This is a genomic window from Butyrivibrio sp. WCD2001 (assembly GCF_000424485.1).
Classification (GTDB): domain Bacteria; phylum Bacillota; class Clostridia; order Lachnospirales; family Lachnospiraceae; genus Butyrivibrio.
This window is the reverse complement of record NZ_AUJZ01000005.1, coordinates 288358-346028: the sequence shown is the minus strand read 5'-3', so window position 1 is coordinate 346028 and position 57671 is coordinate 288358. Positions and strand designations below refer to the sequence as shown.

Sequence of the window (57671 nt, the reverse complement as noted above, 5' to 3'; positions counted from 1 at the left end):
GGCAGATCATTTACATACACATTAAAATTGAAAACCCGGAGCGATGAACATCTTGCGATTACGATGTCATTTAAGGCGTAGTTGATAACACCTTTTTCTTCTCCCTGACAGAGAACTCCCTGAAGCATCATACGGTCTTCTATTTCATACTCATCACTAAGAAGCTTATCCATGGCGCTTTCGACCTCAGATAGGTCAACCTCCGCCATATAGCCCAGCGTTCCAAGATTAACTCCGATAAGCGGGATATTTTTCCCAAGGACATTACCCGCCGCCTGGAGCATCGTTCCATCGCCTCCAAGAACAATGCAACACTCTACGCAGTCCGGAACCTTGCAGGAATACTCCTTGCCGTTTTTATTCGCCGTACTCTCTATCTCGGCGACCTCGCAGAATGCCCCCTTCTGCTCAAGGTAATCCCTGATGCGCAGGGTGGCCTTCATTCCGGGATCTTTGCCTCTGTTAGTGATTATGAAAAACCGTCTCATAGACCTTATAACTCCCCGTGTGCTCTTCCTACCGTCTCCTCAATAAGTTCCTTCATATCAGACTCCGTTGAAAAACCATTGCCTGCACTCAAAACCTCTGACAGCAAATGAAGTCCCTCGCCTTCATTGATTTCAGACACCTCATCGTTTCTGCTCTCATCCTTTTTGATATAAAGAAGGTATTCTATATTTCCCTCCGGTCCCCTAACCGGTGAAAAATCGAGATTTAAAACCTTAAATCCGATTATGTGGGCAAAATCTATTACCTTGCAGATGACCTCTTTGTGAGTCTCAGGTTCTCTCACAACTCCCTTTTTACCTACCTTCTCGCGGCCCGCCTCAAACTGGGGCTTGATAAGGCATACCATCTCTCCGCCATCCTTAAGAAGCTTTCTCGCGGGAATAAGTATTTTGGTAAGTGAGATGAAAGAAACATCAACCGATGCAAAATCAAGGTCATCGTCTATATCATCTCTTGTAAGATATCTGAAATTGGTTTTCTCCATGCAGACCACGCGCTCATCGGATCTAAGTTTCCAGGCAAGCTGACCATGTCCCACATCCACCGAGTAAACTTTCACCGCTCCGTTTTGAAGCATGCAATCCGTAAAGCCTCCGGTGGAAGCTCCTATGTCCATGCATACAAAGCCATCGAGTTTTAGCTCAAAGCTCTTCATAGCCTTCTCAAGCTTGAGACCGCCTCTGCTGACATAGGGGAGTTGTTCTCCCTTTACTTCAAGAGATGTGATTTTTGATTCATCAAAGGATGTTCCGGGCTTGTCTTCTCTCTGACCGTTTACAAAAACATCGCCTGCCATAATGACAGCCTTTGCCTTCTCACGGGAAGTGGCAAGTCCTCTGGAAACCAGAATTACATCCAGTCTTTCCTTAGCCATCTACTGTTATTTCCTCATATTTTCTCATTACTTTTTGGGCAATCGACTCAGCATCAACACCAAGTGCCTTATAGAGCTGATCACATGAGCCGTGAGTTACAAACTCATCCGGAAGAGCTATACAAAGATGGTGAATATCAATTCCTTCATCATAGATAAAGCGTCTTACCTGATCTCCAAAACCACCATTCTCAACGTTCTCTTCCATCGTAACTATAAGCTTATGTTTTTTCGCTGCGTCCCGCACATGCTCTCCGTCAATAGGCTTAGCAAATCTCGCGTTGGTAAGTGAACAATTGTAGCCTTTTTCAAGAAGTATCTCTCGAACTTTCTCCGCGGTTTTCACCATACTTCCCAATGCAAAGAGGATGATATCTCTCTCCTTGTACAGTGGCTCTGCCTTACCCATCTCAATAGGTGCACGGAAGTCTGCAAGTCCATCGTATGCTGTACCCCTCGGATATCTGATCGCCGAAGGTCCATCGAAAGCAATCGCGAACTTAAGCATGTCGGAAAGCTCCCATTTATTCTTGGGCGCCATTATATGCATATTGGGCATACTGGAAAGGTAGGACAAATCAAATATTCCCTGGTGAGTCTCACCGTCGCTTCCAACAAGTCCTGCCCTGTCTATCGCAAAGGTAACCGGAAGATTCTGAAGACAAACATCCTCCAGTACCTGATCGTAAGCTCTCTGTAAAAATGAACTGTACACCGCAAAAATCGGATGGAAACCGCCGACTGCAAGTCCTGCTGCAAAGGTAACCGCATGTTCCTCCGCGATTCCCGCATCAAAAAATCTGTCGGGGTACATATTCCTGAATCTCTTAAGTCCGGTTCCGTCCGCCATTGCTGCTGTAATTGCAACCGCCTTGGGCTCGCGTTCACCTATTTTGCACATAACCGTGCTGAAAATATCCTGATAATTGGCTGTGGTTCTGGGATTCCTCGGAATTCCGTTCTCAATAAGGAACGGCTCCGTACCATGGAAGCGCGCAGGATGCCTCTCTGCAGGTTCAAAGCCCTTACCCTTCTTGGTAACCACATGAATCATAACAGCCTTACGAACCTTCTTAGCCTCGCGGATAGCAGCCCGCAGTGCTGTGATATCATGACCGTCGATTGGTCCAAGGTATGTGATGCCGAGATTCTCAAATACCATTCCCGGAACAAAGAGCTGTTTAAAACTGTTCTTTGCACGTCTGATTCCCTTGACCATCTTGGGACTGGAATTCTTAAGGGAGTTGTATATATCATCCCTCAAATTAAGGTATCCCTCATTGGTTCTTACGACATTGAGGTATTTCGCCATTCCACCAACATTCTCTGAAATAGACATCTCGTTGTCGTTTAGTACCATGATAAAATTCGTATCAAGCTTCGCAGCATTGTTAAGGGCTTCGTAGGCAAGGCCACCTGTAAGTGAACCATCACCGATTACAGATACGATGGTAAACTTCTCATCGGAGAGCTGTCTTGCTCTTACCATACCAAGTCCCGCAGATAAACTGGTGGAACTGTGGCCTGTGTCAAAGCAGTCACACTCCGACTCCGATCTCTTGGGAAATCCACTCATCCCACCGAATTTCCTCAGATTATCAAAGCCGTCCTTACGACCGGTTAAAAGCTTATGTGTGTAGGACTGATGTCCGACATCCCAAATAATTTTGTCCTTCGGAAGATCTAGTTCTAAGTGAAGAGCCATGGTCAGCTCAACCACACCAAGGTTTGATGCCAGATGTCCACCGGTCACACTTATCTTTTCTATGAGAAAATCACGAATCTCCTGCGCAAGTTCGCCCTGCTTGTTTTTCGGTATTTTCTTTATGTCGTTTGGTTTCTTTATACTGTCGAGTAACATGTTAATCCTCATCCGTCAGCTTCGCTGACACCTTCTCCATAGGAGAAGGCATAAATGTTATCACTTTTGTCTTGAGATCATCCACTTTACAAGAGGTATCAGGAATTCTTCGCTGCCATCGTATTTTGAAAGGATGGAGGCTGCTTCGTCCGAAAGCTTCCTGACTTCTTCTTTTGATTCTTCAAGTCCGTGAAGTGTCACATATGTAGTCTTCTCATTCTTTTCATCTGAACCAATCGGCTTTCCTAGCTCCGCTTCGTCGCCCGTAACATCAAGAACATCATCCTGAATCTGGAAGGCAACTCCGATCTTCCTCGCAGCCTGTTCAATATCATCAAGTGCCTTTTTATCGGCTCCTGCGAGAAGTGCTCCTATCATCATGCTGCTCTCCAGCATTGCAGCTGTCTTATTCTCATGAATGAAAATGAGTTCCTCGGAGGTCGCTGCAGCCTTTCCCTCAGCCTCTATGTCTGCGCACTGTCCGCCAACCATCCCGTATATACCGGCCTTCCTGGCAAGGATTTCAAGAGCCTTAGCTCGTCTGTCGCTAATATCTCCGTCGAAGGGATCGGGATTTGTTTTGCATAAAAATACCTTCAGAGCGGTTTCGTATGCATAATTTAAAAGTCCGTCTCCTGCAAGAGTAGCCATTCCCGCACCATATACAACATGGGTGGTCTTCCTGCCTCTTCTGTATTCATCGTTATCCATCGCCGGAAGATCGTCGTGCACAAGGGAATAGGTGTGGATCATCTCAATGGCCGCAGCAAAAGGCGCCACCAGATCCTTGTCCTTTCCGGAAAAAATCTTAAACATCTCAAGCATCAGAACCGGTCTGATTCTCTTGCCACCTGCCATGACACTGTAATTCATGGCTTCGATTACTTTTTTCTGATAGCCTTCCTCAGCGGGAAGAAAGCTCTTTATGATATCCTCTGCTTCTGCCGCTCTGCTATCCAGCATCTTATCAAAATCGGACATTACTCAAAATCCTCCGTGCTGCCGTCAGCCATAACCTTCTGAACCTTTTTCTCAACCTTGTCGATGGAATCGTTACAGTATTTAAGCAAATCCATGCCTTCCTTGAAGAATTTAAAGGATTCCTCAAGAGTGACATCGCTCTTTTCAAGAGCCTTGATGCGCTCGTCTACTTCAGCGAAGGCTTCTTCTATTGTGATTTCTTTTTCTTCGTTTTTCTTAGCCATATTTTCTCTTCTCCGCACCCACAACTTCTGCCCCGATAACACCGTCGCTGACATTTATTTCAATCTTGTCGCCGGGCGCTACATTTTTGATACTCCTGACATTCTTGCCTTCGGAATCAGCCACATAGGAAAATCCCGACTGCAGTTTATCAAGAGGACTGAGGGCTTTAAGCCTCTCTATATCGACATCCAGGCGGTGCCTGTTGTCCCTTATGAGGTCTGTCATCAGACGCTCAAGCTTGTCAGTAGCCTGCGCAGCTCTCATTCTCTGATCGCGTATTCTCGCCTCCGGTGAAAGGTGTTCCAAAAGGCGCCTATCGGAGGCTGCCTTCTCGCGGAGTCTCATTATCCTGTCGTTCATTCTGCGGGTAAGAATATCGCGGTAGGCATCGATATCCTGAAAAAGCAGGTCAATCTCATATACCGCCAGCTCTGCTGCAGCAGAAGGTGTGGGTGCTCTTAAGTCCGCAACATAATCGGCTATCGTAGTATCCGTCTCGTGGCCTACTGCCGAGATGATGGGAATCGGACAGTTGAAAATCGCTTCCGCCACAATCTCTTCGTTAAATGCCCACAGATCCTCAATGGATCCGCCGCCTCTTCCGACAATGATTACATCCACATTCATTGCTGTGAGAGTCTCTATGCCTCGGACAATACTCTCCTTCGCCTGATCTCCCTGAACTATTGCAGGATACAGATATATCTGCACATAGGGATTTCTTCTGGTGGAAATATTTATAATATCTCGCACAGCCGCACCGGTAGGAGCTGTCACAACTCCAAGCGTTTTTATATGCTTTGGTATCTGCTGTTTATATTCATTAGCAAACATTCCGCGCTCTGACAGCTCTTTTTTCAAAGCCTCAAAACGCTCAAACAAAGCACCTGCTCCATCCAGTTCAATTTTTCTGGCATAAAGCTGGTACTTCCCGTCCCGTTCATATACATCTATTGATCCGGTAACGCAGACCTGTTGGCCCTCCTGCATACGGAATCTAAGCCCCGTAGCGGCGCTTCCCCGGAACATCACACAAGAAATCGCTCCGGACGCATCCTTAAGCGTGAAGTAGATGTGACCGGAGGAGTGATATTTGCAGTTACTGACCTCGCCCTTCACCGTAAGTGATGAGAGCAGGAAGTCCTGCGTGAACATATTTTTAATATAGGAATTTATCTGCTCAACTGTATATACATTACGCAAGTTTTGCCAGCACTCCGTTTACAAAGGAAGAAGCGCCGTCCTGGCCGAATTTCTTGGACAGCTCAACTGCCTCGTTGATTGCTACCCCTGTGGGGATAGATTCATCGAATTTAATCTCATAGACAGCGAGTCTCAGGATTGCGAGCTCAACTTTTCCGATACGCCCTGTATCCCATCCCGTTGTCACTTCATTGATGAGCTTGTCAATCTCCGGGAGCTTCTCTGCGATGTTCTCGTAGCGCTCCTTCACGTAATCAACATCTTTGGCACTCATCTCTATGTCGCTTGTTTCAATGAACAGGTCCTCCTGCTCACGCATCTCCTCGGGTGTATTGAATTCTACACGAAAAAGAAGCTGAAAAACCTGTTCTCTAAGTTCTGATCTTTTCATAATATCCTCTGTAATCCTTAATCAGGCATCTTGATGCCGGCAATACGTACGTTGACGTCAGTAACACTAAGTCCTGTCATGCTCTCGATGGAGCTCTTAACCTTATCCTGGACCTGCTTACTTGTAGCGGGAATGTTGTAGCTATAATCCATAAGAATGGACATATCCACACGTACCTTACCTTCATTCAAAAAGATCTTGGAACTCTTCTGGATGTTCTTCGGACCTGCCTTATCTATATTTTCACTGGTATAACCACCTGCCATCTCACTTACTCCGTCAATCTCAAGAGCAGCAAGCGCAGCAATCTTGGCAACAACGTCGTCGGCAATCTTTACAGAGCCGATTCCCTTTGCCTTTAATAGTGTATTATTCTGTACTTCCTTTTCCATAATAATCATGTTCCTTTCATACTGAAATCCTTATAATTATACAAGATAGAAAAGCGGAGGGCAACTTTTTATGTATACCCTCCGCCAAAGCTTCAATATGTTTTTTCGTAAAATTTCGTGCTATTATTTGTCGCTCTTTTTGTTCTCTTCAATGTACTTGTCGAGCTTATCAAGTTGCTTTGTAGCGAATGCCTTTCCGCCGATACCGAAGGAAATTGCAAATGCAACAGCAAGTGCTGCAACAATGATAATGAATGCTGAGTTAACGATTGTAGTAGCAATTCCGAGCTGGTTGAGAACCATGAAAATGCCGATTACAAAGATAACTGCCTTGGAAACAAGTGCATAGCCGTCCATTCCGTTCTTCTTAAGAGCCTTCTCTGCAAGGATTGCAGCAAAGTATGTAAGTGTAAGAACGATGATAGCAGCAAGAGCCTTGGGCATATAGCCGATAACAGCAGCGCCGATGTCTGTAAGGAGCTTAAGATCTACTACCGCAAAGCCCTGTACGATGAACATGATGTTGATAACAACCTGAACAACGGTACCTGTAACCTTTGAAAGAACGAACTTCTCTGTCTTACCCTCTGTTGCGTCTGTGAGCTTCTTATCAACGCCTGTTGAAGCAAGGAGCTGAGTAACGATCTGACCTGCGAATCTGCCGATAAGGTAGCCGACAAATACAACAAGGCAAGCTACTACTATGCGAGGGATGTAATCAACAACAACTGTGAGCATGCTTACAGCGGGTGCTGTGATAGCATCAATCTTAAGAACGTTGAGTGCTACGATGAAAACAGGGATCATGATAAGAACATATACGATGTAAGCAAGTGTATATGAAAGCTTAGCTGTGTCCTTAACCTCAATGCCTGCCTTAGCCTGAAGCTCATCAACCTTAAGTCTTGCAAATACAGGAACAAGAAGTGTTCTTACTGTTGTAGCGATAAGGTTACCTACAAAGATAACGATAAGTGCTGCAAGAACGTTGGGAACATATCCCCAAATTGTGTTAAGCAGTCCCATTACAGGAGATGTAACACTGTCAATTCCCAATGTGTTAAAAATCTGTGGAATAAAAAGTAAGAATACCAGGAAGTAAACAAGCTTACTGATGTAAGTAATTGTAACTCCGGGTCTCGGACCATCTGCTCTTGAAACAATGAATCCAAGCTTAGTGTGTGTCATCAACTTAATGATGAGTGTCTTGGCAATTGAAGCCGCGATGTAGGCTATAAGCAGAATAACAAGCGCTACTATCACTTTCCCCAGGCCCCCAAATATGCCGGTCATGAAACTAGTAACATCGAACAAATTAAACATACCATTTCCTCCTTGGTGTTTATATAGTTACCCGGTCCTTACGAATGTATGAAAACATGTAGATAATCATAAAAAACCGAACGATACAATTTTACCACCGGGGAACGCTCTAAGCAAGGTAATATCTATATTTGCAAAAAGAAACTTCGTACCCAAAATGCAATTTTCAGCAACATTTTAAAGTACGAAGTTTTAATATAACCAGATTATAAGAATGTATTGTTCATCAAAGGTCGTATATGAAACTGTATTGTTTGAGCCCTCCATATATCCGAATACCTGCTGATCGGTTATGAGCCTTCTTATGAATTCGTCGTATACGGCTCTTGTACTGCATTTTATCGTGACATTGTTACTTCCGTCGGCGTATCTTCTTGAGAAAAGATTCCCCAGCGCAGTCATGTCATTTTCCGTAAAGTACTCACCTTCCCTTACATAATAATTGTTGCGCATTGAAGTGCAATCCGGCATTGGAAGCGTCTCGGATATGGTATGTGTCTTACTGATATCCTGAGTTGTGCAGCACAAATAGGTGTAGTTGATCAGCGGAAGTTTTTGCGAATCAGCTCCTCCGCTCTCAAATTTCTGATAAGAGGAATCTCCCCAGGTCGTATCGACGTAGGTGTACTCTCCGTCAGCATATACAAGATTCCACGCATGGCCGACACCGTTCACCTTACCTGTGACCATCGTGGTAGGAACCCCAAGTTTGTTAAGGATATACTGCGTAGCTTTGGCATAGCCCTGGCACACCGATTTTCCATATAAAAATACCGAGCATATATTCTGATTATCCGGCGCACTCGCGTCGTATTCAGTATTGGTTATAAGATAATCATAGACATACTTGACCTTCTCATAATCATCAGCATCCTGCGGAGCTCCTGCCAGGCATGTATCCACATAGGCATCGATTTTGGCCTGACGTGAATCAATCTCCTCATCGCTGTAAATATAATTGCCTGTAAAAGATATCTTCTTCAGAACTCCTGCTACCGTATAGCGTGTGTAGGTATAACCGTCCATATAGAAAAGCTCGGGGTGATCGGCAAGTACAAACTGACATACCACATCGAGAACCTCTTCATCAAGTGTCGATACAACTACGTCCTCAGCGCGTCTCTCAATAATTCTAAGAAGCTCGACGTATAAGGTCTGTCCTTCCTTTGTCAGATGTTCATAGGCGTAGTTGCCCTGCTGAGCCTTCTTTAAATCCTCTATATCAACTACAGATAAACCGAGGGATTCTCTCTGCGCCTGCTGGAAGGAGTCACTAAAATAGGTTGTCGCGTCCTTCCCCTGCTCCTCGTCGGTTTCCTCAACATCCTTGCGGCGTCCTGTTCTTCCAGTCTCCTTCTCAATCTGAGTGATGAGATCATCGATAGCCTGGTTAACCTTATCGGGATCAAATGTACCCGAATGGGAGGCATCGTTATTAGAGACTTCAACGGAATCTACAGAAGCGTCGGTTGTAGGGGCATCTGAAGCTTCTGCCTCCGCGGCTGCAGGTTCAGATTCTGCTGCTACTTCTTCTCCCACCAAAATCTCATCATCGGAATTAATAAGATTGTTGGCCTTAAAAAAGTCAGTAACCGAATCATTACATCCTGCCAGAAATGCCGCCATAAAAACGGATGCAAAAAAGACAGATGCTTTCCCTATTAAGTTTTTAAAACATCTGTCTCTTCTCATTAGTTTTTCCTAAACTCGCTAAGCGATAATCCTTTGTTTCTGTCGAGAACCATCTGGGGACTCCACTCGTTGATAAAGATAAGAAGCGGTCTTCCGTTCATATCCTTTATCTTCTTCATATCAGAGGTGCCCACAAGTGAATTCATGTCGACATCCTCGTTATCAACCCAACGTATATACTCATATGGTAACATATCCAGGATAATTTCGACATTATATTCGTTCTCAAGTCTGAATTTAAGTACGTCAAACTGAAGTACGCCGACAACGCCTACGATGATTTCCTCCATTCCCATGTTGAATTCCTGGAAAATCTGGATAGCACCTTCCTGCGCAATCTGCTCGATACCCTTGACGAACTGCTTTCTCTTCATGGTATCAACCTGACGAACCCTTGCAAAGTGCTCGGGTGCGAAAGTCGGGATTCCCTCATAGGTTACGGAATCCTTGGGCATGCATACCGTATCACCGATTGAAAAGATACCGGGATCGAATACACCCATTATATCACCTGCATAGGCCTCACTTAAAATCTTACGTTCATCGGCCATAAGCTGCTGAGGCTGTGAAAGTCTGAACACTTTTCCTGACTGAACATGCTTAACTTCCTTGTCCGCATCGTAGCGTCCGGAGCATATTCTCATGAAGGCAACTCTGTCTCTGTGTGCCTTGTTCATGTTGGCCTGGATTTTGAAAACAAAAGCAGTAAATTCGTGCTCCTTGGGGTCGATAACCTCTCCCTCTGAATCAGTTCTTCCACTCGGAGGTGTAGCCATCTGAAGGAAGTTGTGAAGGAAGAGCTCAACACCGAAGTTCTGAAGCGCAGAACCGAAGAACACGGGAGTAAGCTTACCTGCTCTGACCTCTTCAAGATTAAATTCAGCACCTGCACCGTCCATAAGCTCGATCTCACCCTCAAGATTCTCAAGAGCTTCCTCACCTATTGTGGAAACAAGCTGATTCCTGTCTTCCATAGGGATTATGGTCTCTGTACCTTCCTTTGTTCCCTTCATTGTATCCTGGAAAGTTACGACATGTTTCTCCGCTCTGTCATAAATTCCCTTGAAGTTCTTACCTGATCCGATAGGAAGATTCATCGGGCATGTAGCAATTCCAAGGTGATCTTCGATATCATCAAGAAGCTCGTATGTATCCATCGCATCTCTGTCGAGCTTATTTATAAATGTAAAGATCGGAATATGTCTCATGGTGCAGACCTTAAAAAGTTTCTTGGTCTGGGGCTCAACACCCTTACTTGCATCGATGACCATGACTGCGGAATCAGCAGCCATAAGTGTTCTGTAAGTATCCTCTGAGAAATCCTGGTGTCCGGGTGTATCAAGGATATTGATGCAGCAGTCCTCAAAGTTAAACTGAAGAACTGAGGATGTAACCGAAATACCTCTCTGTTTCTCAATCTCCATCCAGTCTGAAACGGCGTGCCTTGCTGTAGCCTTACCCTTTACGGATCCTGCGAGATTGATGGCTCCGCCGTAGAGAAGGAATTTCTCTGTAAGTGTGGTCTTACCTGCATCGGGGTGGGAAATGATTGCAAAGGTACGTCTCTTATTTATCTCTTCTGTGATCTGGTTGTTACTCATTTTAAAACCTTTCAAAAAAACGCAAAAATTACTATTACTTCCAAAATATCTGCCGTGCGCTCATGAAAAAATATTTCACCTAAAAAAATGCGCACCCAACCTATTTTAAGGAAAGGTGCGCGTAAAGTCAATTACTGACTTAATCTATTTGTATTTTCTCTATAAAAACGGGTTATAGAACCTGCTGCCGTTTATGTGCGTAAGTGTAATCGATGCCACCAAAAGCAATGCACATACGACGATGCAAAGGTAGTCTATCCATCTGAATTTTCTCTCCATATACCAGGTTCGCTTTTTGTTTTTCCCAAAGCAGCGAAGCTCCATGGCATTTGCTATGACCTCGATTCTGTCCATACTGCTTAATACCAGCGGTATAAGAATTGAAGAAGCCGACTTAAGCCTGCTTATAAGCGACGCTTTTTTACTAAGCTCTATCCCTCTGGCCTGAGATGCCTGGCTGATCTCGTGATACTGTTTCTGTATGTCCGGTATGTAGCGAAGTGCCAGCGCCACTGAATAAGCAACGGAATACGGAACTCCTATCTTATTAAGCGATGCCGCAAATTCACTGGGATTCGTGGTGCAGACAAACAGCAGCACAAAGGGTATCGTCGCAAAGTACTTCAGAATGTAATTGAGCTGAAAAAACAGCTGCTCAGCGGTTGGTGCGAAGTATCCCGAAAGTCCAAAGAGAAGGGTTGTACTGCCGTAAACTCCGCAGCCGTGGCGAGGCGAAAACAGATAAACCAACGTTGTACTCAATGCAAGATAAACCAGTGTAAATACAAGCATAAAGGTTACATCCTTAAGTTTTATCCTGCCTACAGGGAAAAGCGCGACTCCCAAAACCGACATGACAGCAAGAAGTCTCGTGTCATATGTAGTCATGGCGGCAAGGCTCCACAAAAGAAGACACACCAGCTTGGTAGCCCCTGTAAGCTCATGAATCGGAGACTCTCTTTCTATATAATTAAAAAGATTATTCATCGCATAATCCTCTCACATTCTCTCGCTCATAGTCGATAAAGTCCTGAACAAAGGTGGCAGCATCTTCAATACCGCACAAATTTGCCAGATCGTAAAGACTGGTCTCTTTAAGGCTTGCCCTGTCGACAATTTCAGAATCAGTCAGAATCTCTGCACAGGTTTTATCCGCGATTATCTTCCCGCCGGAAAAGACTATGCCTCTGTCAGCATATTCCAGCATAAGATGCATATCATGAGTTATCATGATTATCGTGATTCCCTGCCGATTCAGCTGTCTCAAAAACTCCATGATTTTGGTGTAATGCCTATAGTCCTGTCCTGCAGTGGGTTCATCGAGAATAAGCACCTTGGGCTCAAGTACAAGAATGGAGCATATGGTAACTCGCTTCTTTTGTCCATAGCTAAGCGCTGATATAGGCCAGTTTCTCATCGTATAGAGACCGCAGATTTTGAGCGCTTTTGTGACCTTTTCCTGAACCTCTTCCTCCGGGACTCCCCTGAGCCTTAAGCCCATAGCGACTTCGTCCATGATCATGACCTTGGAGATCATCTGATTCGGGTTCTGCATTACATAGCCCACATAGGCTGCCCTCTCCTTGATAGACAATGCGGAAAAGTCGCTGCCTTCAAAGAATATCTGCCCTTCATCTTCGTTTTCCATTCCGCAGATAACCTTGGAAAAAGTGGATTTCCCGGCACCGTTGGTTCCGACGATTGCCACCATTTCACCCTTCGAAACAGCAGTGGAAATATTATCAAGGGCCCGTTTTTTCATCTTTTCATAAGTAAAAGAAAGACCCTTTGTTTCAAGGAGCTTCTCTTTAGATGAAGCCTTTTTATCTTTGTGAACCTCCTTCATGAACTTCCTTAGCTGAGCTTTGTCAGTATCGGAAAGAATAAGATTTTCTATTGAAGAAGGTCGCATTTTGCTCTCTATACTCACGCCTGCATATTTAAGAGCAGTAAGATACAGCGGCTCTCTTACTCCGCATTCGGAAAGGAGCCCTTTTGAAAGAAGCTCATCAGGACTTTCATCTGCAACTATATGCCCCTCCTGCATCAGAACAATTCTGTCAACACTTCTGTGAAGGACATCCTCAAGACGGTGCTCAATTATGATAACCGCAGCACCTGTCTTTTTTTGAAGCTCATCGATAAGTTCAATCGCCTGTTTTCCCGTCTTGGGATCAAGATTTGCGAGAGGCTCGTCAAACAAAAAGAGATCAACATCACTGGCTAGAACTCCTCCGACGGATACTCTCTGCTTTTGCCCACCGGAAAGCTCTCCGGGCGCATGAAGCAGAAAGTCCTTTAGATTCAGAGTTGTCGCAACTTCATCCACTCTCTTTCTCATATCCGGTAAAAGAACACAGTCATTCTCAAGAGCAAAAGCCAAATCTTCCGCAACAGTCATCCCTACAAACTGGGCATCACTGTCCTGAAGAACAGTTCCCACGATATGTGAGATATCAAAGATTGACATTTCCTTCGAGTCTTTACCGTTTATCAAAAGAGAGCCGGTGATATCACCCTTATAGGACGACGGAATAAGACCGTTTATAAGACTTCCCAGAGTGGACTTACCGCAACCGGAAGGCCCCGCTATAAGCAGCTTTTCACCCCTTTTAATTTTGAGGTCAATATTATAGAGCGTAGGCTTAGCCTGCGCCCTATATTTAAATCCAAGATTCTTAAATTCCAGTATATATTCGCTCATATTATAATCAGTTTTCTTCCGTAAGGCTGCCCTTCTTCGGGATTGCCTTAGAATAAGCTATGCAAAGAATTGTTCCAACAATGGCAGTTGTAATAATGTTTATGATAGCACCGGTCACACCCTGAACGAATACCTTATTTGCAGGTTCCTGGAACATAAGGATGTCCAGGATAGGTGCAACAACTATCCATGAAATAGCATGTGCAATAGCCTGACCTACGTTAAAAGTGATAATACCCTTTGTACCAAACTCGCCCTCATCTATCTTCAGTTTCATTGTTACGATTCCCATGAGGCAGCCAAATACCGCTGAAGCGATAACCCAGCTCCACCATACTCCCCAGCCGTAACTGAAGTCGATAAAGAAGTGTCCGATAAGGCCTGCGAGAGCTCCCGGAATCGGTCCGAAAACAGCGGCTATAAATGCAAGCAGACCATACTGGATTGAAATGTTAGTGTTGGGCACAGGACTCGGGATTGCAACGAATCTTCCGAGCACAAAGAAAAGTGCCGCACCGATACCAATAGCTACAATTGATTTTACCCCTAGTTTTTTCATACTTCTTCCTCCTAAATATACGTTTTATAGCATTGATGTTCCTTCAAACTCCGGTTTAATTCCAAAGTAGTCAAGAACAGTGGCTCCTATATCAGCGAAAGTACTTCTGGTTCCGAGGTTCTTCGGTGTTACATTCTTGCCATACATAATGAAAGGTATGTATTCCCTGGTATGATCCGTGGTCTTCTGGTATGCGGGATCACAGCCATGGTCAGCTGTCATCATAATGATGTCATCATCGCGAAGCTTAGCGACCATCTCGGGAAGCTTGTTATCAAAGTAATTAAGCGCCTTTGCGTAGCCGTCGATATCTCTTCTGTGTCCGTAAAGCATATCGAAATCTACCAGATTCACAAAGCAGAGTCCGTCGAAATCCCTGTCCATATATGCGAGTGTCTTTTCGATTCCATCGGCATTGCTCTCGGAGAAAACATACTCCGTAAGGCCTTTTCCTTCAAATATGTCTCTTATCTTACCAACGCCCAGAACATCCTTGCCTGCTGCCTTGAGCTGGTCAAGCATGGTTGTCTTCGGAGGCTCAAGTGAATAATCGTGTCTGTGAGGAGTTCTTGTATAATTACCGCTTGTACCGACGAAAGGTCTTGCAATTACACGTCCCACGCCAAGGTCTCCCTGAAGCATTTCTCTTGCAATATGGCAATACTCATAGAGGGTCTCCAGCGGAACTATATCCTCATGTGCTGCAATCTGGAACACACTGTCTGCAGATGTATAGACGATAAGATTTCCTGTCTTTACATGTTCATCGCCGTAGTCATTGATTACCTGAGTGCCTGAGTAAGGCTTATTACAGATAACTCCTCTTCCGACGCGCTTACTGAATGCATCCAGGAACTCCTGCGGGAATCCGTCGGGGAATTTCGGCATGGGTTTGGGTGATATCACACCTGCGATTTCCCAGTGACCTGTCGTTGTATCTTTATCCTTACTTGCCTCCTGGCATTTGCCATAAGCTGCTGTGGGATTGGGAACGGAAGGCACACAGTCAACTCCATCAATATTGAAAAGTCCCATCGCTCCCATATTAGGCATGCTGAAATACTTGCTGGTAGCGCATGACCTTATTGTATTTACATCAAAATCTCCGTACTCTGCAGCATCGGGCTCTTCTCCGACACCAAAGCTATCAAGCACTATTAGAAAAATTCTTCCCATATTTGTATCCTCCGGAAAAATTAGAAATAGTAGGTAAATCTTTCTTTCCTACCCTATTAGTTTATCATGAAATAGTATCAAAACATTATAATTTTTTGATAAAATGAGTTTTTTCCATATTAAAAAACTGAGAAAATGATTCAAGGTCACTTTCTCAGTTCTTCTTATTTTGTATTTATCGCAGCAAATCTGCTTTTGATTATTTCTGTGCAACATCCTTCATTGAGAAGCTGATTCTGCCCATACGATCCTTGCCAAGGCATACAACCTTAACCTCATCGCCAAGAGTAAGAACATCCTCAACGTGATCGATACGCTCGTTAGCGATCTTGCTGATGTGTACCATACCCTCTTTGCCGGGTGCAAACTCAACGAATGCGCCGAATTCCTTGATGCTTACAACTTTTCCTGTGAAGATCTGGCCCTTCTCGAAATCTGTTGTAATGATATTGATCATATCAATAGCCTGCTGCATCTTATCCTTATCTTCACCGCAGATGCTTACCTTCCCGTCATCTGTGATGTCGATCTTAACGCCTGTGCGGTCGATGATCTCGTTGATTGTCTTACCTCTCTGACCAACAACATCACCAATCTTATCAGGATCGATCTCGATAGAGATGATCTTGGGAGCATACTGGCTAACTTCCTTACGAGGCTCAGCGATAGCCTTGCTCATGCACTCATCCATGATGAAGAGACGAGCTTCGCGGCACTGTGAAATAGCCTGAGTTACGATATCCTTTGTAAGACCGTGGATCTTGATATCCATCTGGATAGCTGTGATACCTTCCTTAGTACCTGTTACCTTGAAGTCCATGTCTCCGAAGAAGTCCTCAAGACCCTGGATATCTGTAAGTACTACGAAATCGTCATCTGTATCGCCTGTTACAAGACCGCAGCTGATACCTGCAACCATCTTCTTGATCGGAACACCTGCTGCCATAAGTGACATACATGATGCACATGTGGAAGCCATTGATGTTGATCCGTTAGACTCAAAGGTCTCTGATACGCAGCGGATTGCGTAAGGGAACTCTTCCTCTGAAGGAAGTACAGGGAGAAGTGCTCTCTCTGCAAGTGCGCCGTGACCAATCTCACGACGTCCGGGTCCTCTTGAAACCTTTGTCTCACCTACTGAATAAGCAGGGAAATTGTACTGGTGGATATATCTCTTACCTGTTACGAAAGGATCAAGTCCCTCAACCTTCTGCATCTCTGAAAGAGGAGCAAGAGTTGTTACGTCACAGATCTGAGTCTGTCCACGTGTAAACATAGCACTTCCGTGCACTCTCGGAATAAGATCAATCTCTGCAGCAAGAGGACGGATCTGATCAAGTGCTCTTCCGTCAGGACGCTTGTGATCCTTGAGGATCATCTTACGAACTGTCTTCTTCTCATACTGGTAAATAGCCTCTCCAAGGATAGCAAGCCACTCCTCGTTGTCAGCGAACTTCTCTTCAAGACGAGCTGTGATCTCAGCGATGTTAGCCTCACGCTTCTGCTTCTCATCTGTGAATACAGCGTTCTCCATCTCTTCCTGAGGAACTACTTCCTTGATTGCTGCGAAAAGCTCTTCCGGTACTGCACAGCTTGCATACTCGTGCTTCGGCTTTCCAACCTCTGCAACGATGCCCTTGATGAACTCGATGAGCTTAAGGTTTACATCATGTGCAAGGTAAATAGCTTCCTTCATCTTATCCTCGGGAACCTCGTTACAACCTGCCTCGATCATGATAACCTTCTGGCCTACTGAAGCAACTGTAAGGCGCATATCGCCCTTATCCCACTGCTCCTGTGAAGGGTTGATAACGAACTCGCCATCGATAAGTCCAACCTGTGTCATAGCGCAGGGGCCATCGAAAGGAATATCTGAAATAGAAACTGCTACAGATGCACCGATCATAGCCACAAGCTCAGGTCTGCACTGTGTATCTACAGACATAACCATAGTCTCAATTGTTACATCATTGCGGTAGTCCTTAGGGAAAAGAGGACGCATAGGTCTGTCAATAACACGGCTTGTGAGAATAGCATTCTCAGAAGGCTTTCCCTCGCGCTTATTGAATCCTCCGGGGAACTTACCGATAGAATAGAATTTCTCACCGTACTCTACGCTGAGAGGGAAGAAATCAATTCCGTCTCTGGGCTTGTCGGAAGCTGTTGCTGTACAAAGAACGGTTGTATCGCCGTACTTCATGAATGCGCATCCGTTAGCCTGTTTTCCTACCTTGCCGATCTCAATTGTAAGAGTTCTTCCTGCAAGTTCTGTTGAAAATGTTTTCATGTTTTTCTCCTTCTCGCGCCATCCTCGGGCGCATTATGTATATAAAAAAATAGTTATTTATATTAACCCCTCATCCGGCACTTCGTGCCACCTTCCCCCCAAGGGGAAGGCACGAAGGTATTAATAATTCCACATTTTAAATTGAAACCATTTTTGTCTTGAAAAAGAAACAAGGCGGAACAAGCCGACTATTTCTAATCGGCATCCCCGCCCTATTCTCCCATCGGAAATTATTTTCTGAGTCCAAGATCAGCAATAAGCTTACGATACTTCTCAAGATCCTTCTTCTTAAGGTATGCAAGAAGAGCACGTCTTCTACCTACCATCTTAAGAAGACCTCTTCTTGAGTGGTGATCCTTCGGATGTGTGTTAAGGTGCTCGTTGAGCTCCTTGATTCTGGTTGTAAGAATAGCAACCTGAACCTCCGGTGAACCTGTGTCGCCAGCTGTTCTAGCGTACTGATTGATAACCTCTGTCTTCTTTTCCTTTGTAATCATGTTTCATTCTCCTTTAATTACAATGTGCCGAATACACAGAAGCGGCTGGAGTATCCTACCTCCGAGTATCGGTAATAACGTTACTGTTCCTCATGCGAGAAACCAATTGATTTTAACACAGTGAGCAATAAATGTAAAGTGAAGGCCATCGTCATTCATAATCGAAGAAATTTCTTCCAGCGTCAAGGTCAAGCCGAAGCTGCCCCTTTAAAGCCTCAACACCTGAAAATTTCTGTTCTTTTCTATGGAAAGTCAAAAGAGCAATCTCTAAATATTTTCCATAGATATCTTCATCGAAATCATAAATGTAAGTCTCAACACTCACCTGACCGCTGTCTGAAACCGTCGGCCTAAGTCCGATGTTAGTCATGCCGTGATATTTTCTGCCATCGATTCTGACTTCCGAAAAATATACCCCAAAAGGTGGCAGGCACTTTTCAGAAGGCGGCAGCAGATTTACCGTAGGAAAGCCAATTGTTCTGCCAAGCTTTTTGCCATGTTCGACAAGGCCTCCCACATAGTAGTATTCTCCCAGAAGCTCAGATGCGCGCTCCATCTCAGCATGAAGTATTTCCTCTTTTATAAAGCTTGAGCTAACATTCCTTCCGAACATCTGAAGTTTTTTTATGGCGTGAGTTCTGTAGCCGAGTTCAGGTGCAAGCTTATTTAAAAGCGCAAAATCGCCTCTTCCCTTATATCCGTAGGATAAGTCATCCCCTGCTGCAAGATAGGCTGCATTCATCTGCTCATGAAGGATTTTTCTGACAAAATCCTCCGGCGCCGTCCGTGCTGTCTCCGCATTCATCGGAAATTCCACAAGAATATCTACGCCAAGCTCCTCGAATTTACGTCTCTTTTCATCCTTAGTGAGAAGCTGAGATAAAATGATATCCTTTTTTTCATTCTCGCTTTTTGCCATAAGCTGTGAGAAAAATACAGCCGGCGGCGGATCAAAGGTAAAGATTGTCGCCTTCATACCCTGATCTTTCTTATCAAGGATATGTTTAAGGAGCTTCTGATGCCCCATGTGGACTCCGTCAAATTTACCGATGGCTACTGCGGTTTTATCCTCTATATTAAATTGTGTGGTTCCGGATATTATCCGCATTTTTACCTCTCCGTATAGAAAAACTTCTCCACCTTGAACTGGCCGGTTCTGCCGTCGCATTTGTAAATGCCAAAGAATGTGCCGTCCTCAGCGTATACCCTCACTCTGGTGCCGTCAGCATAGAGCTTTTCGGGTTCTACAAAATCCTGCTCATCCTCGGGAGCTTCACTTACAAGGTTCTCCACCTTGAAGCTGTTGCCGTTTTCAAGCATACGCCTGAAGCTATCCTTAACAATACAATAGTCAAGGTCTCTGAAAAGGCTCTCAGTGGAGGCAACTATCGTATCCACTTTTCCCTCATCGCGAAGCTGCTCGATCTGATCAAGGGTGTGCGCAGTCTCGAGATGAAAGCTTCCTACAGCTGTTCTTGTGAGATGTTCCATGGCTGCGCCGCAGCCCAAAGCCTCGCCTATATCATTGCAAAGGGTTCTGATATAGGTGCCCTTTGAACACTTAACCTCCATTGTGAAAACGTGCTCATCCTGAAGATGAGATTCATCGAGAATTGTTATAGCCTCGATTTTGATTCTTCTTGGCTTTCTCTCGACTTCCTTGCCCTGTCTTGCTAGCTCATAGAGTTTCTTGCCATTTATCTTAATCGCGGAATACATGGGCGGAATCTGGTCATACTCACCCACAAAGCGTTTAACCGCTTCGTGCAGCTGCTCACTTGTGACATTGACCTCATTCTCGGAAAGCACTCTTCCAGACATGTCCTGAGTGTCTGTCGTCACTCCAAGTCTGCAGACGGCGATATATTCCTTGTCGTGATCCGTGAGCATGTCACAGAGCTTCGTCCCGTTTCCCAGACAAATAACAAGGACTCCGACCGCATCCGGATCCAGAGTCCCTGTATGTCCGATCTTTTTCATCTTTAAAATGCCACGGAGGCGTGCCACCACATCACTAGATGTATAGCCAGCCTCCTTGTATACGTTAATTAGTCCGTTGTACATATGACCCTCATATATTTATTTTGCAGCGAGAACGCCCTTCAAATCTCTCTCAATATACTCTGAAAGTGAGTTTATTATATCATGCTGGGTTCCGTTCATGGTACAGCCCGCAGCTCTTGAATGTCCGCCACCGCCGAAAAGCTCTGCGATCTTTGCAACATTCACTTTTCCCTTGGAGCGAAGGCTGACTTTGTACTCAAGGCTTCCGATCTCATACATGAAAATTGCACACTCCGTACCTGTTGTCAGAAGGAGCTGGCTGACTATTCCGTCGAGATCACTGGATTCAGCGTGATAAAAGTCCATCGTTTGTCTGGATACCACACTCACGATGCAGTCTCCGTGCATGAAAAGCATGCTCTCAAGAAGTGCTCGTCCCATTATCTGGTTCTGAACATAGGTCTTCTCATAGAATACAGAATCTATAAGGCTTCCAAAATCAAAACCATAGCCTATGAGATCCGAAGCTACCTGCATGGTAGCGGGTGATGTGTTTGAATACTTGAATACCCCGGTATCTGTAATTATTCCCATGTAGATAGCCTTGGCTATCTCAGCGTCAAGCTTGTCCTTATCAATGCAATCATAAACAAGCTCACATGCTGAACTGGCTGTGGGAACAATATAATTCTCATCACCTGTACCTTCATTGCTGACATGATGGTCTATATTAACTGTCTTTTTTGCGGCATCAAAGAATTTCTCAGCATCTCCGAGTCTTTCTTTTCCACAGTCGAGGGCAAAGAAAATATCATAGCTGTCGACGTTAGTCTTAAAGTCCGATTTAACCTCAGCAGTAGCTTCGATTATCTTATAGCTCTCGGGAATCTTTTCAAGAAAAACGTCCACCTTGAGATCCGGATAATTCTTTTTTAAATAGAGATATAATGCCATTGTAGAGCCAACACAATCTCCGTCGGGGCGAATATGCCCACCGATTCCAATGGTTTTGGCGTCCTTTACGAGTTCGTCTATTCTCATCTATTATTCTTCCTCTGTGGGTTCTTCGTCCACTTCTCCCCTTGCTGCCTTTGCAGCTGCGTCCTTTGCTGCAACTTCGTCGATTTTCTTCGACATGTTGATGGCATACTCAATTGAATCATCCATGATGAATCTGAGCTCGGGGGTGTAACGCATATTGAGTTCCTTGGCTACTGTACTTCTGATGTAGCCAGCAGCGGATTTGAGGCCTTCCTCAGTGCGGAGTCTGTCCTCATCGTTGCCCATTACGGAAACCCATACTTTACAGGTCTTAAGGTCAGGTGCAACCTCGACATCCATAACGGATGTCATGGGGCTGATCCTGGGGTCCTTGCTGTATCTGATTGCCTCAGATATGACCTTTTGTACTTCACCGTTTATACGGATATTTTTTATACTGTTTTTTCTCATATTTTTACTCCATGCCCCTCATCCGGCACTTCGTGCCACCTTGTCTACGCTCCGCTTCGGTCCGCGCTGGACCGACGGTCTACGTTCCACTCCGGTCGTTGCTAAGCACTCGTCCCCCGGACGAGTAGCAACCCCGGACGTCGAGCGCCCCCAAGGGGAAGGCTTTTATTTTTTGCGCCCCCAAGGGGAAGGCTGTTATTTCTTGTCTAACTTCTCACGAGGAATCTCGACCATGATGTATGCTTCTACGATATCGCCTACATTGATCTGGTCAAAGCCGTCAAATACCATACCACACTCGTATCCGTCCTTAACTTCCTTGACATCATCCTTAAATCTCTTAAGAGTTGCAAGATCACCTTCGAAGATCTGCTCGCCATCTCTGGAGATGCGAACCTTGCAATCCTTCTGGACCATACCGTCAGTAACGATAGCACCGGCGATATTACCAACCTTGGAAGCCTTGAAGAGCTGACGGATCTCAGCGTGTCCGATAACCTTCTCCTCATATACGGGAGCAAGCATACCCTTCATAGCGTATTCAACATCCTCGATAGCCTGGTAGATAACCTTGTAAAGCTTGATCTCTACGCCTTCGTGCTCAGCTGTGCTCTTTGCAACCGCATCGGGACGAACGTCAAATCCGATGATGATCGCATTGGATGCAGCGGCAAGTGATACATCAGACTCAGTGATGGCACCAACACCGCCGTGGATAACCTTAACAACAACCTCGTCATTTGAAAGCTTAAGAAGACTTGCCTTAAGAGCTTCCACACTACCCTGAACGTCAGCCTTGATAATGATATCAAGCTCTTTTAACTTACCTTCCTCAATCTTGGAGTACAGATCATCGAGTGACATCTTAGCCTTAGTCTCCTCGATAAGATCCTTCTTCTGCTGCTGAAGATATGTATTAGCGTACTGTTTAGCTTCCTTGTCGCTCTGGTGTCCAAGGAATACCTCTCCTGCTCCCGGAACATCTGAAAGGCCGAGAATCTCAACGGGCTGTGAAGGCTTAGCCTCTTTAAGTCTCTTACCCTTGTCATCTATCATCGCACGAACCTTACCGGAGCATGCACCTGCAGAAATGAAGTCTCCCACATGGAGTGTACCCTTCTGTACAAGTACGTTGGCAACGGGGCCGCGACCCTTATCAAGCTTAGCCTCGAGGACAAGACCTCTTGCCTCACGGTTTGCATTAGCCTTAAGCTCAAGGATGTCAGCAGTGATAAGGATTGTGTCAAGAAGCACATCCATACCCTCGCCGGTCTTAGCGGAAACGGGAACAAACTCTGTTGATCCGCCCCAATCTGTAGCAATAAGGCCGTACTCTGTCATCTCCTGCTTAACTCTGTCAACGTTAGCGCTGGGCTTATCAATCTTGTTGACAGCAACAATTATCTCAACGCCTGCAGCCTTAGCATGGTTGATAGCCTCGATTGTCTGAGGCATAACACCGTCATCCGCTGCAACTACGAGAACTGCAATATCTGTAGAATTTGCACCACGCATACGCATAGCTGTGAAAGCTTCGTGTCCGGGTGTATCAAGGAATGTGATCTTTCTATCCTGAACCTTGATCTGATAAGCACCGATACGCTGTGTGATACCACCGGCCTCTTTATCAGTAACGCTTGTGTCACGGATAGCATCAAGAAGTGATGTCTTACCATGATCGACGTGACCCATTACGCAGACAACCGGAGGTCTGGATGTAAGAAGGCTCTCGTCCTCCTCTTCCTCCTTAAGAAGTTCCTCGATAACGTCTACCTGAACTTCCTTCTCGCAGATGATATCATAATCGATCGCGATATTCTCAGCATCTTCGTATGAAAGCTCTGAGTTAACGGTAACGATCTGACCTGCCATGAAAAGCTTCTTGATAATAGCTGAAGGCTGAAGCTTCATCTTATCGGCGAGTTCCTTGATCGTAAGCTTCTCAGGAATTGTGATAACCTTGATCTGCTCCTCTGGCTCCTCTACCTTTTTAACTTCAGGCTTAATGAAGCGACCAACCCTCTTACTTCTGGGCATCATCTCTTCATTCTCTTCATAAATATGATCTTTCTTAGATCTCTTATCCTTATCCTGGCCGGAGCGTCTCTTTCCTTCGCCCTTACCGCCTTCGTTCATGGGAGCTGCGTCAAATCCGCCTCTGCCCTGTCCTTTTGCAAAATCTTTTCCTTTGCCCTGCTGACGGTCGCCGGGTCTTCCCTGTGCGCCCTGTCCGGGTCTTGCTCCGCCCATATTCTGACGAGGAGCACCCTGAGCTGCACCTCTTCTGTCGTTCTGAGAGCCTCTGCGCTGCTGGCCGCCCTGATCTCTTCCTTCTCCTCTTCTGAGTTCTCCGCCTCTGTTCTCACGGTTCTCACGGTTATCGCGATTCTCACGGTTTACACGGTTCTCACGATTCTCAGTCTGAGGCTTCTGCTGTACCTCTGCTGCCACAGGCTTTGCAGGTGTCTCTGCTGCCTGTACGGGCTTCTTAGCAGGTTCTGTTTTAGGTGTCTCTGCCTTAGCAGGCTTTGCTGCAGTCTCCTGATATTTAGGTATATCTGTGTTATAAGACTCAAGCTGTGACGGTGCTGTCAAAGGCTTAATCGGATGATATACATTCTGTGAACGGGCAAATGTACCCTGCTTCTGACCACCTCTGTTATTATCACGGTTCTGGTTTTTATTCTGGGTACCGCGATTCTGATTATTCTGGTTACCCTGGAAATTGCCGCTCTTTGAGTTATTGGGGTTGGTTACAAAAATGATATTTTTCTTCTTTTTAACCGCACCTTCACCTTCGGGCTTTTTCTTAAGGGGCTTCTGAGCCTTTTTATCATCGGACGAAGATGTAGCTTTTGACGCATCCTCTTTAGCAGGAGCCTGCTCTTTTACTTCCTTTGCAGGAGCCTCAGCCTTCTCCTTTTTAGCATCTGCCTTTCCGCTTCCGAAGTGTTTCCTTACCTTCTCCGCATCATCGTCTTCGACTGAACTTGTTGATCTCTTTGCAGCCTCAACACCCTGCTCCTGCAGGTATGCCACAAGCTCCTTACTTTCAACACCAAGTTCCGAAGCGAGTTCGGATATTTTAATTTTCGACATTCGCATTTCCTCCGTACAATTCATCTACGCGTAAGTTCTTCTGAAAGCTTTTTGCAAATCCCATGTCCGTGATCGCAATACTCGTTCGAACTTCTTTGCCGATCGCATGTCCTAACTTCTCTTTGTCCCCAAACATGAAAAACGGCACATCATAATAATCACATTTATCCCGGAATTTCTTGCCCGTATTATTTGAAGCATCGCTGCTCACAATGACCATACAGGCTTTCCCGCTCTTTATGGCATTCTCAACCGCAAACTCACCGCTTACAAGTTTTCCTGCCTTTTGACATAATCCGAGCAGAGAGTAAATTTTATTTTCATCCATTTACCTCAAGCTCCTTCTTTAACTGTTCCAGAGTTTCCTCCGGAATGCTGACCTTAAGTGATCTCTCAAGACCTTTTCTCTTGATGGCCTTCTCAAGACACCCGGCATCCCTGCATACATAAGCGCCTCTTCCGTTCGCACGTCCGGTCGGATCCAAATGAATCTCTCCGTTCGTATCCCGGATAACGCGGATCAACATCGCTTTTTCCTTGCTTTCTCCGCAACCGACGCATTTTCGCATAGGTTTCTTTTTTTCCATAATTATCCTTTATATATAGTAACGAAGCGTTCTGTAATTACTCTTCCTCGGAAGTCTCTTCTTCAGCATCAGCTGCAGCCTCTTCCTCGTACTCAGCCTCTTCATACTCTCCATCCTCGGCATACTCACCCTCTTCGGTGTACTCGCCTTCCTCGTACTCATCGTACTCTTCCTCATCATCCATGTAATCCTCGATGCGGAATCCGGGAGCATCCTTAGCCTGAGTCTCACTCTTGATATCAATCTTATAACCTGTAAGACGTGCAGCAAGTCTTGCGTTCTGACCTTCCTTACCGATTGCAAGTGAGAGCTGGTAATCAGGAACAACTACCTTTGCGCTCTTCTCATCGGGATCAGCAAAAACTGCAACAATCTTTGCAGGTGAAAGTGCATTCTGAATAAGGTTTCCGGGGTTCTCATCCCAGTTAACGATATCGATCTTCTCACCGTTGAGCTCATCAACAATAAGGTTAACTCTGCTTCCGTTCACACCAACGCAGGCACCAACCGCATCAACGTTGGGGTTATTGGAATAAACAGCAATCTTTGTACGATTGCCGGCTTCTCTGGCAATACTCTTAATCTCAACTGTCCCATCCTGAATCTCAGCAACTTCCTGCTCGAAGAGTCTCTTAACGAGATCGGGATGTGTACGGGATACAAGAATTCTGGGACCCTTGTTTCCGTTTCTAACTTCAAGAATGTAAACCTTGATACGCTCTGTGGGACGATAGTGCTCAGTCTTAACCTGCTCGTTCTCATTGAGCATAGCGTCAGCCTTACCAAGGTTGATGCTGATATTTTTACCGATGAATCTCTGAACTACACCTGTAACGATGTCATGCTCATGCTCATAATACTCGCTGTAGATTGCGTCCTTCTCCTCCTCGCGGATTTTCTGAAGGATTACGTTCTTCGCATTCTGTGTTGCGATACGTCCGAATTCCTTGGAATTAAGTGAAACCGCAACAATATCGCCGATCTGCGCCTTAGGATCGATCTTATGTGCATCATCAAGACAGATCTCAAGAAGGGGATCCATTACGTCGTCCTCGAGCTCAACAACTTCCTTGTCAGCGAAGCATCTGAAATCGCAGGTATCGCGATCAACTTCAACACGGATGTTCTCAGCTCTGCCAAAGTTATTCTTGCAGGCAGTGATGAGTGAGTTCTCGATAGCATCAAACAGAGAATCTCTGCTTATGTTCTTCTCCTTCTCAAGCAAATCGAGTGCGTCCATCAATTCTTTACTCATAGTTTTTTTCTCCTTGATCTATGAAAGTTTGTGAATATACATATTTAATGTTAAAAGTCCAGCGTAAGCTTAACGCTTGAAACTTCTTTTCTAATGAATGTTTTGTCTCCGGTGGGAGTTTCGATTGTGATTGTATCTGAATCGTAGCTCTTTAAATTTCCGGCGAATTCCTTGGTGCCGTCCTGAGCCTTGTAAAGCTTGACGTCAACCTCCTGGCCTAAGCTGTTCTCAAAATGTCTGTCCTTTTTAAGTGCTCTGCCAAGTCCCGGGCTGCTGACTTCAAGGATGTACTCTTCGTCGATGAAGTCGTGTTCATCAAGAGCATCGGAGAGCTCGTGGCTGACATCCACGCATTTGTTAATATCAACTCCGCCATCTCTGTCAATGTAAGCTCGCAGGTACCACTGTCCCGCTTCCTTAACAAATTCGACGTCGTAGATTCGAACTTCGTTCTTCTCAGCTATCGGCTTAAGAAGAGCTTCTGTCTTGTTCTCTATTTCTTCTCTTCTGGACATAGGATATTCCTCTTACGCAAGCGTGCATAAATTTCTTTACAAATGCACTTGCATAGAAAAAGTGGACTCTTGCAAGTCCACTTCTAGTCTGAATTATTATTAAGTTACAAGTGTAATGTAGCACCGCTACTGCTTTTTGTCAAGTAAAGATTGTGTAAAGCCCATATCCATCAAAGTCCCTGCATCATAGGCTTGATTGTTCTCTCTATAGCCTTGAGCATTGCATAAGTGATAAAAGTGTCAATAGGGAGCATTATTGCATTGGATAATACTCTTCCCGGAAGCATCGCAATTATCGCCTGATCGTAGAGCATCTTGAGCCAGAGTGAATTGAGTCCGATATTTACGAAGACTTTGACAATAAGCTGAGCCACAAAGATTCTCGGAAGAGTTATGTTCTTTTTATAAAATGCGAAGCCATAGATAATTCCGCCAAGGGCCGCACTGATTGTAAAGCCCGGGAAGAAATCACCTGAGGGCTGTAAAAACCACTTGATGATATCAAGCGCCGCTCCGAAGATAGCACCTACCGCAGGTCCGAAGAGATAGTCTACAACCTGATTCGGGAGTCCCGAGAAACCGATTCTGATAAACTGACCGATTCTGATGGTGGCTACATAGCCGAGGATAATCGCTACAGCAGCCATCATTCCACAAAACACTACGTTTCGTAGGCTCTTGAACTCATTCAGGGATCTGAGCCATCTGTTTACACTGATCTCATTTGCTTCATTAACTGTTACATTTTTCTGCATAAAAACACCTCCTAATGCATTCCACAGTATGCACAAGGAGGTGTCTGAAATTACAACACATTCGATATGCTACAGTGGGAACCGAATCCGACACCGCGGTTGCCCTTCGTCCTTCTGGCAGTCCCTGTCCAGATGGCACTTAACGCACCGGATTCTACTCTGCTTGTTTTTGTTTACGAGACTAATTATACCAATAAACCTCGTCCCGTCAATACGTTCAGATAATCTTATCAAAAGTGTCAGCGAGTGCAGGATAAATGTTCTTGAACTGCTGATATCTTGCCTCATACTTCTCAACAAGAGCGGGATCGGGCTTCTCGGTCTTATCAACCTTAACGATAGCAGCCGCAGCATCCTCAACACTTGCGTAAGCACCGCATGCAACCATGGCAAGCATAGCGCCGCCCATGCCGGGTCCCTCTTCGCAAACAGGAACATCTACTTCTATATTAAGAATGTTCGCAATCATTTTTCTCCAGAGAGGGCTCTTAGCACCACCACCGCAGATCATAGTTCTCTCGGGCTTAACGCCGATGCTCTTGGCAACTTCGTACATATCTCTTGTAGCGAAAGCAACGCCCTCGAGCACTGCCTGAGTCATATCCTCTCTTGTGGTATCCATTGTAATGCCTGTAAAGGTAGCGCGGGCATTCGGATTATTCCAGGGAGATCTCTCACCCATAAGGTAAGGAAGGAAGAATACGTGGTTCTCGCCAAGCTTCTCAATACCCTTCTGCTCTGCTGCATAATCCTTGGTCTTAAGAATCTCATCATTCCACCACTTGTTGCAGCTTGCTGCGCTGAGCATGCAGCCCATGAGATGGAAGTGTCCGTCCGCATGGTCGAAGGAATGAAGCGCATTATTGCTGTCCACTGCGAAGTTATTGGAGGACATGAAAATTGTTCCGCTGGTTCCAAGTGAAATGTTGCACTTGTTGTTACCTACTGTACCTGTTCCAACAGCAGCTGCTGCGTTGTCGCCTGCGCCTGCTGCCACAACTACACCGCTCTTAAGTCCAAGCTCGGAAGAAAGCTCTGCTGTGAGCTCGCCAACCTTCTCATAACTCTCATAGAGCCCCGGAAGCATATCTGTAGTGATGTCGCAAAGCTTGCACATCTCTTCAGACCACTTGCGGTTCTTAACGTCAAGAAGGAGCATTCCTGATGCATCAGAGTAATCCGTGCAGAAAGTTCCTGTGAATTTATATGCAAGATAATCCTTGGGAAGCATTATCTTCTTAATCTTCTTGAAGTTCTCAGGCTCGTTCTCCTTGATCCAGAGAATCTTTGGAGCAGTGAATCCAGCGAAAGCAATATTTGCTGTGTACTCGGAAAGCTTATCCTTACCGATCTCGTTATTAAGGTAATCTACCTGTTTCTGAGTTCTGCCGTCATTCCAAAGGATTGCGGGACGGATAACATTATCATTCTCATCAAGAATAACAAGTCCGTGCATCTGTCCGCCAAAGCTGATGCCGGCAACCTGTGACTTATCAACATCCTTAAGAAGTTCCTTAAGTCCCTCTACAGCCTGTGTGTACCAGTCCTCAGGCTTCTGCTCTGACCAACCGGGCTGCGGGAAATATAAAGGATACTCCCTTGTGGCTGTGCCGTGAATCTTACCTGTCTCATCCATGAGTACAAGCTTAACCGATGATGTTCCAAGATCTACACCTATGTAAAGCATATGTAACCTCCCAATTTCTTTTGTGTCTTTTTTTACTTTTTTCATGCCATATGTCCCAGTGAAAAGTCATCCCCAACGACACTATCGCACAATGATAATTATAATGTTTTTTGTCTATCTTGGCATTACACTTTTTGCTTTTTAATTCCTAATTGTTGCAATAACATTTTTTGCCTTTTGAAATTTTTTTAATTTTTTTCAAAAAAGTACTTGCATTATTTTGGAAGTTGTAATAATATAATCAAGTCGCCAAACGAAAGGCGACAACAAAAAACAATATGGCTCGTTGGTCAAGCGGCTAAGACGCTGCCCTCTCACGGCAGAATCAGCGGTTCGATTCCGCTACGAGCTACTGACTGTGTAAACAGCCCAACCCTATCGTCCAAACTACCAAGTAGTTTGGATTTTTTATTGTCTATTTTAATATTTTCCGTATACTGGCTTCATCTGCCTCTGGGAGGATTTTTGAAAACTGCCCGAGAATCTTTTCGTAGGATTCCTCGGGTGTTCTTTTGTAGACTTTGTCTCTGAACTTTTTGCCGAAAAATTTCTCGGGAGTTGAATACTCTGCTATTCCCCAGCCGTACTGATTGCCAAACTTGTCTGTCGCGTACTTGAAGTCACTGGTGATTATATAGCACTGCTTCTGAAGTCTTGTGATCATGGTATCATAGCCCTTCTTGCCACCCTTACCGTAATCGCCGAGCTTCTTCAGCGGTTTTGAGAGAATCGGTGCATTGGCATCTATCAGCTCGAACAGTTCCTTGTCGTGGTAGGATGCAAGTCCGTCATCATATCTGGCATCGAAATCATAGCCGTCTCTGCGAAAATTAGCAAAATCCGGAAACCACTTGGAGCTGATATACATAGCCTTGCCTTTAAGGAATTTCCCGTAGGCGCATTTCATCTTATTGATGACGGGACCCTTCCACTCCCAGGCATCCCAGAAGCTGTCACTTCCGCCGTACCAACATTTCGGATCAATGTGCTCCTCAATTGAAAAGCCCTCTATCTCATTTTCGAAAAACGGAACAAAACCCATTTCATCGATGATAGCCATGAGATCATCCATTGAGCTTATTACGAAGTCATCTGAAAATGTCATACTTCCTCCCATTTGTTTTTTATAAAAAGCACTCAGGAATCTCCTTGATTCCTCTCGCCCTGCAAAGTGCTGAGGTAGGCCCCCTGAATTCGAGCGGTTTTCCATCAATATCCGTAATCGTGCAACCGGCTTCCTGTGCGATAAGCGCAGCCGCAGCATAGTCCCAAAGCTGCACTCTCATCTCGAAATATAAAGCGCATCTGCCAAGAGCAACGCAGCACATATCCCACGCCGCGGTTCCGGATCTTCGAAGATCTACGCAAAGAGGTAGAATCTTCTTTGCTATCTCAAAGGTTCTCTCCTGAAGCCCCGCGTAGTAAGGCGCTGTGCCAAATACCACCAGAGAATCTGAAAGCGGCGCCTCTGTGGACATTATTCTTTCGCCGTTCATGTAAGCACCCTGTCCCGCCTGTGCTGAAAACATCATGTCATCAAACGGGTTATAGATTACTGCCATATGCGGTTTTCCATCCTTCAAAAGGCCTATAGAAACCACTGACGGTCTGTATTCATAGATAAAATTGGAGGTTCCGTCTATCGGATCGAGCACAAAACAGTAGCCCTTTTCCATTTTTGATGAGAACACGTCCTGCCCGTCTTCCTCACCAAGAAACTGTGTTTCGGGAAGAACTTCCTGCAACTTCTCTATAAGAAACGCCTGAATCTTTTCATCCGTCTCTGTGCAAAAATTGGCATGCCCGGCCTTCTCTGTTATCTTGGGACGCTCGGCATTTTTCATTATGTCTCCGGCCCTACGTGCAATATTTTTTATTTTTTCAATCATTGTTACATTCCTTTCAAAACCGACTCCTCGCTCGATTTAAAACCTCCGAGACGTCTTTGGAATTTTCATTATATACGGCCATCCCGATAGAAGCCTCATATCTGTGCCAGGGATTATTATCGCTGCTATCAGTCGATCTCTTGAATGCGTCCGAAAGATCAGACATCAGTTCACCGCGCGCATAGTAATCGCTGCCCGTTATGACAACAACAAATTCTGTCGGCTTAATTCTGTAAACCTGGGAGTTGATATAAACTCCGCAAATTAACTTGCATGAACCTAAGATATACTCATCGCCCTTATCCTGTCCATGCTTTTTATTAATCTCATCCACATTTTTAAGGCTGATCAAAACTATTCCGAAATTGGCTGCTCCGTGCTGTATATCCAGATTCAAAGATTCCTCTGTCTTTTCAAAAGCGACTTTGTTCTTAACACGAGTGAGCGGATCCTGAATCTCCAAAATAGGATTTTCCACTGAATACCTTGAAGTTATTACTCTGTTTTTTCCACTGTGTTTTCCAAGATACAGTTTCTCGTCGGCATCATGAATTATATCATGTACTCTTTTCCCTTCTGAAGCTGATACCCCGAAAGTCATCGTAACTTTAAACGGCATTCCCTCGTAATCAAAATCCTGCTTTTCAATCTCTTTCCTGATTTTCTCCAAAAACTCATATGCATTGGGTATTTCGGATGTTTTCGCGACAAACAGGAATTCCTCTCCGCCCCATCTGCAGCACAGCGCTCCTCTGTCGGACAATATTTCGCCAACAGTTTTCAGAACATAGTCTCCGCAGTTGTGTCCATAGGTATCATTAACCTTCTTAAAATCGTCTATGTCGGAAATCGCTATCCAATAATCCTCTTTTCCATTTTGAAGCGTATCAAGGTGATTAGTCAGATAATATCTGTTGGGAAGGCCTGTGAGCTTATCATGAGAAAGCTGATATTCGAGCTGTTCCTCCGATTTATTGGCTATTATAACGAGGAACTGTAGCACGAACAGATTGATTACAAAAACGATAACGCCCCACAGTATCGAAAGCCAGAATTCCGCCTTCTCAGGGAGGGCATACGGCGCGGGATTAAAGTGTAGATACACATATACGGAGAGATAAAAGATCATGCCAAGTATGCACATCGGCATCATACGTATGTATTTCAGTTTCAGAGTTCTCCCCGTGTATTCAGCAAAAAATGCCAGAACATTCATGCCTATAAGAGTGATCTGAAAACCACTGCCCCACCCGGTGAGCAGCGCCGCAAGCACCATGTGAGCCGCAACTTCCAGGTAAACAGCGACCGCATAGAGTTGCAGCCACTCTTTATAAACAACGAAAAGCATAAAAATATAAAAGACAATGCTGAACACGTTAAACTTCGCCATTGGCGTAACGCCGCACTGAATAAAAATACTGATCATAAGTACATGAATCAGCAAAAAGCAGATTGCCATTCCCCAAGCCGTCAGCTTGGCCCTTTTCATGTTCATGAACATAATGCTTCATTGCCCCCTAAATCACGTTGATGCTTTTAGTGAACATAGTTATTCATTATCAAAATTCCGTAATATAAGTATACTATCGTGCAAACAAAATGCTCAAATTAAAGTTTTATGAAAACAATCACCATGAAAGTCTACTTGTGGTTACAAGTTTCTGATAACTGCTAAATTCAGCCTCGTTTGCTGAGGCTCCTTCGAGAATGTAGCCAACAGGCAGAGTTTCTGTTTCGAGTTCCTGAATTTTGTCCAGTCTTCCGCCAAGGTAGTCATCCAGGTATAGTGCTATGTCCGCCAGGCGTTGTTTTAATCCCCCGATACGGACTGTCTGCACTTCGAAGCCGAAGGATTTGTTTTCATAGAGCCACTGCTTTCTGAAGGCTTCATAGAAGTCATCGAGGAGATTGATTATTTGCGGGATTTCTTTTGCTATGCCTTTTAACGTTTGTGTGTTGTTTGCCTGGTAGGCCTTTCTAAATCTGCACCCAAGGTCTGCTTTATGTGCTAATACCTGGCAGAGTTTTCCCATTGAATCAAAAATGTGGTCAAAGCGTCTATCTCCTTTTCGGGTTACATCGAAAAGTTTCTGGGCAGTTTTTTCATAGTAAGAAGAGATGCCGTCCGGAACAAGGCTGTCAAAGGAGCCAAGCAACGGATCGTTAAAAAGCAGTATCTTGGAGAGGTTGTTTTTCTTTTTACCTTCGCAGTTTGGATTAACAAGGTCAAGGAGCATGAATTCTTCAAGCGTGTAACCGGTGATGGCTGTAAATGTTTGCACTTTGTCTTCCTTGGAACCGGAATTGTTGTCAGTAGGTAGTTTTCCGCCAAGTCTTGGAGCTTCATAGAGCACAGGCAGTACCGCAAAAATACTGCACTCCGTGCCGTCATCTCCCCAGGCAGTCATGGCTGCGGAATCGATATCTTTTGAAAGACAGGCTTTTATTGCCGCCTTTGTAATAAGAAGACTGTAGGAATTGTAAGGCGCAAAGCCCATCCATCTCCAGGCACCGCCTGCAAATGAGGTATTCGAGGTGAGAGCCTTATGCTGGTCCAGGAGCATCTCATAGTGCTTTTCATCTGTGCTGTAATAATCCCAATAGACAAGCTCAAGTCCGTCAGGAATTTTAATTTTGGACAGATTTTCAGATAGTTCCTTGGCAGCTTCGCTGTTTTCCGTTCCATATGCTCCCGCTGTAAGAAGTCTGAAAAACATGTCGCTCCACATCTGGGGCTGTAAGCCGTACTTTTTGCATATTCTCACAACTAGCTCAAGGTGTTCAAGGATGATATCAACCCTGTTCCGATAGCCGTGAAGTTCAAGATATTTTCCAAGTCCCACCATGTGAGCTTCATCCATCCCGATATTCACTTTTCTTGTAGAGTAAGTCTCGGAGACGGTTTTAAGGATATTGTCGATTAGTTGTTCCGTGCGCGGATTCCCAACAAGCAAGATGTCATTAACATCTATGCATTCGCTGTATTCCGTGTATCCGGTAATCTGGTTGATGTGTGCAAGCGTCTGTATGTAAGGTCGAAGCTCCATGCCAAGGCTATGCGCATATGTATCGGCTTCCTGTATTTCTTCTCTCGTATAGCGTCCTCTTTGGTATCCAAAGTATGGCTCACCTGTCACCTCGATGGTGTCCTCGGTATAGAGCCCTATGTAGTCATAGCCAAATTCATGACATATTTTTATGAGTTCCTTTAATGCCGGTATGTTCATGACTGCATTTCTCGAGCAATCTACCATAACACCCAGTTCGCGAAGTTTTGTGATACTCATGGAGGCTCCTTTCTTTCATGGTTAATCTATATTTTTCTTGATGTGAGTTTTTTAGCGACAATGTTTTTCTTGGTGTATGTCGGTTATTACCAAGAAAGGAATTGATTTGCAATTTTCTTGGTACTCTTTTTGATGGTTGCTACCAAGATTTCCTTCAATTTTTGTTTATCTTGGTATACTTTTGTATGACCTTTACCCAGATATATGTTGTTTTCTATTTTTCTTGGCTGTAACTTGTTTGATTTGTACCCATATATTTGTTATTTAGTGTTTTTCTTGGTAATGACTTGCTGATTTTTTACCAAGATATTTGCCATTTGGTCTTTTTCTTGGTAGCAATTGCTACTTCTTATACCATGATAAATGTGAAACTACAATTATATTGGTAAACAACAAAAAGTCTTGTACCCAGATATTCTATATTTTCCCATTATCTTGGTATTTCGGAACATAATAAGCGCAACCCCCGGCAAATAATCTTCCATAAATCATCTTCTTGAAGTATTATTCAACACGAATCTGATTCAGTAAGTCATTTGACTATATCTACTTCGTAGATTAATTTAGTTATATAGATATCTTATCATGATGTTATTATTTTGAAATATAGTTTACAAAAATTCGTTATTAAGAAATGGCCATGTCCAGTATATAAATTCAGGCATTGGCTTGTAAGAGGAATTTTTGCAAGATTAGAAGAAATTCCACAAAATGGAGACAGAAATATTGGAAACAAGAATAAGCCCAAAACAAAATGAAGAAGCTCTATTACTATCACTTCTTCAAAAAATCAGCATGCCTGATGAGGTATCGGGTGCTGTCCTATTACGCGCAAAAACAGGTGAGGAGACACTTCCCGGAATAAAGAGTCTTACCGAGCATCTTCTGATATCTGTAAGAAATAGGGATAACGGTGCATGGAAGATTTTTCCCGAAGAGATATTCCTAGCGACGATGGGGTGTTTTTCAAGATTTGTAAAAGAGTATCATACTTCCTATGGAAGCTATGGCTACGACAGAGCCTTCTGGACCACAAGACAGGCAGAAGCAAAGCTTTTCAGAATTGGTGAGCTGGAATATGAACTGGTAGAAGAAAGTAGTTCTCTCAGTATGCACATTCCGTCGGATGCTCGACTTGAGGCTGAGCTGTTAAATAAGTCTGTCGCCGCTGCAAAAGATTTCTTCAGGAAGTATTATCCGGAAACTGATTCAGATACTATTCTTCTTGATAGCTGGCTGTTGTCGCCTGCTTTGAAGGAGTTGTTGTCTCCTGATTCGCGTATCATACGATTCCAGAATGCGTTTGATATTGATGAAGTTGATCCTGAGCCCATGGATTTCCTGGAGTGGGTATATCAGCTGGCGGGCGGACAGATTGAGAGTCTTACTAATCAAGATAAGTTTGAGAGGAAAATAGCAGACGGGCAGCTTGAACAGCAAGGATCAAATGAGCAGCTCAGGCATCAGATATTAAATAATAGTACTGAATATCTATGGCTAAAATCTCTCCCAGAAAACACTACTCTTCAAAGAAACATGAAGAAATATCTGATGGATGGTGGTAAAGTGGGATGTGCAAAAGGAAGCTTGAAACGAATATTTTTATAATACTTGATCTTATAACATCTTGCTCTTTGGATTTCTTTCTCTTATGCTTCTTGGTTATTAGGTTTTACCGCTTTGTTTTAACTGTTTTGTTGCTTTGTTTGTAATTTGGCTTTTTTATTATTATACCGCATATTTTTTATCTTCTTTTAGTTTTTGGTAAATCCATTTTCATAATTTTATAAAAATAGGTTTATGCTTATATCATCATACCGTAAATAGTTACTCGTATTTTGATATAGCATAAACCTATTTCATTTATTCTCTCAATCAACCACCCATCATGAAGTCAAAGATACTGATCTGGTTGGACTCGGGGATATCTCCGAGAAGTCCCATCTCAGCCATTTTGTCGACAACTGCCTGAGGGCACTTGGTGCGCTGTTTAAAGTCGTCCTTTGAAATGAAGGGACCGTCCTTAACTGCTTCTACGATCTGGTCGGCAGCTTTTTCACCGAGGCCGTCGATACTAAGAAGGCTGGGCATAATCTTGTCTCCCCAGACTGTGAAGGATCTGGAGGCTGCCTTGAAGATATCGATGGGCATAACTTCAATGCCACGCTCGTACATCTCTTCCGCAAGTCTCATAGCTGCGAGCTCGTTCTGCTCGGCGTTAGTCATCTCATCGCCCTTGTTTCTGTATTCAGTCATCCACATGTGAAGAGTGCCTTCACCCTGGAACATGTGCTCATAGTTCAGCGCCTTAGCTCTTATCGAGAACCATGCCGCATAGAAGGCCTGAGGTACATAAACCTTGAAGTAAGCTATACGCCACGCCATCATAACATATGCTGCAGCGTGCGCCTTAGGGAACATGTACTTGATCTTCTCGCAGGACCAGATGTACCAATCCGGAACATCATGCTCCTTCATATCATTTTTCCAGGCTTCCCAGTTGCTCTCCTTACCCTTGGCAACTTTTCCCTTACGAACCGCCTCCATGATCTTGAAGGACTCAGACTTATCAAGTCCCTTCTGGATCAGGTAGATCATGATATCATCACGGCAGCAGATACAGGTATCGATTGTAGCCTTACCTTCCTGAATAAGGGTCTGCGCATTTCCAAGCCATACGTCGGTTCCGTGTGACAGACCGGAAATACGAATAAGGTGAGACAGCGATGTCGGCTGCGCATCGATAACCATGTTCATAGCAAAATCGGTACCAAACTCGGGAAGTCCAAGACATCCAAGCTTTGTCCCGCCTATCTGGTCAGGCGTGATGTTGAGCGACTTCGTACTCATGAAAAGTTCCATGACATTCTTATCATCAAGCGGCACCGTCTTGGGATCAAGTCCGGTACAATCCTGAAGGAATCTTATCATCGTCGGATCATCGTGTCCGAGAATATCAAGCTTTAGCAGGTTGTGGTCGATTGAGTGATAATCGTAGTGCGTCGTGATGGTCGCCGTCGTCATATCATTAGCGGGGTGCTGAACCGGTGTAAAGGAGTTAATATCCTCTCCCACGGGAAGTACTATGATACCGCCGGGATGCTGACCTGTTCCTCGTCTAATACCGATGCAGCCCTGAGTAATTCTGTCGATCTCACATCTTCTCTTGCCGACGCCGATTCCGTCATAATACTTCTTAACAAAACCATAGGCAGTCTTATCCGCAAGACCAGCAATTGTTCCGGCTCTGAAGGTCTGGCCGTAACCGAAAATAACCTCGGTATACTTATGCGCCTTAGACTGATATTCTCCGGAAAAGTTCAAGTCGATATCGGGCTCCTTATCTCCTTTGAATCCAAGGAAGGTTTCAAAAGGAATGTCGAAACCGTCCTTATCCATCATATGACCGCACTTTGGACAGCGCTTATCAGGCATGTCACAGCCTGAATTACCTCCGTATTTCAATACTTCTTCGGAATCAAAATCGCTGTATTTGCACTTCGGGCATACATAGTGCGGCGAGAGGGAATTAACCTCGGTAATTCCCGATGCAAAAGCAACGAAAGAAGATCCTACGGAACCACGAGAACCAACCAGATACCCGTCCTCCACGGACTTCCAAACCAGCTTCTGCGCAATAATATACATAACCGCGAAGCCGTTCTTTATGATTGAATTCAGTTCTCTCTCAAGTCTCTCCTCAACTATCTCAGGGAGATTTTCACCGTATATTTCGTGAGCCTTGTCATAACAGATTCTGGTAAGAATACCGTCAGAATCCTCGATGACAGGCGGACACTTGTCGGGACGGACAGGGGAAATACTGTCGCATCTCTTCACAATGTCCCGGGTGTTTTCTATTACAACCTCTCTGGCCTTGGCAGCTCCCAGGTAATCAAACTCCGCCATCATCTCAGCAGTCGTGCGCACGAAAAGCGGAGCCGGTTCCTCGTCTGCCATTCCTTTTCCCGCCATTATGACGGTTCTGTAAATCTCATCATCGGGATTAAGGAAATGTGCATCACAGGTTGCTACAACCGGTTTGTTGTACTGCTCGCCGAGCTTAACGATTTTCTTATTTATCTCACGAATATCATCATCCGAGTTTATATCCTCATAGCGCTCTGAGTCCACCATGAAATGATTGTTGGCAACCGGCTGGATTTCCAGATAATCATAGAAGTCTACAATTTTTGCTATCTCATCCTCAGCGCGCCCCTCGACAACAGCGCCGTAGAGCTCTCCCGCGCAGCAGGCGGAACCGATAATAAGTCCCTCCCTGTGCTTGATCAGTTCGCTCTTAGGAATTCTCGGGAATCTGGCAAAATAGTCGACGTGGGACTTACTTATAAGCGTATACAGGTTCACACGTCCCACCGTATTCTTGGCAAGAAGAATGATGTGGTGTGTCCTGAGGTGCTTTACAAGATCCGGTGTCGATGCTCCGAGGTCGTTGACCTTGGTGAGGTCGTCCGCGCCTTCATTCTGAATCATCGGTATGAACTTCTGGAAAATCTTGGCAGTACACTCAGCATCATCAACCGCTCTGTGATGGTGCTCATTGACAACACCCAGTGTCTTACAAAGTGCATCAAGGTTATGCTTTGCCTGGTTTGGATAAAACGCCCTCGAAAGTCCCATGGTATCAACGGTAGTGTAGTCTACATCAATGCCAAGCTGCTTACAGTTTTCATTGATAAAGCTGATATCGAAGCTGACATTATGTCCCACAAGAATAGCGTCGCCGCAGAACTCCACGAACTTAGGGATAATCTCATCCCTTGTGGGACAGCCGATTACCATGTCATCGGTTATGCTGGTGAGCTTGGTGATTCTGAAGGGTATGGGTTCAAGAGGATCGATAAATTCCGAAAAACGATCCAGAATCTCTCCATCCTTCATCTTTACTGCGCCTATCTCAATTATCTTGTTGTTCACAGGCGAAAAGCCCGTTGTTTCTATATCGAATACTACAAAGGTGGAGCCCTCAAGTTTCTGCCCCTTGTTGTTAATTACTATCTCTTTTAAGTCGTCTACGAGGTAGCCCTCGACACCCTGGATTACCTTGAAAAAGTCCTGTCTGTCAGGATTCTTGTCACCCGCCTCCTTGCGTTTTGCTTTTTCCGCGCTCCAGAGATCCTCCCAGGCATGGTTCGCATCGGTAAGGCCCTGAACTACGCCGTGGTCTGTGATGGCAATTCCGGGCATGCCCCACTTGTAGGCCTGCTTGACGATGTCCTTTACCTCAGACACTCCGTCCATATCGGACATCTTGGTGTGACAGTGAAGCTCAACTCTTTTTACTTCCTCTTCATCAACGCGCTTTACAGTAAAGTCAGGAATCTTGCGGATTCCGGCAACGCTCTGGATTGATACCTCATGATCGAACTTATCAACCATGGCAATTCCGCGTACCTTAAGAAAAGCACCGGGCTTAATATCCTTCTCAAGCTCAGGCACATTCTCCTGTTTTGCGAAAAGCTTAACAGTAATGGTGTCGGTAAAATCAGTCATTGCGAAAATGAGAATAGCCTTCTCATTACGGATGTCTCGTCTGTCATAGTTAATGATTTTTCCTCTGACAGTAACTTCACCCATCTCACCCACGATTTCTTCCATGGAGATGGTCTCTTCGTCGAAGTCTCTTCCGTAGATGACATTGGGATCGTCGGAGCGCTTGAATCCAACGCCGGTGCCCTTTTTGAAAAACTTGCTGCCACCACCAAATTTACTGCCGCCAAATTTGCTGCCGGCTGATTGCTGGGAATTCTTTGACGCGTCTTTTCCTGCACTTGCATCGGAAGAAGCTGCTCCTTCTGCCTTTGCTTTCTTTGCAGCAGCCGCCGCTTCCTTTTCCTTGTGCTTCTGCTCGGATCTCTCCTCGGCCTCTTCAAGTCTCTTGGCAAGCTTTGAAGTCTCCTTGGAATAATCGATTTCCTTCTTTTTAGCGGTCGCCTTCTTATAGGTGATGCCCATTTTCACAGCAAAACCGCAGCGTTCATTCAGGATTTTTTCCAAAATACGCTGTATGTCTTCGGATTTTTTCTCAGCAATAACAGACTCCTCGAGAATCAGTTCTACTCGGTCTGATTCGGGAAACGAGAAGTCCGCGGATTTTAAAATCGTATATTCTATTGGATCATAGTTCTTAAATTCCAGCAGAATACTGTCCTTGTACATCTCCAGAAGATTCTGGGGTGTGTACTGGGCAGAGAGAAAGAACCTTTCATAAATCTTGACCTTCAGGTTGGTCTCCTTGAAAAGCTGATTTTTAATTTCCTTCTCTGCCTTTACAACATCCGCCTTTTCGATAAGACGGTTGCTGGATAAATAGATGCGTACGAGATCCTTTTTCTCGGTGGTGGATATTTTCTCAACCTGCACATCTGACAGTTCTTCTTTTGTGTGTTGGTCCAGTTTTAAGGTCTGGAAAACCTCCAAGAATGGTTTTCTCATACGATGGTCTCTTTCGATATATTAATCGTTCCAATGAACAAGTTCATCGCGCAGGGCGCTAATGAGCTCAGCCTCCGGAACTTTTCTAATTACTTCGCCGCGTTTGATAAGGAGCCCCTCACCGATACCGCCAGCCACGCCTATATCGGCTTCTCTGGCTTCACCGGGGCCGTTTACTGCGCAGCCCATAACCGCAACCTTGATATCAAGCGGGAATTCCTGAACCATCTTCTCAACTTCATTGGCAAGTCCAATGAGGTCAATCTTGGTTCTTCCGCATGTGGGACAGGAAACCACTTCGATTCCGCCCTTTCTAAGGCCAAGTGTCTTAAGTATCATTTTGGCAGTGCGAATCTCCTCTGTAGGATCGCCTGAGAGGGATACGCGGATTGTATCGCCGATGCCCTCGTTAAGGATAATTCCAAGTCCGATAGAAGACTTGATATTTCCTCCGTAAAGAGTTCCTGCCTCTGTAATTCCTACATGAAGCGGATAATTTGTCTTTTCTGCGAGCTTTTTGTGTGCATCTACGCAAAGCATAACGTTGGAAGATTTGATGCTGATAACAAGATTGTCATATCCGAAGTCCTCGATAATGCCAACCTTATCAAGAGCGCTCTCCACAAGGCCCTCTGCTGTCACGCCGCCGTATTTTTCCACAAGCTCTTTTTCAAGTGAGCCGCTGTTAACGCCAACTCTGATGGGGATGTTTCTCTCCTTTGCGGTTTTAACAACTGCTTCTATTCTATCCTTTGAACCGATGTTTCCGGGATTTATTCTTATCTTATCTGCGCCATTCTCCATAGCGGCAATCGCCATTTTGTAATCAAAATGGATATCTGCCACCAGCGGAATATGTATGCGCTTCTTTATCTCTTTAATGGCATTTGCTGCTTCCTGATTCGGAACGGTACTGCGAACTATGTCACAACCTGCCGCCTCAAGAGCAAGTATCTGCGCTACGGTTTTCTCTACATCCTCAGTGGGTGTGTTGGTCATGGACTGGATCATAATCGGGTTGCCGCCGCCGATGACCTTGTTACCAATGTGAACTACTTTGGTGTTGTCTCTGTATGCCATGGGTGCCTCCTTACTTCATGAATTTAGATACGTCACTTATTACTACAACAAGCATGAAGGCCATAAGAACTACCATTCCGACGAGGTGAACCATGCCTTCCTTCTCTCTCGGAACGGGCTTTCCGCGAAGTACCTCGACGAACTGGAACACAAGTCTTCCACCGTCCAATGCGGGAAGCGGAAGGAGGTTCATCACTCCGAGGTTAACGGATAACAGTATCAAAAGTTCAAGCATTGTAAGTATAACTGAAGATAATCCATACGGGCTTACCGCTTCGTAGGTATCGTCAACAATTTTCACCATTCCGACAGGACCAGACACGTCACCAAGTGACAATCTTCCCTGTATCAAAAGTGCAAGACTTCTGTAAGTAGATTTAAAGTAATAAAGGACATCGTACCACGCATAGGCAAGAACCTTGGGTCCTGTAACCCTCTCATATTTTCCGAGGTAGATTCCCATAAAGTATCTGCCCTGCTCCTCATCATAATGAGGCGTAAGTTCTGTGTGGTAGAGCTGTCCGTCGCGCTCGTAATCGATCTGCATAACTCCGCCCTTGCTGAACTGAGATATGAGTGTAACTTCGGAAGCAAGATGAATTCTTTCGCCGTCGACTTTTACAATGAGGTCTCCCTCCTGAAGTCCTGCCTCTGCAGCTGCGGAGTTCTCATCCGTGATACCTGATACCACCGGGAATGCCCAAGGTGAATTGGCAACTACAACTACCGCAAGAATAATTGCAGTGATGAAATTGAAGAAGGGACCTCCGAAGAGTACCGCGATTCTAGCCCATACATTAGCATTGGGGAAAGAACGCTCATCATAACCATGATCTTCTCCGTCTATATCATCCTCGCCTTCAAATCTGCAGGCTCCGCCGAAAGGGATAAGCCTTATGCTATATAATGTCTCACCTCTCTGCTTTTTAAAAATCGCAGGTCCCATTCCTATCATGAATTCCAAAACTCTTATGCCGTTTGCCTTGGCAATAAGGAAATGGCCCAGTTCATGGGTGGTGACAAGTATTCCGAAAATCACAAAAAAGATTATTAAACTAACAAGCATTTATTTATTCTCCAGATATTTGTAAGTGTCAGCCTCAGCCATGAGAATCTCCTCAAGATTAGGGTTCTCAATTTTTTGATGGTGAGACATCGCACTCGAAATCATCTCGTAAATATCAAGGAATTTAATCTCCCTGTTTACGAACTTCTTAACAGCCATCTCATTGGCCGCGTTGAATACTGTAGGCATACTTCCGCCTGCTCTGGCAGCATCATAAGCCAGTTTTAATCCAAGGAAAGTATCCGTATCGGGCTTCTCAAAAGTAATCTGAGAAAGCTCAAAGAAATCTAGCCTCTTTTCATCCATAGGCATTCTGTCGGGATAGAAAAGTGCATACTGAATAGGCAGCTTCATATCCGGAACGCCAAGCTGTGCCATTACAGCTCCGTCAACGAACTGTACCATTGAATGGATTATGCTCTGAGGCTGAATGATAACCTGTATCTGATCAAGTGATACATCAAAAAGCCATCTTGCTTCCATAACCTCAAGGCCCTTATTTACAAGGGATGCGGAATCAATTGTAACCTTTACGCCCATATCCCAGTTGGGATGCTTTAAAGCATCATCCACTGTCATGGTTGTAAGTTCTTCGCGCTTTTTCCCTCTGAAGGGACCGCCCGATGCCGTAAGAAGTATCTTCTCGAGTTTGCTTTTCGGCTCGCCGTTAAGTGATTGAAAAATTGCACTGTGCTCACTGTCAACGGGAAGGATCTTCACGTTCATTTTTTCCGCAAGAGGCATAATGATATGACCTGCGGTGACGAGCGTCTCTTTGTTGGCAAGCGCTATGTCCTTGCCGCTTTCAATTGCTGCCATAGTTGGACGTATGCCAATCATGCCGACAACAGCCGTAAGAACCGTATCTGCTTCCTCTACCTGTGATATTTCAACAAGTCCGTCCATACCGGATAATATCTTAACAGGCATGTCGGATAGTCTTATCTTGAGGTCCTTTGCGGCATCCTCATCATACATTGCCACATACTTGGGTCTGAATTCCCTTACCTGCTGTTCAACCTTGTCAACGCTTCTGTTTGCAGCTATGCCGACAATTTTAAGACCGTCGGGATTGGCTCTTACAACGTCAAGAGTCTGCGTTCCTATGGAACCGGTTGAACCGAGTAGTACAATTTTTCTCATAAATTTACCTCGTAATTTACTTTATAAACAGAAGTGCCAGGAAATAGATGGCGGGAGTGATAAAAATCACACTGTCAAATCTGTCCATAATACCGCCGTGTCCCGGGATGAGTTTACCGTAGTCCTTGATATCATGCTCCCTTTTGATTCCGGAGGCGATCAAGTCTCCCACCTGAGACAGACAACCCGCCACAAATGTGATAATAGCAAAGCTGGTCATACAAATCTGCGCGGAAAGTGTTGTATCTGTATATTTAGAATAAACGTATCCGAAAATAACTCCTGCCACAACGCTTCCAAGCACGCCTCCCACAGCTCCCTCAATAGTCTTCTTGGGAGAAAGAAGCGGGCAAAGCTTATGCTTGCCAAAAGCACTGCCTGCAAAATAGGCACAGGTATCGCATATCCACGCAACAAACGGAATCCATGCAAGTAAGTGCCCCTCCGGCTTCGCCCTCAGCAGATAAATAAATGCGAGCATCACCGGTGCATATATAAACGAAAATACGGATCCGATCATCTGATTAGCTTTATATTTCGGATATGAAAAAACGAAAATAACAGCCTCTGCCACAAAAAGCGACATTATTACTACCACTAAAAAGAGCATATCTCCGCCCTTCAACAAAAGCAGTATGTAATAAAAAGTTACCGCAGCCATTCCGATTAACTCCGGAAGATTCATCTTTTCATCCGCAGCGCGAACCTTCAAAGCACCTGAAAGTTCATGGTATCCAACAAGTGATACAAAGAGCAAAACTCCTGCAGTCACATAACCGCCGCTCACAAGCGTCAATATAAGCAGAACTACCAGTACTGCTCCGCTTATTACTCTAGTCTTCATATATTTCCCCTTTTATGTTTTACTCTTCCGGCTCTGTTTTCAAACCGCCAAACTTACGGTTCCTGCCTGCATACGCATCCACCGCTTTCTGAAGCTCTGCTTCGTCAAAATCGGGCCATGCAATATCTGTGTAGTAAAACTCTGTATAAGCGCACTGCCATAATAAGAAATTACTGAGGCGCTGCTCTCCGCAGGTGCGGATAAGAAGATCGGGATCCGGGATATTCGAAGTATCCAGATGCTCCGATATCATCTGCTCTGTTATATCAGCCGCCGCAATTTTGCCATTGCTGCACTCCTGTGAAATTTCTCTGACAGCGCGTACAATTTCATCACGACTTCCGTAGTTAATTGCTATAGTAAAAGTGAGACCGGTGTTACCTGCTGTTGCGGTCTCGAGCTCATTGATTGCATCCTGAATGTCGGCTGAGAGCTTGCTGCGCTCGCCGATAACCTGACAACGTACGTTGTTCTTCATTGACTTCTTGATACTGCTCTTAAGATACTGTCTGAGTATCATCATCAGGGCTGTAACTTCAGTCTCGGGTCTGTTCCAGTTTTCTGTAGAGAAAGCATACACTGTCAAATATTTAATGCCCATATCTCTTGCAACAACAAGGATATCCTCTACAGCCTTAGCTCCCTGTTTGTGTCCGTAGTTTCGGGGAAGGCCCTTTGCTTTGGCCCATCGGCCGTTACCATCAAGTATTATAGCGACATGTTGTGGTATTTTTGTGTTTTCTTCCATATTTACCCTCATCCGCCCCTTCGGGGCACCTTCCCCCAAAGGGGAAGGCATTATTTTTTCTGCATTCATCCCCAGAAAGGAAGGCTCCTATAAATGTAAGTAGAGCCTGTGCTGTAACCCACAGGCTCTTTTTCTTATAATTTTGAATAAAGAGGTTCCGAAATCAGACTGTCATTACCTCTTTGCTCTTTTCTTCAACCGCTTCGTCAATCTTCTTAACGAACTTATCGGTCATCTTCTGAAGATCTTCTTCAAGTTCAGCAATCTCATCCTCTGAAACGTCGGTGCCCTTTAATTTCTTAAAGGAATCATTTCCGTCACGACGAATATTTCTTACTGCAACCTTAGCATCCTCACCTTTCTTCTTGATATCCTTAGCCAGCTGCTTTCTGCGCTCCTCAGTGAGCTCAGGGAAGATAAGACGGATAACAGCACCGTCATTGCTGGGTGTGATACCGATGTCGGATGCAAGTATAGCCTTCTCAATATCTTTGATAAGACTCTTATCCCAGGGTGCTATCTGAATCATGCGCGCCTCGGGAATGGAAACATTACCAACCTGCTGAATAGGTGTGGGTGTTCCGTAATAATCCACCTTGAGTTTATCAAGAACATGCGGATTAGCGCGTCCTGCACGAATAGAAGCAAGCTCCTGCGCAAGGAAATCAAAAGCCTTCGTCATTTTCTCTTCGTAGATTTTAACTTTTTCATTCATACACTTATCCTCCGGATTATTTTTTATGCGGTAACAGTGGTTCCGTTGAAGTTGCCACTTGCTGCCTTTATTATACTATTTTCTTCCTGAAGAGCGAATACTCTCATAGGAATATGATTCTCTTTAACCATGATGGACGCTGTCATATCAACAACCTGCAGATTCTGTGCAACCACATCGTCAATGCTTATTGTGTCATAGCGCTTAGCGTTCGGATTGGTAGCAGGATCGCTGTCATATACTCCATCGATAGCCTTGGCAAGAAGGATAACGTCTGCCTCGATCTCGATAGCTCTGAGAGTTGATCCCGTATCTGTTGAGAAATAGGGATGTCCTGTGCCGCCGGCAAAGAATACAACCATTCCCTTTGAAAAATATTTATTTGCTCTGTCCTTCGAGAAAAGCTTGGTAAATGAACCACATTCAAAAGGTGTGAGAATGTTTGTCATCATACCTACGCTTCTGAAAATCTCGGACACATAAATGCAGTTCATGATTGTAGCAAGCATGCCGATCTGATCTGCTTTTACGCGGTCGATGTTCTCGCTTGTGCGTCCTCTCCAGAAATTACCGCCTCCGATGACGATACCTACTTCAACTCCGTCATCTACAAGCTTTTTAACCTGGAGTGCTACTCCGCGAACTGTCTCTTCATGAAAGCCGGTTTTGTTAGGTCCGGCAAGTGCTTCACCACTAAGTTTTAAAAGTATTCTCATTATTTCTGTCCCTTAAGTCCATCAAAGAATGCGGAAGGATTAACCTCAGCATAAGACTGAGAGCAGTTACCTTCGATAACGGCACCGTTGTTGATCTGTACTGACTGAGACTTGATGTTACCCATAACGATTGCAGTAGTATCAAGAACTACAGGACCGGGAACATCGATGTCACCCTTTACAGCACCTGCGATAACAGCGCTTGTAGCATAGATGTTACCGATAACTACTGTACTCTGTCCGATCTTAACGCTTCCGTTACTTCTAACTTCACCTGTGATTCTGGCTGCCTCTGCATAGATCTCTGCTGCCTTGGAATCACCCTCAACCTCACCTGTAACGTTGAGCTTACCGAGACAGGTTACGTTACCTGTAATCTTACCAACAAGGTCAAGTGAGCCTGTTGTCTCAAGATTACCAACTATTTTCATACCCTCTGTAATGCTGGCTACTTCATCTGTAGGTGTCTGCTGCTGAATGTCCATTGATCCAAATCCCCCATTATTATAATTTGTTGTCTTTCTCTCCTGGTATACAGGCATCTCCTCTGTCTTCTCCTTTGCAATTGACTCAATTGCACTAAGTGAAGCTGAAAGATCTGCTACTGTATCCTCCTCTTCCTCCTCGATTGTGCTGAGGTCCTCAATAACATCCTCAGGCTCCTCGAAAATTTCTTCCTCTGCTTCAGGCTCCTGTGAAATCACAACCTCTGCTACAGTCTCTTCCTCGGTCTCGATGACCGCTTCAGAAGACTCTTCTGACTCACCCTCGTCGAGCTTAATATCGTCAAGGTGATCAAGCATATCGTTCAGATCCTTCTTAACCTCTGCCTCTGTCTTGGTCTTAGCTGTTTCAACTTCTTCTGAAGCAGCTTCCTTTTCCGCAGTTGCATTCAGGATCTTAGCTTCCTCACCTTCCTCAGGCATTATTGTCTTTGCAGCCTGAGAGAGATCACTTTTCAGCTCTGAAAAAAATCCCATTTCTCTTTCCTCCGTTCCTTACTGAGAATTGCTGATATGTTGAACCGGTAACGTATCATCTGTTATCGGAACTATCACTGTGTTATCAAGCGCCTGAACCTGTTCGATAATTTCAGGCAGCGCCTCCACTGTCGCGGGCTTATCCGCCGCATCATGAAGCAGTATTATCGCTTCATGGAATTTAGGCACCCCGGTCATAACGTTGGCAACTATCACATCTTTATTGATGCCGCTGTCATCACTGCTGGCCACATTCCAGTCAAAATATGTAATGTGCTCAAGGTCAAGATAATTTATCAATTGATCCATCGGAGCCCTGCTCACGGTATTGGAGCTTCCTCCGGGGAATCTGTAATACTCTGACCAGACACCTGTTATCTCATATAAATATGTTTGCAGTTTATGTAAATCAGCCGAAAAGCTTTCGAGTGATTCGTACAACTCACTGTATTTATGGCTGTATGAATGCATCCCCAGTGTATGACCGCCCGCTGCTATGCGCCTGTAAAGCTTCTCGTTCTCTTCACCCTCCTTACCGGTTACGAAAAACGTCGCTTTAACCCCATAGCTGTCAAGAATATCAAGTATCTGATTTGTTGATGAACTGGGCCCGTCATCAAAGGTTATATAAACTCTTCTTATGCCGTCCCATTCCTCCTGCTCTCCATCCGGCGCCTCATCGGATGATTCATCCTCTGTGGACTTAACATCCTCACCGGCAACTCCGCTACTGATCTCAGGATCAACCTCCGGAGTGTCATCCTCTGTCTCATCCGTCTCCTGTACTGCTATATCTGCTGTCTCATCTTCAGAAGCATCTGCGTCAGGATTATCAGGATCTCCGCCGGCAAGCGTCTCCTCCCCGAAATGCTCCTCGTACCAGCTAAGTTCAGATTTCGCCTTATCAAGCATCTTATTGGTACGAATATTTTTGATCACAAGGAAAATGCAAAAACCGGTGGGAATGAGGCATGAAGCTGCAATGGATACGAGAATCAGTCTTCTTAAAAAACGGATTCTCCGGGAACGATCCGTGCTCTGTCCGTGACCCCCCGTATTTGTTGCCATAATAATTACCACATTTCCAACTTGCTGTTATGTCTAAAAGGCAGCCGGGCCACGCAAAAAAACTTCTTCCACAGCCTCCCATGCTACCTACATAGCCAAACAAGATTATATCATATTTTAAAGGGTACAAAAAGAGAAAAATGCACTTAGATTTCATGCATTAAGTCCTGTCCTGTGTTTCTGTTGTCAAGTGGAAAAAAGTACTAAAGATAAGGCAAAAATTTTGTAAGCCGAAAAGCCCCCAGTATATAGATTTTTTAGATTTCCTTTATGGTGGATTTATTATCGTTTGCTATTCTAATTACACCAAAGAAACAGGAGGAAAAGGGGTATGAGGAAAATCTACGGAATTATTATCACAATCGCTGTTTTTATCAGCATTTTCGCAAATTCTTCATTTACAATTACGGCAGCCAGCGGACAGGGTATGGCAGACGGCCTGCAAATTAACGGCGAGTATCTTATCATGGACTCCGATAATCTGCACAGTGAATATGTTGTGATAGCAACAAACAAATCCGGAAAGGATCTGTCGGTAGTTGCAAAATTCTTTGCTGTCGGAGGAAACGGGAATCCGATAAAAACCGTATACGACAGTGCTTCGGCAATCAAAAACGGCCAATCCTTTATTCTCTATGGACAGTTCAAAAACTCAGAATTAAAGGACGTTGCAAGCTATTCCTATACCCTTATGACCGGCATCACAGAAGATTGCAAATATGACTCTGTCAATGTTGATGTGGAATCTCAAGAAGGTGTGCTTGAAGTAACCGGTACAAACTACTCCTCCGAGGATACCAGTCTTGTAAATGTAAGAACCATATTTTTCAAGGATGGTTCCCCTGTTGCCTTCGATCACGTGAATCTCGGTGACAGCGCTTACTCCTTAAGAAGCGGCAGTTCCAACACCCAGGAACTCGGTCAGCTCCACCCCGAGTATGATAATTATCTCATTACATATTCAGTAGCCAGTGATATGTAAATTGGCGGGCGTCCTATCTCAATAATCAACCTTCATGAGACATAAGCCCTGCGGCGGTGCCGTGGGGCCTGCTTTTTGTCTGTCGCAGGCTTCTATGATATCCTTCATCTCCTCAGGTTTTATGTTGCCATAGCCAACCTCAAGAAGAGTTCCTGTCATTATTCTGACCATGTTTTGTAAAAAGCCGTTTCCATGGAAATACAACCTTATCTGAGGGCCGCTCTCCTCGATTTTGATATTGTCTACGCATCTTACCGTGGACTTTTTCATCTTGGTATTCCCGCAAAAGCTTTTAAAATCATGCGTTCCGATTATATATTCGGCCGCTTTTTTCATAAGCTCCACATCTGGTTTGTTCTCAAGAACAGTGACATACTTCCTGTCGAATACCGGCTTGGAATTGCCAAAATAACAGGTGTATCTGTAAGTCTTCCCCAGGGCGTTATATCTGCTGTGAAACCTCTCAGCGCAAGCTCTGACATCATTGATGCTGATATCCTCCGGAAGATACTGATTCATATAGTTCTGAATCTCTTCTTCCGTGAGATCTGTATCAAGCATAGCATTAGCCGTCATAGCCCTGGCATGAACTCCGGCATCTGTTCGTCCGGCACCTATTACCTGAACTGATTCTCCCTCCGGGAGTCCCACCATTCTGGTAAGCACTGCTTCGAGCTTGCCCTGGATGGTCATGTCTTTATTCGGTTGTCTCTCCCAGCCAAAGAACCTGGTTCCGTCATAGCTGAGTGTAAATTTATAATTTCTTTTCATTAAGCCTTGAGTTGTTCCTTAATTGCTCCGAGCAGTTCGTCGTAGGTCTCGAATGCAGGGAACTGAGGATAATCCTTCTTAATCTGATCTGTTGTTCTGAAAAGGAAGCCTGCCTTGCTGGCCTCGATCATTCCAAGGTCGTTAAAGCTGTCTCCGCTTGCGATAGTTTCGAATCCTATGCTCTGAAGAGCCTTGACAGTTGTGAGTTTACCCTTTTCGCAGCGCATCTTATAATTCGTGATTTCGCCGTTATCCGCAACTTCAAGACTGTTGCAGAAAATTGTAGGCCATCCCAGTTTTTTCATAAGAGGTGTTGCAAACTGTGTGAATGTATCGCTAAGAATAATAACCTGTGTTATAGATCTGAGTTCATCAAGAAACTCTTTTGCACCCGGCAGGGGATCGATTGTTGCAATAGTGTCCTGAATCTCCTTAAGTCCAAGTCCGTGCTCCTTAAGAATTCCGATTCTCCACTTCATGAGCTTGTCGTAATCAGGTTCGTCTCTTGTGGTTCTCTTAAGTTCGGGAATTCCTGATGCTTCAGCAAAAGCAATCCATATCTCAGGAACCAAAACACCTTCCAAATCCAAACAGGTAACGTACATTTTTTCATCCTCCTCGTACTATTGTGCCTTCCCCCAGGGGGAAGGCGTTATTGTTAAGTAGTTTACCATATATTTTGAAAAAATGAATATAAAATCAGCATTTTATCTGCATTTTTCCCATGTCATTCCCTGGAAAGTCGTATGTTTTCTGCTTTCTTCCATGGGCTGCGGTTTTCCGAAATGATAGCCCTGGGCTTTATCACAACCGATTGTTTTCAAAAACTCGAAGTGTTCTTCGGTCTCCACACCCTCTGTCAAAGTGACATGTCCGAGGCTGTGTGCGGCCTGGATAATAAAACCGAGTACGGTTCCGGCCTTTGGATTCCTGTCATACTGCCTTAAGAAGGCAAGGTCAAGTTTTAGCGTATCAAACTTGTAGTCAAGAATCGTGGTCAGGGAAGAATAACCGCTTCCGAAATCATCAATCCACACCTGATAGCCAAGCTCCCTGAAGTGATCGATTTCTCTTTTTATAAGCGCATCATCCTCCATGAGGGCACTCTCGGTAACTTCAATATCCAGCATATTTACCGGCATTTTTACGTCATTTCTGTATTTTTCAATCTCATCAATGACATTGCAGAGGTTGAAATCAAGCCTTGAAAGGTTTATGGAAACAGGAACAAGCATCTCGCCTCTGTCCCTGAGGTCGGCATAGTCCTCGCAGACCTTTTTTACCATAAACATATCAAGCTTATGAATCTGTCTGTGTTCCTCGAGAATTTCAATAAAGCCTCCCGGCGAAATCAATCCCTTCTCGGGATCTTTCCATCTTGCAAGAGCCTCATAACCGCAGATTTCTCCGGTTCTGGTACGAATCACAGGCTGATAGAACACCTTGATATTCTCATTCTCCACAGCATCATCGATATTATCGAGGACAAACTGCTGCATCTGAAGCTTGGAATGAATATCCTCGTTATAAAAAGCATATGGTATGTCATATCTTTTCTTGATATTCTTGCACGCAAGCCTTGCATGGTCACAGGCAAGGCCGATATCGTTGCAGTCCTGTTCAACCTTATAGATGCCTGCCTTTATCTCAAGCTTTGCACCCGGAACAAGCTTGGCCACATCATCGTGAATCTTAAGTACCGTTGATTCAACATCTCTTGAAAAGGTACATACCACGAAATGATCCTCGGAAAATCTCGCAACCATGCGCTCCAAAAAAGAGTGCCACAGAAGTCTTGCAATATCGTACAAGAGCTCGTCACCCTTCTGGAATCCGTATTTTTCATTAAAAAGCTTGAAATGATTAAGATCGAAATAAATGACGGTTATTCCCTGTCTTCTGATTTCCATATCCGTCATTTTTTCCTGAACAGCCTGATAGAAGTGCGCCTGATTCCACATTCCGGTGAGAGAATCCATCTCCTGATTCATCTCAAGAACCTGTGACTCGGCGTAGCTGTTCTTATTATTGTTGTAATATTCGTTCTGATCTATATCCACTATGTAGACATAGTAATAGCTCACCCCGCCCTCAGCATGGACAAGGTGACCAAAATCCTCTACATATCTGAGTTTCCCGCTCTTGGTCTGTATCCGATAACGCACGTAATCGTGTCGCATGGCACCAAAAACGGTCTGCTTGCTTATGGCTCCCTGGGTTGCTCCGTAGTCCTCAGAATAGACCATTCCACTAAAACACCCGCCGGTAAGATTCATGAAATCGTCCAGCGAATCGCATTCGTAGAGCTTTACTATATTTTCATCCGCGAAAACTATTTTCCCCGGATCCTCGGCATTGTATATGAAAAATCCGGCCGGTACTCCCTGGGGAATACCTCCGTCTTTCATCTTTACAGCTTTACTTCTTGTTCTTTTCTTAACTTCAGTCATCCGCTATCCCCTCATAAGAAAACGCTAAGTATGGCATTTCAAAACCCATACCGCCATTTAAATTGTAGCCTATGCGGAATGATAAAAGAATTAACTTGAAATAAAAAAACAATAATTATTTTCTGTAAAGGAACTTACTTGCAGCCCATATCGCAACCTTGTAAGGAAGCGGTCTAAGCGCTTTGTCGGCGTTCTTAAGCTCCTCTATTATGTGTATGTGCTGAGGACAGTGACTCTCACATTTTCCACAGCCGATGCACTGAGTGGGAAGCGCCGGCTTCTTCTGCAATCCTATGGTCTGCATATACTCCCATCTGCCGGAATTCTTATTTTCGGTGTACATCGTGTTATAGCATCTGAAAGCAGTGGGAATATCCACACCTCTTGGGCATGGCATACAGTAGCCGCAGCCCGTGCAGCCAACCTTCATTGACTCATTGATGCTGTTCTTTATCTGTTCGATAAGAGCAAAATCCTTTTCGGTAAAATCGCCCACTTCCGCATCCGATGCCACGCGGCAGTTTTCATCAACCATTTCAAGGCTGTTCATTCCGGAAAGGATACAGGTTACCTGAGGCTGATCCCAAAGCCACCTGAATGCCAGTTCCGGCGCGGTTCTGTGTTTTTCATCTTCGGCGATGAGTCTCTTGGCTTTCTCGGGAAGGAGATTAACCAGTTTTCCTCCGCGAAGAGGTTCCATGATGATAACCGGAATTTCCTTCTCTCCTGCTGCCTCAATGCCCTTTCTTCCCGCCTGTGATACCTCATCAAGGTAGTTGTACTGAATCTGGCAGAAGTCCCAGTCATAGGCATTTAAAATTTCTATGAACATATCGGAATTGCCATGGAATGAAAAACCGATGTTTCTTATCTCACCCGAAGCCTTCTTTTCGGCAATCCAGTCCTCAATTCCCAGCCTCTTTAGTTTCTCCCAAGCTTCAATATCAGTGAGCATGTGCATTAAATAATAGTCGATATAATTCGTACGAAGCCTGGAAAGCTGCTCTTTGAAATATTTATCTATAGCTTCCCTACTGGCTATAAGATATTGCGGCAGCTTTGTCGCTATATTGATTTTATCCCTGATATTATTTTTCTCAAAAATCTCACCTATTGCTGCTTCACTTCCGGAATAGATATAGGCAGTATCATAGTAGTTAACACCCTGCTCAAAGGCTCTCATTATCTGATCGTTCGCCTTTTGCATATCGATACCGCCGGTTGCATTTTTCTGAAAACGCATGCATCCGAATCCGAGAGCAGATATTTCTTCCCCATTTCGGTTTTTCCTATACTTCATAGTCACCTTCTGTTCCTGTTAAATGAGCTTCTCAACGCATGCTGCGACGTTTTCCATCTTCTCAGTGGGCTCGAAGCGTGCAACAACCTCACCGTTTCTGTCTACTACGAACTTTGTGAAGTTCCATTTGATGTCAGGATTGTTCTTGTAATCCTTATCAATCTTCTTAAGCATTACGCCCATTGCAAGTGCTGCGGGGCCTTTGCCAAAGCCTTCAAAACCCTTCTGCTCCTTGAGATACTTAAAGAGCGGAAGCTGATTCTCTCCGTTGACATCAGACTTCTTCATCTGAGGGAACTTTGTGTTGTAATGAAGCTGGCAGAACTCGTGAATCTCATCGTCTGTTCCGGGTGTCTGGCCTGCAAACTGATTGCAGGGAACATCTACAACTTCAAAGCCCTGATCGTGGAACTTCTCATACATATCCTCGATATCCTTGTAGTGAGGTGTAAAACCGCATCCGGTAGCTGTGTTTACAACAAGAACAACTTTCCCCTTAAAGTTCTCCATTGAAATCTCTTCGCCCTGTGCGTTAGTTACTGAAAAATCATAAAATCCCATGGTATAAACCTCCATAAATAAAAACTGTTGCGTTGATAGCAATAAATCATCGTCTTAATTTAACGCTATTATATTGCACGCAATCTATATTGTCAAGAGTTTTATTTTCAAATGCTATTTTGTCCGGATTTTCAAGCTTTTCAGGTACTCCTTCTGCTCAGGTGTAATCCGATAGCTTTCGACCGATTTCTGTATTGCTTTATTGTGAGTCCAGGGCTCGAGACGTTTATCTTCTATAAACGGAAGTATCGCATCATACTGTTTCGCAAGGGCTGTTGCAAAATACCATGCGGTCATCATATTAACGTAGTACTCGTCAGACCTGATTTTAGCTACCATCTCCGGGTATGATTTATCGAAATCGTCATCCAGGAAATGTTGCATGAGCATACCGGTCCCGAATCTTATGGTGTAGGTTTTGTCTGAAGAAATCCATTTTATTATGTAAGAAAGAAGCTCTGTCTTATTTTTCTTAAAGACCTTTGGTGACATCTGATCACAGGTTGCCCAGTTATCAACATAGGGAAGAAATCTTTCCACCTCCTCTATACATTTTCCATAATCCTTTATCTCGGATATCACGAAGGCATGTATCTGATCCTCGTCAAAATATTTGTGAGGAAGGTCAGTCAAAAAATCCGCTATGTCCTCTTTTTTAGAAAGCTGCTTCGCATACTTCCTTAAGTCCGGTGTCCGGACACCGATCATTACTTCGGTGTCCTTTCCGGGAATAAGTTTTACCTGAAAATCGCGATATTTTTCGTCCTGCAATTTAAAGAGTTCTTCTCTTATCTCTTCTGTAATTTTGCTCATGTTTCCCCCAGTGAACGATCTGCTTAAACTCTTATCAGCTCGTACTCTCTTGTACCAAGTCCAATCTTTTCTCCATGCTCAAGCGTCTCTTTCCACTTAACATTGGGATTGGAATCAAGGAAGTGATCGTGGTGATGATGCCATCCCTCCTGTGCAAGGTGATCGCCAAGCTGGCTGTTTCTTATAGGCTCTGCCTGCTGACAAAGATCAGCGCAGGCCTGGTCAAGCGCCACCGGATCGTAGGATGCCAGCATTCCGATATTGGGAAGAATCGGCGCATCATTTTCACCGTGGCAATCGCAGTTTGGCGAAACATCCATGATAAGCGAGATGTGGAAGCAGGGCTTTCCGTTGCAGATAGCTGCCGTGTATTCAGCCATCTTCGAACATAGGGATTCAAGAGCCGTTCCACTCTGATTCGATATGGCATCAAAAGCGCAGGCACCAATGCAGCGTCCGCAGCCTTTACAAAGGTCCTGATTTATTACGGCTTTGCCTGTTTCATATGAGATTGCATCAGAGCCGCACTCCTTAGCGCATTGCTTACAGCTTCTGCAAAGGTCGGGATGCACTATAGGCTTGCCATCGTTATGCTGAACCATTTTTCCTGCGCGGCTCCCGCCCCCCATTCCTATATTCTTGATAGCTCCGCCAAAGCCTGTCATCTCATGGCCCTTGAAATGAGAAAGCGAAATAATAACATCTGCATCGTAAAGGGCTCTTCCGATATATGCTTCCTTGCAGTACTCTCCGTTCGGCACAGGAACGGTAGCTTCATCAGTGCCCTTGAGACCGTCTGCGATGATGACATAGCATCCGGTTGTCACACTATTAAAGCCGTTGACCTCTGCATTGTACAGATGATCAACCGCGTTCTTGCGGCTTCCGGGATACAGCGTATTGCAATCTGTCAGGAACGGCTTACCTCCCAGTTCCTTGATGACATCTGCAACCGCCTTCACATAGTTTGGTCTTAAATAGGAAAAGTTGCCAAGCTCTCCGAAATGCATCTTGATTGCAACAAATTTTCCTTCAAAATCAATATCACCGATTCCTGCCTTTCGGATCAGTTTTTGAAGCTTTACGCCCTGGCTCTGATCCAGTTTTGTTCTAAAATCCGTGAAATAAACCTTTGCCTTGCCCATAAAGAAACCTCCTGACATATAATATCA

Annotated in this window: 51 protein-coding genes, 1 tRNA gene and 1 riboswitch (1 of these 53 running past the window's edge); of the genes, 3 read left to right on the top strand and 49 right to left on the bottom strand. The window is 44.7% G+C overall.

Annotated elements, in window-relative coordinates:
* The 28 genes from G630_RS0106435 to xylB form a co-directional block, all read right to left on the bottom strand.
* A protein-coding gene (locus G630_RS0106435; RefSeq protein ID WP_022761933.1) for an NAD(+)/NADH kinase crosses the window boundary here: on the bottom strand, positions 1 to 488 show its 5' portion. 364 nt of this gene lie to the left of the window's left edge; only the first 488 of its 852 coding nucleotides appear in the window; the start codon lies at positions 486 to 488; the stop codon falls past the left edge of the window.
* Between the two features lie 5 nt (positions 489 to 493).
* Entirely contained in the window at positions 494 to 1384 is an 891-nt protein-coding gene (locus G630_RS0106430) for a TlyA family RNA methyltransferase (RefSeq protein ID WP_022761934.1), read from the bottom strand.
* Positions 1377 to 3245: a 1-deoxy-D-xylulose-5-phosphate synthase gene (dxs, locus tag G630_RS0106425; protein WP_022761935.1), complete on the bottom strand. Its 1869-nt coding sequence runs from the start codon at positions 3243 to 3245 to the stop codon at positions 1377 to 1379. The genes G630_RS0106430 and dxs overlap by 8 nt, the downstream gene beginning before the upstream one ends.
* A gap of 60 nt (positions 3246 to 3305) precedes the next feature.
* A complete protein-coding gene (locus G630_RS0106420) occupies positions 3306 to 4226 on the bottom strand; it encodes a polyprenyl synthetase family protein (protein ID WP_022761936.1) in 921 nt (306 codons plus the stop codon).
* Positions 4226 to 4450, bottom strand: coding sequence for an exodeoxyribonuclease VII small subunit (gene xseB / locus G630_RS0106415; protein ID WP_026498100.1), 225 nt, complete (start codon positions 4448 to 4450; stop codon positions 4226 to 4228). The genes G630_RS0106420 and xseB overlap by 1 nt, the downstream gene beginning before the upstream one ends.
* Positions 4443 to 5606, bottom strand: coding sequence for an exodeoxyribonuclease VII large subunit (xseA, locus tag G630_RS0106410; RefSeq protein WP_049946126.1), 1164 nt, complete (start codon positions 5604 to 5606; stop codon positions 4443 to 4445). The genes xseB and xseA overlap by 8 nt, the downstream gene beginning before the upstream one ends.
* Before the next feature lie 40 nt (positions 5607 to 5646).
* Complete coding sequence (gene nusB / locus G630_RS0106405; protein WP_022761939.1) at positions 5647 to 6045, bottom strand: transcription antitermination factor NusB; 399 nt, start codon at positions 6043 to 6045, stop codon at positions 5647 to 5649.
* 17 nt (positions 6046 to 6062) lie between these two features.
* Positions 6063 to 6437, bottom strand: coding sequence for an Asp23/Gls24 family envelope stress response protein (locus G630_RS0106400; protein ID WP_022761940.1), 375 nt, complete (start codon positions 6435 to 6437; stop codon positions 6063 to 6065).
* A 123-nt stretch (positions 6438 to 6560) separates the two neighbouring features.
* The gene (locus G630_RS0106395) at positions 6561 to 7760 is read right to left on the bottom strand and encodes a mechanosensitive ion channel (protein WP_022761941.1); all 1200 of its coding nucleotides are present in this window, start codon (positions 7758 to 7760) and stop codon (positions 6561 to 6563) included.
* Positions 7761 to 7952: 192 nt separating this feature from the next.
* Positions 7953 to 9452 carry a transglutaminase domain-containing protein gene (locus G630_RS23435; protein WP_049946121.1) on the bottom strand — a complete coding sequence of 500 codons (1500 nt, stop codon included), beginning with the start codon at positions 9450 to 9452 and terminating at the stop codon, positions 7953 to 7955.
* The gene (locus G630_RS0106385; RefSeq protein WP_026498098.1) at positions 9452 to 11053 is read right to left on the bottom strand and encodes a peptide chain release factor 3; all 1602 of its coding nucleotides are present in this window, start codon (positions 11051 to 11053) and stop codon (positions 9452 to 9454) included. The genes G630_RS23435 and G630_RS0106385 overlap by 1 nt, the downstream gene beginning before the upstream one ends.
* A gap of 159 nt (positions 11054 to 11212) precedes the next feature.
* Entirely contained in the window at positions 11213 to 12040 is an 828-nt protein-coding gene (locus G630_RS0106380) for an energy-coupling factor transporter transmembrane component T family protein (RefSeq protein ID WP_026498097.1), read from the bottom strand.
* Complete coding sequence (locus G630_RS0106375) at positions 12033 to 13757, bottom strand: ABC transporter ATP-binding protein (RefSeq protein WP_026498096.1); 1725 nt, start codon at positions 13755 to 13757, stop codon at positions 12033 to 12035. The genes G630_RS0106380 and G630_RS0106375 overlap by 8 nt, the downstream gene beginning before the upstream one ends.
* Positions 13758 to 13764: 7 nt before the next feature.
* The gene (locus tag G630_RS0106370; RefSeq protein WP_022761946.1) at positions 13765 to 14316 is read right to left on the bottom strand and encodes an ECF-type riboflavin transporter substrate-binding protein; all 552 of its coding nucleotides are present in this window, start codon (positions 14314 to 14316) and stop codon (positions 13765 to 13767) included.
* 24 nt (positions 14317 to 14340) lie between these two features.
* The gene (locus G630_RS0106365) at positions 14341 to 15492 is read right to left on the bottom strand and encodes a phosphopentomutase (protein ID WP_022761947.1); all 1152 of its coding nucleotides are present in this window, start codon (positions 15490 to 15492) and stop codon (positions 14341 to 14343) included.
* Positions 15493 to 15691: 199 nt separating this feature from the next.
* Positions 15692 to 17779: a polyribonucleotide nucleotidyltransferase gene (locus G630_RS0106360; RefSeq protein ID WP_026498095.1), complete on the bottom strand. Its 2088-nt coding sequence runs from the start codon at positions 17777 to 17779 to the stop codon at positions 15692 to 15694.
* Between the two features lie 230 nt (positions 17780 to 18009).
* On the bottom strand, positions 18010 to 18276 hold the full coding sequence (gene rpsO / locus G630_RS0106355; protein ID WP_022761949.1) for a 30S ribosomal protein S15: 267 nt from the start codon (positions 18274 to 18276) through the stop codon (positions 18010 to 18012).
* Positions 18277 to 18427: 151 nt separating this feature from the next.
* On the bottom strand, positions 18428 to 19384 hold the full coding sequence (gene ribF / locus G630_RS0106350; protein WP_026498094.1) for a riboflavin biosynthesis protein RibF: 957 nt from the start codon (positions 19382 to 19384) through the stop codon (positions 18428 to 18430).
* A 2-nt stretch (positions 19385 to 19386) separates the two neighbouring features.
* Positions 19387 to 20340, bottom strand: coding sequence for a tRNA pseudouridine(55) synthase TruB (gene truB, locus G630_RS0106345; RefSeq protein ID WP_022761951.1), 954 nt, complete (start codon positions 20338 to 20340; stop codon positions 19387 to 19389).
* A 15-nt stretch (positions 20341 to 20355) separates the two neighbouring features.
* Entirely contained in the window at positions 20356 to 21321 is a 966-nt protein-coding gene (locus G630_RS0106340) for a DHH family phosphoesterase (RefSeq protein WP_026498093.1), read from the bottom strand.
* Between the two features lie 3 nt (positions 21322 to 21324).
* Positions 21325 to 21732: a 30S ribosome-binding factor RbfA gene (rbfA, locus tag G630_RS0106335; RefSeq protein ID WP_022761953.1), complete on the bottom strand. Its 408-nt coding sequence runs from the start codon at positions 21730 to 21732 to the stop codon at positions 21325 to 21327.
* Between the two features lie 195 nt (positions 21733 to 21927).
* Positions 21928 to 24831, bottom strand: a complete 2904-nt coding sequence (infB, locus tag G630_RS0106330; protein ID WP_081667818.1) for a translation initiation factor IF-2 — start codon at positions 24829 to 24831, stop codon at positions 21928 to 21930.
* Positions 24818 to 25159: a L7Ae/L30e/S12e/Gadd45 family ribosomal protein gene (locus tag G630_RS0106325; protein WP_022763102.1), complete on the bottom strand. Its 342-nt coding sequence runs from the start codon at positions 25157 to 25159 to the stop codon at positions 24818 to 24820. Before G630_RS0106325 ends, infB begins: the two co-directional genes overlap by 14 nt.
* Positions 25152 to 25418, bottom strand: coding sequence for an RNase P modulator RnpM (gene rnpM / locus G630_RS0106320; protein ID WP_022763101.1), 267 nt, complete (start codon positions 25416 to 25418; stop codon positions 25152 to 25154). The genes G630_RS0106325 and rnpM overlap by 8 nt, the downstream gene beginning before the upstream one ends.
* Positions 25419 to 25455: 37 nt before the next feature.
* A complete protein-coding gene (nusA, locus tag G630_RS0106315) occupies positions 25456 to 26673 on the bottom strand; it encodes a transcription termination factor NusA (protein ID WP_022763100.1) in 1218 nt (405 codons plus the stop codon).
* A gap of 50 nt (positions 26674 to 26723) precedes the next feature.
* The gene (rimP, locus tag G630_RS0106310; RefSeq protein ID WP_026498091.1) at positions 26724 to 27188 is read right to left on the bottom strand and encodes a ribosome maturation factor RimP; all 465 of its coding nucleotides are present in this window, start codon (positions 27186 to 27188) and stop codon (positions 26724 to 26726) included.
* 170 nt (positions 27189 to 27358) lie between these two features.
* Positions 27359 to 27943 (bottom strand): folate family ECF transporter S component, encoded by a 585-nt coding sequence (locus G630_RS0106305; RefSeq protein WP_026498090.1) that lies wholly within the window; start codon positions 27941 to 27943, stop codon positions 27359 to 27361.
* 70 nt (positions 27944 to 28013) lie between these two features.
* Positions 28014 to 28107: riboswitch (THF riboswitch) on the bottom strand.
* Positions 28108 to 28160: 53 nt separating this feature from the next.
* Entirely contained in the window at positions 28161 to 29630 is a 1470-nt protein-coding gene (xylB, locus tag G630_RS0106295) for a xylulokinase (RefSeq protein WP_026498089.1), read from the bottom strand.
* 280 nt (positions 29631 to 29910) lie between these two features.
* On the opposite strand from xylB, the gene G630_RS0106290 reads away from it, so the two are divergent.
* Positions 29911 to 29982: transfer RNA gene (locus tag G630_RS0106290), tRNA-Glu, on the top strand.
* 63 nt (positions 29983 to 30045) lie between these two features.
* Here the strand turns inward: G630_RS0106290 and G630_RS0106285 are convergent.
* The 4 genes from G630_RS0106285 to G630_RS20995 form a co-directional block, all read right to left on the bottom strand.
* Complete coding sequence (locus tag G630_RS0106285; protein WP_026498088.1) at positions 30046 to 30735, bottom strand: AlkZ-related protein; 690 nt, start codon at positions 30733 to 30735, stop codon at positions 30046 to 30048.
* Between the two features lie 19 nt (positions 30736 to 30754).
* Positions 30755 to 31519, bottom strand: a complete 765-nt coding sequence (locus G630_RS0106280) for an inositol monophosphatase family protein (RefSeq protein ID WP_026498087.1) — start codon at positions 31517 to 31519, stop codon at positions 30755 to 30757.
* Positions 31520 to 31532: 13 nt separating this feature from the next.
* Positions 31533 to 33014: a GGDEF domain-containing protein gene (locus tag G630_RS23430; RefSeq protein WP_196805758.1), complete on the bottom strand. Its 1482-nt coding sequence runs from the start codon at positions 33012 to 33014 to the stop codon at positions 31533 to 31535.
* A 133-nt stretch (positions 33015 to 33147) separates the two neighbouring features.
* Positions 33148 to 34806, bottom strand: coding sequence for a beta-N-acetylhexosaminidase (locus G630_RS20995; RefSeq protein ID WP_044958804.1), 1659 nt, complete (start codon positions 34804 to 34806; stop codon positions 33148 to 33150).
* Between the two features lie 726 nt (positions 34807 to 35532).
* Between G630_RS20995 and G630_RS0106265 the strand changes: the two genes are divergently transcribed.
* On the top strand, positions 35533 to 36414 hold the full coding sequence (locus G630_RS0106265; protein WP_155831943.1) for an acyltransferase domain-containing protein: 882 nt from the start codon (positions 35533 to 35535) through the stop codon (positions 36412 to 36414).
* 267 nt (positions 36415 to 36681) lie between these two features.
* On the opposite strand, the gene G630_RS0106260 is transcribed toward G630_RS0106265, so the two are convergent.
* From G630_RS0106260 to G630_RS20990, 10 genes are all read right to left on the bottom strand, one after another.
* Positions 36682 to 41262, bottom strand: coding sequence for a PolC-type DNA polymerase III (locus G630_RS0106260; RefSeq protein ID WP_026498085.1), 4581 nt, complete (start codon positions 41260 to 41262; stop codon positions 36682 to 36684).
* A gap of 21 nt (positions 41263 to 41283) precedes the next feature.
* Positions 41284 to 42342 (bottom strand): flavodoxin-dependent (E)-4-hydroxy-3-methylbut-2-enyl-diphosphate synthase, encoded by a 1059-nt coding sequence (gene ispG, locus G630_RS0106255; RefSeq protein ID WP_022763089.1) that lies wholly within the window; start codon positions 42340 to 42342, stop codon positions 41284 to 41286.
* Positions 42343 to 42352: 10 nt separating this feature from the next.
* Entirely contained in the window at positions 42353 to 43408 is a 1056-nt protein-coding gene (gene rseP, locus G630_RS0106250) for an RIP metalloprotease RseP (RefSeq protein ID WP_022763088.1), read from the bottom strand.
* Positions 43409 to 44551: a 1-deoxy-D-xylulose-5-phosphate reductoisomerase gene (gene dxr / locus G630_RS0106245; protein ID WP_022763087.1), complete on the bottom strand. Its 1143-nt coding sequence runs from the start codon at positions 44549 to 44551 to the stop codon at positions 43409 to 43411.
* 16 nt (positions 44552 to 44567) lie between these two features.
* Complete coding sequence (locus G630_RS0106240) at positions 44568 to 45395, bottom strand: phosphatidate cytidylyltransferase (protein WP_026498084.1); 828 nt, start codon at positions 45393 to 45395, stop codon at positions 44568 to 44570.
* 19 nt (positions 45396 to 45414) lie between these two features.
* Positions 45415 to 46143, bottom strand: coding sequence for an isoprenyl transferase (locus G630_RS0106235; RefSeq protein WP_022763085.1), 729 nt, complete (start codon positions 46141 to 46143; stop codon positions 45415 to 45417).
* A gap of 163 nt (positions 46144 to 46306) precedes the next feature.
* Positions 46307 to 46858 (bottom strand): ribosome recycling factor, encoded by a 552-nt coding sequence (gene frr, locus G630_RS0106230; RefSeq protein WP_022763084.1) that lies wholly within the window; start codon positions 46856 to 46858, stop codon positions 46307 to 46309.
* Between the two features lie 23 nt (positions 46859 to 46881).
* Positions 46882 to 47574 carry a UMP kinase gene (gene pyrH, locus G630_RS0106225; RefSeq protein WP_022763083.1) on the bottom strand — a complete coding sequence of 231 codons (693 nt, stop codon included), beginning with the start codon at positions 47572 to 47574 and terminating at the stop codon, positions 46882 to 46884.
* The gene (locus G630_RS0106220) at positions 47574 to 48554 is read right to left on the bottom strand and encodes a polymer-forming cytoskeletal protein (RefSeq protein ID WP_026498082.1); all 981 of its coding nucleotides are present in this window, start codon (positions 48552 to 48554) and stop codon (positions 47574 to 47576) included. The genes pyrH and G630_RS0106220 overlap by 1 nt, the downstream gene beginning before the upstream one ends.
* Positions 48555 to 48572: 18 nt before the next feature.
* Positions 48573 to 49622: a polysaccharide deacetylase family protein gene (locus G630_RS20990; protein ID WP_044958801.1), complete on the bottom strand. Its 1050-nt coding sequence runs from the start codon at positions 49620 to 49622 to the stop codon at positions 48573 to 48575.
* 331 nt (positions 49623 to 49953) lie between these two features.
* Between G630_RS20990 and G630_RS0106210 the strand changes: the two genes are divergently transcribed.
* Positions 49954 to 50604, top strand: coding sequence for a hypothetical protein (locus G630_RS0106210; protein ID WP_022763080.1), 651 nt, complete (start codon positions 49954 to 49956; stop codon positions 50602 to 50604).
* 18 nt (positions 50605 to 50622) lie between these two features.
* Here G630_RS0106210 and truA read toward each other — a convergent pair whose 3' ends face one another.
* The 7 genes from truA to G630_RS0106175 form a co-directional block, all read right to left on the bottom strand.
* Positions 50623 to 51375, bottom strand: a complete 753-nt coding sequence (gene truA, locus G630_RS0106205) for a tRNA pseudouridine(38-40) synthase TruA (RefSeq protein ID WP_022763079.1) — start codon at positions 51373 to 51375, stop codon at positions 50623 to 50625.
* Positions 51375 to 51980 carry a bifunctional phosphoserine phosphatase/homoserine phosphotransferase ThrH gene (gene thrH / locus G630_RS0106200; protein WP_026498081.1) on the bottom strand — a complete coding sequence of 202 codons (606 nt, stop codon included), beginning with the start codon at positions 51978 to 51980 and terminating at the stop codon, positions 51375 to 51377. Before thrH ends, truA begins: the two co-directional genes overlap by 1 nt.
* Before the next feature lie 102 nt (positions 51981 to 52082).
* Positions 52083 to 53825 (bottom strand): putative bifunctional diguanylate cyclase/phosphodiesterase, encoded by a 1743-nt coding sequence (locus tag G630_RS20985; protein WP_049946119.1) that lies wholly within the window; start codon positions 53823 to 53825, stop codon positions 52083 to 52085.
* Between the two features lie 115 nt (positions 53826 to 53940).
* The gene (locus tag G630_RS0106190) at positions 53941 to 55125 is read right to left on the bottom strand and encodes an aldo/keto reductase (RefSeq protein ID WP_026498080.1); all 1185 of its coding nucleotides are present in this window, start codon (positions 55123 to 55125) and stop codon (positions 53941 to 53943) included.
* 18 nt (positions 55126 to 55143) lie between these two features.
* Positions 55144 to 55686, bottom strand: a complete 543-nt coding sequence (locus G630_RS0106185) for a glutathione peroxidase (protein ID WP_022763075.1) — start codon at positions 55684 to 55686, stop codon at positions 55144 to 55146.
* 114 nt (positions 55687 to 55800) lie between these two features.
* Complete coding sequence (locus tag G630_RS0106180) at positions 55801 to 56499, bottom strand: DNA alkylation repair protein (protein ID WP_026498079.1); 699 nt, start codon at positions 56497 to 56499, stop codon at positions 55801 to 55803.
* Between the two features lie 23 nt (positions 56500 to 56522).
* Positions 56523 to 57644 (bottom strand): DUF362 domain-containing protein, encoded by a 1122-nt coding sequence (locus tag G630_RS0106175; RefSeq protein WP_022763073.1) that lies wholly within the window; start codon positions 57642 to 57644, stop codon positions 56523 to 56525.
* Positions 57645 to 57671: the final 27 nt, after the last annotated feature.

What these genes read in the sequence shown, in the direction of transcription:
- frr (WP_022763084.1), bottom strand. Translation starts at nt 46,858, where the DNA reads ATGAATGAAAAAGTTAAAATCTACGAAGAGAAAATGACGAAGGCTTTT.
- G630_RS20995 (WP_044958804.1), bottom strand. Translation starts at nt 34,806, where the DNA reads ATGAGTATCACAAAACTTCGCGAACTGGGTGTTATGGTAGATTGCTCG.
- truB (WP_022761951.1), bottom strand. Translation starts at nt 20,340, where the DNA reads ATGTACAACGGACTAATTAACGTATACAAGGAGGCTGGCTATACATCT.
- nusB (WP_022761939.1), bottom strand. Translation starts at nt 6,045, where the DNA reads ATGAAAAGATCAGAACTTAGAGAACAGGTTTTTCAGCTTCTTTTTCGT.
- G630_RS0106240 (WP_026498084.1), bottom strand. Translation starts at nt 45,395, where the DNA reads ATGAAGACTAGAGTAATAAGCGGAGCAGTACTGGTAGTTCTGCTTATA.
- ispG (WP_022763089.1), bottom strand. Translation starts at nt 42,342, where the DNA reads ATGGCATACAGAGACAACACCAAAGTAGTTCACATTGGTAACAAGGTC.
- G630_RS0106340 (WP_026498093.1), bottom strand. Translation starts at nt 21,321, where the DNA reads ATGAGAATAGACGAACTCGTAAAGGACGCCAAAACCATTGGAATCGGT.
- ribF (WP_026498094.1), bottom strand. Translation starts at nt 19,384, where the DNA reads ATGCGGATAATATCCGGAACCACACAATTTAATATAGAGGATAAAACC.
- G630_RS0106420 (WP_022761936.1), bottom strand. Translation starts at nt 4,226, where the DNA reads ATGTCCGATTTTGATAAGATGCTGGATAGCAGAGCGGCAGAAGCAGAG.
- G630_RS0106210 (WP_022763080.1), top strand. Translation starts at nt 49,954, where the DNA reads ATGAGGAAAATCTACGGAATTATTATCACAATCGCTGTTTTTATCAGC.
- G630_RS0106285 (WP_026498088.1), bottom strand. Translation starts at nt 30,735, where the DNA reads ATGACATTTTCAGATGACTTCGTAATAAGCTCAATGGATGATCTCATG.
- truA (WP_022763079.1), bottom strand. Translation starts at nt 51,375, where the DNA reads ATGAAAAGAAATTATAAATTTACACTCAGCTATGACGGAACCAGGTTC.
- rseP (WP_022763088.1), bottom strand. Translation starts at nt 43,408, where the DNA reads ATGCTTGTTAGTTTAATAATCTTTTTTGTGATTTTCGGAATACTTGTC.
- G630_RS0106325 (WP_022763102.1), bottom strand. Translation starts at nt 25,159, where the DNA reads ATGGATGAAAATAAAATTTACTCTCTGCTCGGATTATGTCAAAAGGCA.
- G630_RS0106365 (WP_022761947.1), bottom strand. Translation starts at nt 15,492, where the DNA reads ATGGGAAGAATTTTTCTAATAGTGCTTGATAGCTTTGGTGTCGGAGAA.
- xylB (WP_026498089.1), bottom strand. Translation starts at nt 29,630, where the DNA reads ATGCTTTACATAGGTGTAGATCTTGGAACATCATCGGTTAAGCTTGTA.
- G630_RS23430 (WP_196805758.1), bottom strand. Translation starts at nt 33,014, where the DNA reads ATGAACATGAAAAGGGCCAAGCTGACGGCTTGGGGAATGGCAATCTGC.
- G630_RS0106400 (WP_022761940.1), bottom strand. Translation starts at nt 6,437, where the DNA reads ATGGAAAAGGAAGTACAGAATAATACACTATTAAAGGCAAAGGGAATC.
- rimP (WP_026498091.1), bottom strand. Translation starts at nt 27,188, where the DNA reads ATGTCCAGAAGAGAAGAAATAGAGAACAAGACAGAAGCTCTTCTTAAG.
- G630_RS0106260 (WP_026498085.1), bottom strand. Translation starts at nt 41,262, where the DNA reads ATGAGAAAACCATTCTTGGAGGTTTTCCAGACCTTAAAACTGGACCAA.
- nusA (WP_022763100.1), bottom strand. Translation starts at nt 26,673, where the DNA reads ATGAGTAAAGAATTGATGGACGCACTCGATTTGCTTGAGAAGGAGAAG.
- G630_RS0106280 (WP_026498087.1), bottom strand. Translation starts at nt 31,519, where the DNA reads ATGATTGAAAAAATAAAAAATATTGCACGTAGGGCCGGAGACATAATG.
- G630_RS0106370 (WP_022761946.1), bottom strand. Translation starts at nt 14,316, where the DNA reads ATGAAAAAACTAGGGGTAAAATCAATTGTAGCTATTGGTATCGGTGCG.
- G630_RS20985 (WP_049946119.1), bottom strand. Translation starts at nt 53,825, where the DNA reads ATGACTGAAGTTAAGAAAAGAACAAGAAGTAAAGCTGTAAAGATGAAA.
- G630_RS0106235 (WP_022763085.1), bottom strand. Translation starts at nt 46,143, where the DNA reads ATGGAAGAAAACACAAAAATACCACAACATGTCGCTATAATACTTGAT.
- G630_RS0106395 (WP_022761941.1), bottom strand. Translation starts at nt 7,760, where the DNA reads ATGTTTAATTTGTTCGATGTTACTAGTTTCATGACCGGCATATTTGGG.
- G630_RS0106185 (WP_022763075.1), bottom strand. Translation starts at nt 55,686, where the DNA reads ATGGGATTTTATGATTTTTCAGTAACTAACGCACAGGGCGAAGAGATT.
- dxs (WP_022761935.1), bottom strand. Translation starts at nt 3,245, where the DNA reads ATGTTACTCGACAGTATAAAGAAACCAAACGACATAAAGAAAATACCG.
- rpsO (WP_022761949.1), bottom strand. Translation starts at nt 18,276, where the DNA reads ATGATTACAAAGGAAAAGAAGACAGAGGTTATCAATCAGTACGCTAGA.
- G630_RS0106175 (WP_022763073.1), bottom strand. Translation starts at nt 57,644, where the DNA reads ATGGGCAAGGCAAAGGTTTATTTCACGGATTTTAGAACAAAACTGGAT.
- G630_RS0106360 (WP_026498095.1), bottom strand. Translation starts at nt 17,779, where the DNA reads ATGAAAACATTTTCAACAGAACTTGCAGGAAGAACTCTTACAATTGAG.
- dxr (WP_022763087.1), bottom strand. Translation starts at nt 44,551, where the DNA reads ATGAGAAAAATTGTACTACTCGGTTCAACCGGTTCCATAGGAACGCAG.
- G630_RS0106180 (WP_026498079.1), bottom strand. Translation starts at nt 56,499, where the DNA reads ATGAGCAAAATTACAGAAGAGATAAGAGAAGAACTCTTTAAATTGCAG.
- pyrH (WP_022763083.1), bottom strand. Translation starts at nt 47,574, where the DNA reads ATGAGAATACTTTTAAAACTTAGTGGTGAAGCACTTGCCGGACCTAAC.
- G630_RS0106190 (WP_026498080.1), bottom strand. Translation starts at nt 55,125, where the DNA reads ATGAAGTATAGGAAAAACCGAAATGGGGAAGAAATATCTGCTCTCGGA.
- G630_RS0106430 (WP_022761934.1), bottom strand. Translation starts at nt 1,384, where the DNA reads ATGGCTAAGGAAAGACTGGATGTAATTCTGGTTTCCAGAGGACTTGCC.
- G630_RS0106305 (WP_026498090.1), bottom strand. Translation starts at nt 27,943, where the DNA reads ATGCAGAAAAATGTAACAGTTAATGAAGCAAATGAGATCAGTGTAAAC.
- xseA (WP_049946126.1), bottom strand. Translation starts at nt 5,606, where the DNA reads ATGTTCACGCAGGACTTCCTGCTCTCATCACTTACGGTGAAGGGCGAG.
- rbfA (WP_022761953.1), bottom strand. Translation starts at nt 21,732, where the DNA reads ATGAGAAAAAACAGTATAAAAAATATCCGTATAAACGGTGAAGTACAA.
- G630_RS0106375 (WP_026498096.1), bottom strand. Translation starts at nt 13,757, where the DNA reads ATGAGCGAATATATACTGGAATTTAAGAATCTTGGATTTAAATATAGG.
- G630_RS20990 (WP_044958801.1), bottom strand. Translation starts at nt 49,622, where the DNA reads ATGGCAACAAATACGGGGGGTCACGGACAGAGCACGGATCGTTCCCGG.
- G630_RS0106385 (WP_026498098.1), bottom strand. Translation starts at nt 11,053, where the DNA reads ATGAGTAACAACCAGATCACAGAAGAGATAAATAAGAGACGTACCTTT.
- G630_RS23435 (WP_049946121.1), bottom strand. Translation starts at nt 9,452, where the DNA reads ATGAGAAGAGACAGATGTTTTAAAAACTTAATAGGGAAAGCATCTGTC.
- xseB (WP_026498100.1), bottom strand. Translation starts at nt 4,450, where the DNA reads ATGGCTAAGAAAAACGAAGAAAAAGAAATCACAATAGAAGAAGCCTTC.
- G630_RS0106220 (WP_026498082.1), bottom strand. Translation starts at nt 48,554, where the DNA reads ATGGGATTTTTTTCAGAGCTGAAAAGTGATCTCTCTCAGGCTGCAAAG.
- thrH (WP_026498081.1), bottom strand. Translation starts at nt 51,980, where the DNA reads ATGTACGTTACCTGTTTGGATTTGGAAGGTGTTTTGGTTCCTGAGATA.
- rnpM (WP_022763101.1), bottom strand. Translation starts at nt 25,418, where the DNA reads ATGGAAAAAAAGAAACCTATGCGAAAATGCGTCGGTTGCGGAGAAAGC.
- G630_RS0106380 (WP_026498097.1), bottom strand. Translation starts at nt 12,040, where the DNA reads ATGAATAATCTTTTTAATTATATAGAAAGAGAGTCTCCGATTCATGAG.
- infB (WP_081667818.1), bottom strand. Translation starts at nt 24,831, where the DNA reads ATGTCGAAAATTAAAATATCCGAACTCGCTTCGGAACTTGGTGTTGAA.